At 65.2% G+C, this 57,671-nt stretch carries 43 protein-coding genes, 1 tRNA gene and 2 riboswitches (1 of these 46 running past the window's edge); of the genes, 15 read left to right on the top strand and 29 right to left on the bottom strand.

The features are described 5' to 3' along the window. The 4 genes in view from BLEFHOIH_RS14035 to BLEFHOIH_RS14020 are tightly spaced (at most 53 nt apart) and all read right to left on the bottom strand, a layout consistent with a single transcriptional unit that may run on beyond the window. On the bottom strand, positions 1–493 hold the 5' portion of the coding sequence (locus tag BLEFHOIH_RS14035; RefSeq protein WP_088346490.1) for a S8 family serine peptidase. 1,907 nt of this gene lie to the left of the window's left edge; 493 of the gene's 2,400 nt are visible here — the first part of the coding sequence; the start codon lies at positions 491–493; the stop codon falls past the left edge of the window. A 33-nt stretch (positions 494–526) separates the two neighbouring features. Then, positions 527–2,767: a caspase family protein gene (locus BLEFHOIH_RS14030; RefSeq protein WP_088346489.1), complete on the bottom strand. Its 2,241-nt coding sequence runs from the start codon at positions 2,765–2,767 to the stop codon at positions 527–529. Between the two features lie 6 nt (positions 2,768–2,773). Then, positions 2,774–5,650, bottom strand: a complete 2,877-nt coding sequence (locus tag BLEFHOIH_RS14025) for a S8 family serine peptidase (protein WP_088346487.1) — start codon at positions 5,648–5,650, stop codon at positions 2,774–2,776. 53 nt (positions 5,651–5,703) lie between these two features. Further along, positions 5,704–7,704, bottom strand: a complete 2,001-nt coding sequence (locus BLEFHOIH_RS14020; RefSeq protein ID WP_088346485.1) for a hypothetical protein — start codon at positions 7,702–7,704, stop codon at positions 5,704–5,706. Between the two features lie 724 nt (positions 7,705–8,428). Between BLEFHOIH_RS14020 and BLEFHOIH_RS14015 the strand changes: the two genes are divergently transcribed. From BLEFHOIH_RS14015 to BLEFHOIH_RS14000, 4 genes are all read left to right on the top strand, one after another. Next, on the top strand, positions 8,429–9,397 hold the full coding sequence (locus BLEFHOIH_RS14015) for a tripartite tricarboxylate transporter substrate binding protein (protein ID WP_088346483.1): 969 nt from the start codon (positions 8,429–8,431) through the stop codon (positions 9,395–9,397). A gap of 289 nt (positions 9,398–9,686) precedes the next feature. Continuing rightward, a complete protein-coding gene (gene hrpB, locus BLEFHOIH_RS14010) occupies positions 9,687–12,161 on the top strand; it encodes an ATP-dependent helicase HrpB (RefSeq protein ID WP_088346550.1) in 2,475 nt (824 codons plus the stop codon). Between the two features lie 94 nt (positions 12,162–12,255). Further along, a complete protein-coding gene (locus tag BLEFHOIH_RS14005) occupies positions 12,256–13,359 on the top strand; it encodes a ring-opening amidohydrolase (protein ID WP_088346481.1) in 1,104 nt (367 codons plus the stop codon). A gap of 170 nt (positions 13,360–13,529) precedes the next feature. Beyond that, on the top strand, positions 13,530–14,684 hold the full coding sequence (locus BLEFHOIH_RS14000) for a caspase domain-containing protein (RefSeq protein WP_088346479.1): 1,155 nt from the start codon (positions 13,530–13,532) through the stop codon (positions 14,682–14,684). Positions 14,685–15,038: 354 nt separating this feature from the next. Here the strand turns inward: BLEFHOIH_RS14000 and BLEFHOIH_RS13995 are convergent, their stop codons facing one another. The 7 genes from BLEFHOIH_RS13995 to trpS all read right to left on the bottom strand — a co-directional run bounded on the left by BLEFHOIH_RS13995 (position 15,039) and on the right by trpS (position 19,754). Beyond that, complete coding sequence (locus BLEFHOIH_RS13995) at positions 15,039–15,473, bottom strand: Fur family transcriptional regulator (protein ID WP_088346478.1); 435 nt, start codon at positions 15,471–15,473, stop codon at positions 15,039–15,041. A gap of 108 nt (positions 15,474–15,581) precedes the next feature. Then, positions 15,582–16,076, bottom strand: a complete 495-nt coding sequence (gene rimI, locus BLEFHOIH_RS13990; protein ID WP_170937159.1) for a ribosomal protein S18-alanine N-acetyltransferase — start codon at positions 16,074–16,076, stop codon at positions 15,582–15,584. Further along, a complete protein-coding gene (tsaB, locus tag BLEFHOIH_RS13985; RefSeq protein ID WP_088346474.1) occupies positions 16,060–16,749 on the bottom strand; it encodes a tRNA (adenosine(37)-N6)-threonylcarbamoyltransferase complex dimerization subunit type 1 TsaB in 690 nt (229 codons plus the stop codon). Before tsaB ends, rimI begins: the two co-directional genes overlap by 17 nt. A 35-nt stretch (positions 16,750–16,784) precedes the next feature. After that, positions 16,785–17,369, bottom strand: coding sequence for a malonic semialdehyde reductase (locus tag BLEFHOIH_RS13980; RefSeq protein WP_088346472.1), 585 nt, complete (start codon positions 17,367–17,369; stop codon positions 16,785–16,787). Between the two features lie 126 nt (positions 17,370–17,495). After that, on the bottom strand, positions 17,496–18,056 hold the full coding sequence (locus BLEFHOIH_RS13975; RefSeq protein WP_088346470.1) for a NifU family protein: 561 nt from the start codon (positions 18,054–18,056) through the stop codon (positions 17,496–17,498). 132 nt (positions 18,057–18,188) lie between these two features. Further along, positions 18,189–18,698: a universal stress protein gene (locus BLEFHOIH_RS13970; RefSeq protein ID WP_088346468.1), complete on the bottom strand. Its 510-nt coding sequence runs from the start codon at positions 18,696–18,698 to the stop codon at positions 18,189–18,191. Positions 18,699–18,719: 21 nt separating this feature from the next. After that, complete coding sequence (gene trpS / locus BLEFHOIH_RS13965) at positions 18,720–19,754, bottom strand: tryptophan--tRNA ligase (RefSeq protein WP_088346466.1); 1,035 nt, start codon at positions 19,752–19,754, stop codon at positions 18,720–18,722. Between the two features lie 238 nt (positions 19,755–19,992). Between trpS and BLEFHOIH_RS13960 the strand changes: the two genes are divergently transcribed. Then, positions 19,993–20,901 carry a hypothetical protein gene (locus tag BLEFHOIH_RS13960; protein WP_125461706.1) on the top strand — a complete coding sequence of 303 codons (909 nt, stop codon included), beginning with the start codon at positions 19,993–19,995 and terminating at the stop codon, positions 20,899–20,901. A gap of 399 nt (positions 20,902–21,300) precedes the next feature. Here the strand turns inward: BLEFHOIH_RS13960 and BLEFHOIH_RS13955 are convergent, their stop codons facing one another. The 3 genes from BLEFHOIH_RS13955 to BLEFHOIH_RS13945 form a co-directional block, all read right to left on the bottom strand. Next, a complete protein-coding gene (locus tag BLEFHOIH_RS13955; RefSeq protein ID WP_088346462.1) occupies positions 21,301–22,215 on the bottom strand; it encodes a hypothetical protein in 915 nt (304 codons plus the stop codon). Between the two features lie 112 nt (positions 22,216–22,327). Further along, on the bottom strand, positions 22,328–23,884 hold the full coding sequence (murJ, locus tag BLEFHOIH_RS13950; protein WP_088346460.1) for a murein biosynthesis integral membrane protein MurJ: 1,557 nt from the start codon (positions 23,882–23,884) through the stop codon (positions 22,328–22,330). A gap of 335 nt (positions 23,885–24,219) precedes the next feature. Next, positions 24,220–27,000 (bottom strand): [protein-PII] uridylyltransferase, encoded by a 2,781-nt coding sequence (locus tag BLEFHOIH_RS13945; RefSeq protein WP_088346548.1) that lies wholly within the window; start codon positions 26,998–27,000, stop codon positions 24,220–24,222. 124 nt (positions 27,001–27,124) lie between these two features. Here BLEFHOIH_RS13945 and BLEFHOIH_RS13940 point away from each other — a divergent pair. Beyond that, positions 27,125–27,209, top strand: a tRNA-Leu gene (locus BLEFHOIH_RS13940). Positions 27,210–27,414: 205 nt separating this feature from the next. On the opposite strand, the gene BLEFHOIH_RS13935 is transcribed toward BLEFHOIH_RS13940, so the two are convergent. Then, positions 27,415–27,924, bottom strand: coding sequence for a lipocalin-like domain-containing protein (locus BLEFHOIH_RS13935; RefSeq protein ID WP_210191656.1), 510 nt, complete (start codon positions 27,922–27,924; stop codon positions 27,415–27,417). 148 nt (positions 27,925–28,072) lie between these two features. Between BLEFHOIH_RS13935 and BLEFHOIH_RS13930 the strand changes: the two genes are divergently transcribed. Next, positions 28,073–28,885 carry a LysR family transcriptional regulator gene (locus BLEFHOIH_RS13930; protein WP_348626053.1) on the top strand — a complete coding sequence of 271 codons (813 nt, stop codon included), beginning with the start codon at positions 28,073–28,075 and terminating at the stop codon, positions 28,883–28,885. 326 nt (positions 28,886–29,211) lie between these two features. Here the strand turns inward: BLEFHOIH_RS13930 and BLEFHOIH_RS13925 are convergent, their stop codons facing one another. Then, a complete protein-coding gene (locus BLEFHOIH_RS13925; protein ID WP_088346456.1) occupies positions 29,212–30,051 on the bottom strand; it encodes a helix-turn-helix transcriptional regulator in 840 nt (279 codons plus the stop codon). Positions 30,052–30,196: 145 nt separating this feature from the next. Between BLEFHOIH_RS13925 and BLEFHOIH_RS13920 the strand changes: the two genes are divergently transcribed. Continuing rightward, positions 30,197–30,895 (top strand): class I SAM-dependent methyltransferase, encoded by a 699-nt coding sequence (locus BLEFHOIH_RS13920; protein ID WP_088346454.1) that lies wholly within the window; start codon positions 30,197–30,199, stop codon positions 30,893–30,895. 314 nt (positions 30,896–31,209) lie between these two features. Then, positions 31,210–31,425: riboswitch (cobalamin riboswitch) on the top strand. Between the two features lie 109 nt (positions 31,426–31,534). Next, positions 31,535–33,874 (top strand): 5-methyltetrahydropteroyltriglutamate--homocysteine S-methyltransferase, encoded by a 2,340-nt coding sequence (gene metE / locus BLEFHOIH_RS13915; protein WP_088346452.1) that lies wholly within the window; start codon positions 31,535–31,537, stop codon positions 33,872–33,874. Positions 33,875–34,039: 165 nt separating this feature from the next. On the opposite strand, the gene BLEFHOIH_RS13910 is transcribed toward metE, so the two are convergent. From BLEFHOIH_RS13910 to BLEFHOIH_RS13895, 4 genes are all read right to left on the bottom strand, one after another. Beyond that, positions 34,040–35,134, bottom strand: a complete 1,095-nt coding sequence (locus tag BLEFHOIH_RS13910) for a ribonucleotide-diphosphate reductase subunit beta (RefSeq protein WP_088346547.1) — start codon at positions 35,132–35,134, stop codon at positions 34,040–34,042. Positions 35,135–35,160: 26 nt separating this feature from the next. Beyond that, positions 35,161–37,980 (bottom strand): ribonucleoside-diphosphate reductase subunit alpha, encoded by a 2,820-nt coding sequence (locus BLEFHOIH_RS13905; protein WP_088346450.1) that lies wholly within the window; start codon positions 37,978–37,980, stop codon positions 35,161–35,163. Between the two features lie 102 nt (positions 37,981–38,082). Then, a riboswitch (cobalamin riboswitch) is annotated at positions 38,083–38,283 on the bottom strand. Positions 38,284–38,473: 190 nt separating this feature from the next. After that, entirely contained in the window at positions 38,474–39,694 is a 1,221-nt protein-coding gene (locus tag BLEFHOIH_RS13900; RefSeq protein WP_088346448.1) for a cupin domain-containing protein, read from the bottom strand. 35 nt (positions 39,695–39,729) lie between these two features. Further along, positions 39,730–40,512, bottom strand: a complete 783-nt coding sequence (locus tag BLEFHOIH_RS13895) for an alpha/beta hydrolase (protein WP_088346446.1) — start codon at positions 40,510–40,512, stop codon at positions 39,730–39,732. Positions 40,513–40,911: 399 nt separating this feature from the next. Between BLEFHOIH_RS13895 and BLEFHOIH_RS13890 the strand changes: the two genes are divergently transcribed. Next, a complete protein-coding gene (locus BLEFHOIH_RS13890) occupies positions 40,912–42,213 on the top strand; it encodes an alpha-hydroxy acid oxidase (RefSeq protein WP_088346444.1) in 1,302 nt (433 codons plus the stop codon). Positions 42,214–42,237: 24 nt separating this feature from the next. Here BLEFHOIH_RS13890 and BLEFHOIH_RS13885 read toward each other — a convergent pair whose 3' ends face one another. Next, a complete protein-coding gene (locus BLEFHOIH_RS13885) occupies positions 42,238–42,933 on the bottom strand; it encodes a type 1 glutamine amidotransferase domain-containing protein (protein WP_088346442.1) in 696 nt (231 codons plus the stop codon). A gap of 160 nt (positions 42,934–43,093) precedes the next feature. Here BLEFHOIH_RS13885 and BLEFHOIH_RS13880 point away from each other — a divergent pair, with 160 nt between their 5' ends. Beyond that, positions 43,094–43,987: an AraC family transcriptional regulator gene (locus BLEFHOIH_RS13880; protein ID WP_088346440.1), complete on the top strand. Its 894-nt coding sequence runs from the start codon at positions 43,094–43,096 to the stop codon at positions 43,985–43,987. Positions 43,988–44,027: 40 nt separating this feature from the next. Here BLEFHOIH_RS13880 and BLEFHOIH_RS13875 read toward each other — a convergent pair whose 3' ends face one another. Further along, positions 44,028–44,462: a hypothetical protein gene (locus tag BLEFHOIH_RS13875; protein WP_088346438.1), complete on the bottom strand. Its 435-nt coding sequence runs from the start codon at positions 44,460–44,462 to the stop codon at positions 44,028–44,030. 75 nt (positions 44,463–44,537) lie between these two features. Further along, on the bottom strand, positions 44,538–45,257 hold the full coding sequence (locus tag BLEFHOIH_RS13870; RefSeq protein ID WP_088346436.1) for a helix-turn-helix domain-containing protein: 720 nt from the start codon (positions 45,255–45,257) through the stop codon (positions 44,538–44,540). 135 nt (positions 45,258–45,392) lie between these two features. Here BLEFHOIH_RS13870 and BLEFHOIH_RS13865 point away from each other — a divergent pair, with 135 nt between their 5' ends. Then, the gene (locus tag BLEFHOIH_RS13865) at positions 45,393–46,115 is read left to right on the top strand and encodes a response regulator (RefSeq protein ID WP_088346434.1); all 723 of its coding nucleotides are present in this window, start codon (positions 45,393–45,395) and stop codon (positions 46,113–46,115) included. A 206-nt stretch (positions 46,116–46,321) separates the two neighbouring features. Here BLEFHOIH_RS13865 and BLEFHOIH_RS13860 read toward each other — a convergent pair whose 3' ends face one another. Continuing rightward, positions 46,322–47,485 carry an acyl-CoA dehydrogenase family protein gene (locus BLEFHOIH_RS13860; protein WP_088346432.1) on the bottom strand — a complete coding sequence of 388 codons (1,164 nt, stop codon included), beginning with the start codon at positions 47,483–47,485 and terminating at the stop codon, positions 46,322–46,324. A 1-nt stretch (position 47,486) separates the two neighbouring features. Beyond that, positions 47,487–48,335: a MaoC family dehydratase N-terminal domain-containing protein gene (locus tag BLEFHOIH_RS13855; RefSeq protein ID WP_088346431.1), complete on the bottom strand. Its 849-nt coding sequence runs from the start codon at positions 48,333–48,335 to the stop codon at positions 47,487–47,489. 148 nt (positions 48,336–48,483) lie between these two features. On the opposite strand from BLEFHOIH_RS13855, the gene polA reads away from it, so the two are divergent. Beyond that, positions 48,484–51,450: a DNA polymerase I gene (gene polA / locus BLEFHOIH_RS13850; protein WP_245297006.1), complete on the top strand. Its 2,967-nt coding sequence runs from the start codon at positions 48,484–48,486 to the stop codon at positions 51,448–51,450. Between the two features lie 72 nt (positions 51,451–51,522). Continuing rightward, entirely contained in the window at positions 51,523–51,969 is a 447-nt protein-coding gene (locus BLEFHOIH_RS13845; protein ID WP_088346545.1) for a SufE family protein, read from the top strand. 340 nt (positions 51,970–52,309) lie between these two features. Here the strand turns inward: BLEFHOIH_RS13845 and BLEFHOIH_RS13840 are convergent, their stop codons facing one another. From BLEFHOIH_RS13840 to BLEFHOIH_RS13825, 4 genes are all read right to left on the bottom strand, one after another. Beyond that, the gene (locus tag BLEFHOIH_RS13840; protein ID WP_088346427.1) at positions 52,310–52,942 is read right to left on the bottom strand and encodes a response regulator transcription factor; all 633 of its coding nucleotides are present in this window, start codon (positions 52,940–52,942) and stop codon (positions 52,310–52,312) included. Further along, positions 52,935–54,398: a sensor histidine kinase gene (locus BLEFHOIH_RS13835; RefSeq protein WP_088346425.1), complete on the bottom strand. Its 1,464-nt coding sequence runs from the start codon at positions 54,396–54,398 to the stop codon at positions 52,935–52,937. Before BLEFHOIH_RS13835 ends, BLEFHOIH_RS13840 begins: the two co-directional genes overlap by 8 nt. Positions 54,399–54,563: 165 nt before the next feature. Continuing rightward, a complete protein-coding gene (locus tag BLEFHOIH_RS13830; RefSeq protein ID WP_088346423.1) occupies positions 54,564–55,550 on the bottom strand; it encodes an MDR family oxidoreductase in 987 nt (328 codons plus the stop codon). 539 nt (positions 55,551–56,089) lie between these two features. Next, positions 56,090–56,878 (bottom strand): metal-dependent hydrolase, encoded by a 789-nt coding sequence (locus BLEFHOIH_RS13825; RefSeq protein ID WP_088346421.1) that lies wholly within the window; start codon positions 56,876–56,878, stop codon positions 56,090–56,092. Between the two features lie 304 nt (positions 56,879–57,182). On the opposite strand from BLEFHOIH_RS13825, the gene BLEFHOIH_RS26235 reads away from it, so the two are divergent. Next, on the top strand, positions 57,183–57,371 hold the full coding sequence (locus BLEFHOIH_RS26235) for a hypothetical protein (protein ID WP_125461705.1): 189 nt from the start codon (positions 57,183–57,185) through the stop codon (positions 57,369–57,371). The last annotated feature ends 300 nt before the right edge of the window (positions 57,372–57,671 follow it).

Raw genomic sequence — 57,671 nt, 5'->3', positions numbered from 1 at the left:
TGTATTCGAGGAAATCCACGCCGAGCATTGTGCAGGCCTGGCGCCACTCTTCGAGCATCGGCCCTTTCAGAACGATCAGATAGGGATTGCGCGCGTTCGGATCGAGGCTGGGCAGGTCGGGCGGCGGCGGCGCGAAGGATTTGGGCCGCGATGCCGATGGCGTCCGGCGTTGCGGCGGGGGCGGAGGTGGCGGGGCGCGGAAGAGGCTCGTAACCGCCTCCCACCAACCCCGCGTCTGGGCAGGAGGGGGCGGCGGCGGCGGAGGCGGAGGAGGCGCCGCCTCCAGTGCCTCGCGATTGAGGTTGCCGGGCGTTAGCGGCTCGGCCACCTCCGGTTTGACCTCGATGATGATGTGGTCCCGGCGCAGCGCCTCGATGGCGTCATCGGTGAGCTCACCAATGACGAAACTGTGCGAATGGCGCGGATTGTGGATGACCGCGTCGACGGCTTTGCGCTCGTGCTCGTGCAAGGTGTAGGCGATGACCTTTTTCATGATGCTGTCACCCTCTCGCTTCGCCGACAGCGCCTAGTCTTGTGCCCGGGCACCAACCCACGGCAACGCTGAGACTGGCGCAGGTTTTGGCACGGCGGCTTTTGCGTCCAGATAGGTCAGAATCGCACCGATTGCGGCGGCGACGCCGGCCTGCCAAGGGATGAAAAGCAAATATGGGTTAGCGGCCGGATCCTTAAGCATAGCCCACGGCATTGCGAGCAAAGCTCCGACCATCGCCGTAAAAAATACAAGAATAAGCACGTCGATGGTACTGTAAAACGCAAATATTGCAAGACCCACCATAGCGGCGCCGACAAATCCACACAACGCCGACGAAAGAATACTGATCTGAATGTCATCGCCGGCGGATACAGCTAAATTAATGCCGAGGCCATATGCGATATGCCATCCCACCGGTGTCGCAACCAAGAGGGAAAGTATTATCTTTTTGTCTACGTAGAAAAAGGCGACAATGCAGGATAAGCCGATAAATAAGACCAAAGGCGGCCACTCACTGGCATCTTTGTTGACGCCAATGACGGTAAACATTCGCTTATAGAAGCTGGGAGCGCCATCCGGCCAAGTAACGGCAAACGCAGACATCACTCCGCACAGCGCACCAATAGCGCCAAATACGGCTAGGCGCCTGGAAAGCATTTTTCTCCAAGGAAATTCCGCCCAGTCGGTTGCGCGAAAGTCTAACCCCGGCGACGGCTTCTGCGATAATTCATAGGCGATAGCCAATCCAACTCCGGCAAATGCCACGATGCGCGCGATATAGGTTACCAAAATTCCACTTGCAATTGAGTAAGCGACACCTGCTAGGCAAAGAACGAAAGCGTTCGTCCACGCCCTCGGCGAAGAAAACAAATCAAAACAGAGAGCAGCGCTAGCCCAAATCAATACTGATAATGTAGCAATGGTCAAAATAGCATTCCACAGCGAGCCTTGTAGCGATTTGTCTTTGGCGTCAACGCGCCGCTGTTCCTCTGCCTTAGCCTCCTGCAACGATGCATTTAGGTCGAATAGCGCTTTGTCATTCGGATTGATCTGTTGAAAGGCTTCAGGGTTAGCGGCGTCTTTGCCCTTTGCGAAGTAGTTGACTTTGGCCCCCGCCAATTCGAGAGTACTTATCTGTTTTTCTATTTCAGAAATTTTTGTCCGTGATTCGTTAATGCGGTCATATAGAAGTTGATAGTCTTTTTCGAAGAAGTGCTCGACGAGCGGGTCTGAAATCATCGGCTTGGTATGGACCACGATAACCAGCGACAGCAGGGCGAAGATCGCAATCATGGGGTAGAACGGGTTGGCCCCAGAAGAGAAACGGCTACGCTGCCTCGCCGCAAACCAAGTTGCCAAGCCCAGCAGCGTCGCGAAGGCGAGCGCCCCGTAATCTGAGCTAGTCATCGTCTTGGTCGCGGCGGCGAGCAAACTCGCGACAATGCCCAGCCCTGTGAAGATCACCGCCGGCCGATAGCTGCGACCCCGGAAAAAGAAGCGGCTCCGGAAGGACGAGTTGGCCCAGACCGTCTGCGCGGCCGCGTCCTTGAGGCTCTCCACATAGAGGCTGGCCCGCATCATCAGATCGTTGATTTCAAGACCCCGCGTCGTGATGTGGCCCGCGATGCCCTCGGTGAAGGGGCTGAGCCCATCTCCAGCATAAGCCACGCTTCCCGGCGCCGTGGCGAAGGCGATGTAATTGTCGGCCCCCCACATGGTGGCCCGGTCCTGGGCGAGGTCGGAGGCGACGTTCAGAGCGCGCTTTTCCGTCGCCGCCTGCACCATGCTCTTGCTGCGCGCGATGGCATCGCCGAAGCTGCGGGAGACGGGCTCGTTGCGGCAGGCGTCGAAGATGACGATGCATTTCTTCGCCTTCTTCGACATCCGGGCCATGAGGTCCGGCAGCGAGGGGAACTGCCGCAGATCATCGGCGTCCCGCAGCGCGCCGTCGGTGGGAACCAGATAGTTCTCCCCGCCCACCTGCACGCCATGTCCCGAATAATAAAGCAGCGCGACATCCGCGCCGTCGAGGCTGGCGACGAAGGCGTCGAAGGTCTGCTGCATCCCCGCCGCCGGCAGATCGAGGCCGATGCTCACGCCGAAGGAGCATTTTTCCAACGCCGCCATCATGATTGCGGCGTCCTGCACAGGGCTGGCGAGGGTCGCCGCCGTGTTATAGGCGCCGTTGCCGATGACGAGCGCGACCCGCTTCTCGAACGGCTCGCCGCGCAGCCAGGCATTCGCCCGTCTCAGCATCGCATAGGCCCATTCCATCCGTGCTCACTCCACAGGAACCCCGATCGCGCGCAATGCGTCCGCCACCTTGGTGATGGCGATGGCGTAATTGGCGTCGAGCGTCCAGCCGCCGAAATGCAAACCGAATATTTGCGCGCGCTCCTCTTCCCAGGCCGCCAGCAGGGCGCCGGAAGTGCCGCCGAAAGTGGTCGGATCGTGGCCGAAGACCGAGCGCGCGGTATCGCTTTCGTGGAAACCCAGCGGCTCGGAGAACTTGCCGGGGGCGACGCGCTTGAAGCCGAAACGGTTGCCGAACAAGGTGTTGGTCACGAACGCCCAATCGACCTCCGCATCCTGCTTGAACTGGCCCGGCCGGGCGGGGCCTGGAAAGCCGACGACGATCAGCGAGCTTAGTTTGCCTGCGGCGAAGTCCGGGTTGGAATCGAGGACGGCGCTTTGCTCCGGCAGGCCGTTGTGGGCGCCGGGGAGCGGCTCGAGCCGCAGCACGGCGGCATCCAGGTTTCGCATCCCCCGGCCGAAACCTTGCGGCAGGATGACCTCGACCACCCGGAAGCGGTTCTGCTCCTCCCGGTCGGCCTCGCCGCCGAAATCGACCTCAAGCCCCGAGGGAACGCGCAGCCGGTTGCCGTTCTGGATCATCGGAACCGACCAGGCGGATCTTGCATCGTCGACGACATGGTAATTCGTCAGCGCCAGCCCTTTGGCGCTGTCCACCATGGTTGCGGTGCCGATAAATTTCGAGGCATGGCCGCGTGTCGGCTGAACGCGGCCGACGGTCCGCGCCAAGGCCTGCACCTTCTTGTTGTGCGCGGCCATTTCATCGGCCCACATGCCCAGGAAAGGGTGATCTTCCGGCGGCAGGCCATCGGCGAGCAGGAAGCTCGGCCGCGTGCCATCGGCGATGATGACGGCTTCCAGGGAGGCCGCTTCGTCCGGCGTCACGCGCGGAGTCCGGTCGCGCCCGAGATCGGCGAGTTTTTTTACCGCGTTGCCGCCATGCTCGAACAGCGTTTGCAGCGCCAGGCCGAAAGCCACCGGGTCGCCTTTTTCGCTGGCGGGCATCCGGCGGGCCACGTCGAAGACCCGCTGCAGGACATCGTCCGGATGCGGCATGTCCTCGCCGGGCGGCAGAGTGCTCTCCAGCGTGAGGGCGCGGGCGGCTTGCGAGCCCGCTCCCGCCAGGTCCTTCTCGGCGAGCTGGCGCGCGATGATCTGAGTGCGAAGCTGCTCCAGCCGGCGGCTGTCCGGGCCTTGCACCCGATCATCGCCTTGCGTCCGCGGCGGTGTCGGGAACTCGCGCGGCGGCAGGGTTTGCCTGTCGGCCTCCTTCAGCGCCGCGAGAACCGGCTCCGGCACGCCGGCCAGCGCCGATGGCAGCTCTGCCGCTTCCAGCCCCTCCGCGGCCGGCCGGGCACGGCGCCCGCCGAGCACGGCAAGGCTGGTCTCGGCACCATATTTCATCCAGTCGATCTGCGCCGCCGCCGCTGGCTCGCCGAAGGTTTCCAGCGCGAATTCGCGGAGCGAGGCGTCTTCCGTGCGGCCGGCATAGGCCGCCGAAGGTGTTTCCGTCTCCCGGCCGGCATCGAGATCGGCCTCGAGCAGCGCCCTGGCGTCGACGATGCCCGCGCCCATGTTGAAGACGTCCCAGCCCGGCCCCGGCCTGCGTGCGCTCGCCTTGATGAGGCGCCGGAACATCGACTGCAAGGTCTCCCCGCGCCGCCGTGCCTGCGCCGCCAGCGACGAGCGTCCGTGATGGGCGAGCCAGCACGCCGCCACGCCAGCGGTCAGCGCCACGGCGAAGCTGGTGCCCTCGCCCTGGCCGGAGGCGGCGGTGCCGGCCTTGGCGCGCCACACGTTCTGGGCAGGCGCCGAGACGGTCACCGACGCGCCCCTGCACGACCCGATCCAGACCGTGTCGTCGATGGTGGAACCGCCGACGGCGATACAGTCGTCGAAGCGCGCCGGCCAGACCACCAGCCGCACGCAATTGCCCGCCGCCGCCAGCACCAGCACATCGGCGGCGACCGCCCGCGCGAGAGCCCGGTACAGGGCGTAGGACCAGATGCCGCCAAGCGACATGGATATGACATGGGCGCCCATCTCCACGGCGCGGTCGATCCCGGCCGCCACGTTGGTCTGCGACAGCCGCACGACGCTCTCGATGGCGCGAATGGGGAGGTGCCTCGCCTTCGGCGCGGTGCCGACCACCTCGATGCTTTCCGGGCTGATGATGACGCTGCCGGTTGCCGTGCCGTGACCGCGTGACCCGTTCTTCATGGGGTCGGTGGCGTCCTCCCGGCTCGCTCCGTCGCCGAGGATATTCCAGGAGCCGGCGCGGGCGGCGTCGGCGAGTTCGGGATGATCGGTGACGCCGGTATCGATCTGGGCGATGACGATGCCCTCGCCCTGGGCGGGACGGCGCATGTCCCGCGACAGCGCCCAGGCCTCCCGGACATGCATCCGGTCGAGGGCCCAGCTCTTGTTTTTCTCGACCTTTTTCTCCTCGCCGGCCCAGCAGCCGGGGAAGTCATCGACGGACTCCAGTTCCGGGCCGTCCCCCGGACGCTCGATCGGCACGACATTATGCACGATGTCCGGCTCGACGGGTGACAGCCCCAGCTCGCCTTCCAGCGCATGTCCGGCGGTGTAGGCAGGCGGGGCCGCGACGAAGCTGCGCCCCGGCAGCGTCAACACGAGATCGCGGGGCGCCGAGGCCGAGATCTGTTCGACGACGGGCGTGAGGGCCCCAAGCCGCGCCGTCACCTCGTCGGCGACGTCCCTGGGATCGCGGCTCTCGGGAACCGGGATGAAGTAACGGGCGACGGGCGCATCATCGCCCGGCATCAGCGGGACTGTCGCGGCCTCGATGGCGGCAAGCGCCGTGAGCATGGGTGCGGGCATGTGAACGTCTCCATCCCAAGAAATGTCGTTATCGCCGTCGCTCTCCGGGACGGTCAGGCCAGCGCGTAGATATTGAAGCCGAGCAGCTCGTCCATTGCCGGCGAATAGATGCCGTCGGCCCAGCCGAGCTTGGCTGTCTGCTTTTTGATCAGTGCCTGCCGCGTGACGGGGCCGAGGCGTTGCGTGGCGTCGGGCGCCAGCCCCAGCGCCGATTGCAGAGCGGCGACGCGCGGGCCTTGCGAGCCATGTCGCAGGCGCAGGAGGCTGGCCGTGGCGTGCTCCCCATCGCGCACCGAGGCGGCGATCGCCGCGTCGAGACCGGTGAACAGCAGCAGCGAATATTGATTGCCGTTGGAATTGGCGGTGATGCCGGCCGCCGCGCGGAAATCCTTCCAAATGCCGCTATGCTGGCCGCCCTGGAAGAAGCCGGGGAGCGTGAGACAGCCGGCAGATGAAAATCCGCTGCTCTTCTGGCCGGGGTGGATATTGTCGGCGGGGATTGCGATAGGCTGGGCGTCGAAGCGGTCGTAGATCACATCGCCCAGCGAGCGCAGCACGACGACCTTGGAGGCCCCGGTCGCGGTGGGGCTGAGCCGGAGGACGGTGGGAATTTCGTTGGGCTTGCCCGGATGGTGCGTGCCGACGGTGTAAGTATAGCAGCCGGTGGGCAGGATGTTGCCCATCAGCTTGTCCATGGCGACGCCCGCCTGAGCCTGGCGAAAGCATTTGAAGACGAAATCGGCGTTGGGCACGGTCGAGGCCTGATAGGCCCAGAGCAGCTTGGCGGTGCGGTCGTAGACGCCGATGATGCAGCGGAAGTTGCGGTGATCGGGACGCTGGTCGGTAATCACCACGGAGGCCACGCTCTCGCGCTTGGCCTGCCCGCCGAGCGAGGCGCCGCGCAGGGCGAACAGCACCTTGCCGGGCCGCACCTCGTATTCATTGGCGGCAATCAGGGCCTCCAGGTCCGCCGGGACAAGTTCGAAGCTCCTGCCCGCAAGGGAGGTGTCGAGATGCCGGTAGTCCGGCTGCTCGTCGTCTTTCGGGTTCCAGTGGACCGACGCGGCCGTGAGCCCAGCGCTTTCCAGGCCCTCCGCCTCGAAATCCGCCGCCTCCTGGGCGTCGTCGGCGGCGTCGGTCTGCTCCAATTCGGTGCCTTCGGGCTCCTCCGATAGCAGGCCGGGGGCGGCTTCCAGCACCGCCGGCGCTTCGCTTACCTGCAAGGAGGCCACCGATTGCGCGAGCCCCGCTTCGTCGAGGCCGGCCTCGAACAGTTTCGCCTCGCCCCGGCGGCGCTCGGCGAGGCTCGACCGCTCGCCCCAGATGCGCTGCATGTCGCGCAGCAATTGCGGGATGCGGGCGAAATCGGCACTGGTGCCCGATTTCATGGCGGCATGGATGGCGCGCATCTCCGCATAGCGCTCGCCCGGCGTCTGGAAGGGCACTCCGCGATTGAAGGTGAGGCTGAGCAGCGCCGCGCGCGAATGCGGATGCAATTTGTCGACATTGTCCAGCGCGCCGAAGAGCTGCCGGAGGATCTTGGGATATTTCGAATTGTCGAACTGCTCGATGGCCATGTTCCAGGGAACGACGATGTCGGACAGGCTGCGGACAAACGCTCTCGCGCGGGCGACCTTGGCCTCCCGGTTCGGGGCGACCGTCTTCAATCCCAGGGTCGCGGTCAGGCGCCCGAAATCGGCGGCGCCGAGCCGGGTGCCCCATTGCTCGCGGAACTCGGCCAGGGTGTGGTAGCCGAGGTCGAACCCGCAGCCGATGGTGATGCCGGAGGCGAATTTCGGCCAGATCGGCCGCCCCTTGATCACCCCTTCGTAATATTCCTTACCGCCCGTTTCCCAGCGTACGATGAACTCGTAGCCGGAGGCCGATATCGAGGCGCGCCAATCCGCCGGAAAGGGCGTGGATTCCAGACTTGGCCCCTCGGCGGCGGCGTCACGGGGTTCCACCATGTCCTCACGGAAACCCGCCGCCTCAGTGACCATTTCGTCGGTGACGCCACGCAGGAGTTCCGTGGCCAGGGGAGAAAGTTCGTCCATTGGAAGACTCCACCGCAACAAGTACAAAAAATTACTGTTCTGCAACTGCGATGTTCTGAGAGTATGCTATTCAATAAGAGCCTTTGCTCAGCAATGAATAATCTATGCCGCCAAGCTTGCGCGTGAAGACTTAACCGGGCCGCGATGACGCCCGCACATTTAGATGCCGTTGGTTCGTATCTGGAGACAGCACCCCCGTAGGCTCGGCTCGGACGCGATGCGAAATGCCACCAGCGAGACGGATCGCCCTACGGCTCCGCCTGACGATCAAGACCTGATAGGTGTGGGTGCGCGATCAGGATTGCTGCGATGAATTTTGCAGCAGCTAAGACGGATGCTTTCACCGCAAAGCCTCAAAGGTAAAAAATATCTAATAGATCAATCGATATGGGTAAATTTATCGGACGCTAGTCCATTTGTCTAGTGCATACTGAATTATAATTATGTCGAACCTTCGCCTTCCGGCGAGTGTGCGTGCCGCTTCTATGCAACCCCATGGAGCGGCGTCCGACGACTAGCGCCCTGCTGCCCCCTTTTTGGCTGGAGCGCGAGGCGCCGCCGCCGCGCCTGCTTGGACCGCTGGACGGTCATTGCCTTGCAAAGCGCGAGAGGCGGCCTGACAATGCCAAGACCCGCAACAGACATGAAGGACAGTATTTCCGTATCGCAGCGCAGCAAAATCCGCCCCGTTCAAGAGGGCGCAACATTTAGAGGAAACGCCTGCATGAAAAAACTCTCTGTGCTCCTCGTCGCCGGGCTGCTGGCCGCGGCGGCGCCGGCCCTCGCCCAGGACAAGGCCTGGCCCAAACATTCGGTCACGGTCGTCGTGCCGTTTGCCGCGGGCGGCACCACTGACTTGTTCGGCCGCATCTTCACCTCCGACATGCAAGCCAAATACGGCGTGCCCTTCATCGTGGAGAACAAGCCCGGCGCCGGCGGAACGATCGGCACCACGGCGGCGGCCAGAGGCGATAAGGACGGCCATCTGCTGCTCGTCGGCACCGCCAGCACGCATGGCATCGCGCCTTACGTGTACAAGTCCTTGGGCTACGACGCCGAGAAGGACTTTCAGCCCATCAGCCTCTTCGCCAAGGTGCCGAACCTGCTGGTGGTCTCGAACAAGCTGCCCGCCAAGAATGTCCAGGAATTGGTCGAGCACGCCAAGGCCAATCCGGGCAAGCTGACCTTCGGCACCGCCGGTATCGGCAGCAGCCAGCATCTGGCAGCCGAACTTTTCCAGGCGATGGCGGGCGTCAAGCTCAACCACGTGCCCTATAAAGCCTCCAACGAGGTGATGGCCGCGATCATCGGCGGCGAGATCGACCTTGCCTTCGACAACATCACCTTCGCGCTTCCGCAGGCGAAGGCCGGCACCGTGCGCGCGCTCGGCGTCACCGGCCCCGACAAGAGCGCCGCCGCCCCCGAAATCCCGACCATCGCCGAGACGCTGCGGGGATTCGACGCCCAGACCTGGCACGGCCTGTTCGCGCCCACAGGCACGCCGAAACCGGTCATCGACCAGATCTCGGTGGACGTGAAGCGCATCATCGAACAGCCCTCCGTCACGGCGAAGCTGAAGGAGATCGGCGCCGAACCCGCGCCGATGACGCCGGAGGTGTTCGCGGCCTTCGCGTCCGGCGAGCGCGCGCGGTTCCGGGAGATCGTCGCGAAATCCGGCATCGCCCCGCAATGAGCAAGCGGCGCGGCGGCTGGACGAGCGTATCCCGGCCGCCGCGCGTCGCTAGAGGGCGATCATTTCAAATGGAAATGCCGCATCCACTTTTTGTCATTCCCGCGCAGGCGGGAATCCAACATCCTTGAGGCGCCCGCCGTGGACGCGGCTGGATACCCGCCTGAGCGGGAGTGACAGCACAACGGGTCGCGCCGATCGATTCCGATTCAACCGGTCCCGCCCCCGCCCTCCGCGATGACCGGTGCAGATTGCGCTTGCGGTCGGCAGTCCGCCGCCGGATACAACCGGCATGGATTTTGCCGCAACGCTGCCGATCGACGCCGTGCTGGACGCGTTGCGCGCCGCCCTGGCCGAGCGCGCCTCCGCCGTCCTGGTCGCGCCGCCCGGCGCCGGCAAGACGACGCGCGTCCCCCTCGCCTTGCTGGACGAAAGCTGGCTCGGGGGCCGAAAAATCCTGGTGCTGGAGCCGCGCCGCATCGCCGCGCGGGCCGCCGCCGAGCGGATGGCGCAGACCCTGTCGGAGGCGGTCGGAGAGCGGGTCGGGCTGCGCGCGCGGATGGTGTCGAAAACCGGGCCGAAGACGCGCATCGAGGTCGTCACCGAGGGGGTCTTCACCAGGCTGATCCTCGACGATCCCGAACTGTCCGGCATCGGCGCGGTGCTGTTCGACGAATTTCACGAGCGCTCGCTGGACGCCGATCTCGGCCTTGCCCTGGCGCTCGACTGCCAGCGCGGCTTGCGCGAGGATCTGCGCATCCTGCCGATGTCGGCGACGCTGGATGGCGCGCGGGTGGCGCGGCTGCTGGGCGATGCTCCGGTCATCGCCAGCGAGGGCCGCGCCTTTCCGGTCGAGACGCATTATCTCGGCCGCGATGCCGGCGCTCGCATCGAGGACCAGATGGCGGAGGCGGTGATGCGGGCCTTGCGCGCGCAATCCGGCTCGATCCTGGCGTTTTTGCCCGGACAAGCCGAGATCCGGCGCGTCGAGGAGCGGCTGAAAGAGCGTATCAGCGACGAGTCGATCCTGCTTGCCCCGCTCTTCGGCGCGATGGACATGAAGGCGCAGGACCTCGCGCTCGCGCCGGCGCCCCCCGGCCTGCGCAAGGTGGTGCTAGCGACCTCGATCGCGGAGACGTCGATCACCATCGAGGGCGTGCGTGTCGTCATCGACAGCGGCCTCGCCCGGGTTCCGCGTTACGAGCTCGATGTCGGGGTGACGCGGCTGGAGACCGTGCGCGCCTCGCGGGCCGCGGCCGATCAGCGCCGGGGCCGCGCCGGCCGGACCGAACCGGGCATATGCTTCCGCCTATGGGACGAGGCGCAGACGCAGAGCCTGCCTGCCTTCGCCGAGCCCGAAATCCGCTCCGCCGATCTGGCGAGCCTGCTGCTCGACTGCGCCGAATGGGGAACGCCCGACCCGCTCGCGCTGTCCTGGATCGATCCGCCGCCGGCCGCCGCGATCGACGCCGCGCGCAAGGAGCTGGCGGAGCTGGAAGCGCTGGACGCGGACGGCCGCATCACAGCGGCGGGCAAGCGGCTGCGGTCGCTGCCCCTGCCGCCCCGGCTCGCCCGGATGGTGATTGCCGCCGCCGATCGCGGGCAGGCCGAGGCGGCAGCCGAGATCGCCGCCGTCATCGTGGAACGGGGGCTCGGCGGCAATGATGCCGATCTCGCACAGCGGCTGGAAGCGTTCCGCCGCGACCGCTCGCGCCGCGCCGGCGACATGCGGCGGCTGGCGTCCGGCTGGGCCCGGACGGCGCGCGCGGGCCGTCCGGCGCAAAGCCCGCCCGAGGACCTATCGCTGCCGCGGCTGCTGGCGCTCGCCTTCCCCGAACGCATCGGCAAGGCGCGCGGCACGCCCGGCCAGTTCCTTCTCGCCAACGGCCGGGGCGCAAATCTCGATGCGGCCCATCCCCTGGCGCGCGCGCCCTTCCTGGTCGCCGCCGAACTGTCGGGATCGGCGGCGGCGACGCGCATCCTGCTGGCGGCCGCCGCCGACGAGGCGGATGTGCTCGGCGCGGCCGGCCATCGTTTGCGCGAGAGCGATGAGATCGAATTCGATGCCGGCGCTGCCGCGCTGCGGTCGCGCCGCGTCCGCCGGCTGGGCGCCATTCTGCTCGCGAACGAGCCCCGGCCGGTGCTGCCCGGCGAGGACACCGCCCGTCTGCTGGCGGAGGGCGTGGCCCGGCTCGGAATAAGCCGCCTGCCCTGGAGCAAGGCGCAGTCCCAGCTCCGCGACAGGGTTGGCTTCCTGCGCGCCGCCAGCGGCGGCGAATGGCCCGATCTGAGTGATGCAGCGCTCACCAGGACCGCCGCCGAATGGCTCGCTCCGTTCCTCGGGCGCAAGACCAAGCTCTCCGAAATCGGCCCCGACGACCTCGGCGCTGCGCTCGATGCGCTGCTGCCCTGGCACCTGAAGCGCCGCCTTGACGAGGAGGCTCCCACGCATTTCGAAGCGCCCACCGGCAACCGCCACGCCATCGACTATGAGACGGCGGGCGCGCCCGCCTTGCACATCCGCGTGCAGGAGCTGTTCGGGCTGACCGTGCATCCCGCCATTGCGGGCGGCAGCTTGCCGCTCACGCTGCATCTGCTCTCGCCGGCGCGGCGGCCGATCCAGATCACACGCGATCTTCCCGGCTTCTGGAAGGGGTCATGGGGGGCGGTCAAGGCCGAGATGAAGGGGCGCTACCCGCGCCACCCTTGGCCGGACGATCCCGCCTCCGCCCCGCCGACGGCGCGGGCCAAGCCGCGCGGCACCTGACGGCTGCGACGCCGCGCCGGATGCGCTCGCATCGGCGGATATGAGAGCATGGCTCCAGCCGGATCTCCTCGGCCGCAAACGCTTCGGGTGACCCATGCCCCACCAGGCCCGCATTCACCGCATCCCGGCCGCCGGGCCCGGCGATACCGCCGGCATCGAAGCCGCCATCGCCGCCGGCAAGCTCGACCCGGCCGGTATTGTCGGCATTTTCGGCAAGACCGAGGGCAATGGCCTCGTCAACGATTTCAGCCGGGGCTATGCCGCGCAGTCGCTGCGGCTGCTGCTCGGGCGCCATTTGCCGGAGGCGGCGGCGGATGCCGTTTGCCTTGTCATGTCCGGCGGCACCGAGGGCGCGATGGCGCCGCATTGGACGGTATTCGAGCGGATCGAGGCGGACGGGTCCGGCGGTCCCGCGCTGGCCATCGGGCGCGCCCACACCGCCGCCTTGCCACCGGAAGATCTGGGCCGGGTCGGCCAGATGCGCATGGTCGCCGATGGCGTGGCGCGGGCGCTGGCCGATGCCGGGATCGAGGACGCGGCGGATGTGCATTTCGTGCAGGTCAAATGCCCGCTCCTGACCGCGCCGCGCATCGCCGAGGCGCAAAGCCGGGGGGCGGCCGTCGCCACGCAGGACACGCTGAAATCGATGGGGTTTTCCCGCGCGGCCAGCGCGCTCGGTGTCGGCGTGGCGCTCGGCGAGATCGATCCCAGGGCCGTCTCGGACAGCGATATCGGCGCCAACCGCGCGCTTTGGTCCGGCCGGGCGAGCTGTTCGGCGGGCATCGAGCTTCTCGGCCATGAGATCATCGTCCTCGGCATGTCCGCGCGCTGGACCGGGCCGCTCGCCATCGACCACGCCGTCATGCGCGACGCCATCGATATCGAGCCGGTCAGGGCCGCGCTCGCGCGCCTGGGGCTGGCGGCAAGCGGGCAGCTCGATGCGGCGCGGCGGCCACGCGTGGTGGCGGTGCTCGCCAAGGCCGAAGCGAGCGCCGACGGGCGGCTGCGCGGCTTCCGCCATACCATGCTCGACGATTCCGACATCGCTTCGACCCGCCATGCCCGCGCCTTCGTCTGCGGCGCGCTGGCGGGGCTGATCGGCCATGCCGAGCTTTACGTATCGGGCGGCGCGGAGCATCAGGGGCCCGATGGCGGCGGCCCTGTCGCGCTGATCGTCGCCCGCGAAGCCGCCTCGTGACGACCGAGAGAGCCAATAGGGGCAGGCATACCGGCTGAACAGTTTCACGGTTTTGAATGCAATCGCGCGCCGCCGACGGAATTTACGCGTCCGGGCGGATGATGTAAGCTTTCCGCATCCGCTATTCTTGGTTTCTTTGATTTTATAAATGCTCAGTTTCGAGTGAATTCATGCCGATCCGTTTATTCAAAGCCGTGGCCATCGGCTTGCTGGTGCTCATCACGCAAATTCCCGCAATGGCCGCAGAAAATGCCCGGATTGCCCTGGTTGTCGGCAATTCCAACTACCGGCATACGGCACCGCTCATCAATCCACGCCATGACGCCGAGGATTTCGCCGCCGAAATGCGGCGGTTCGGCTTCCAGGTGCTCGAGGGCCATGACCTGACCAAGGCGGAGATGGACAAGCTTCTGCACCAGTTCGCGGAAGCCTTGCCGGGGTCGGCGGTGGCGGTGTTCTTCTATGCGGGCCATGGATTGCAGGTCAACGGCCAGAACTACATCGTGCCGGTCGATGCGGTGCTGCGCACGGCGGCCTCGCTCGATTTCGAGATGACGCGGCTCGACCACGTGCAGCGCGCCATGGAGAGTGAGACCTTCACCAACGTGCTCTTCCTCGATGCCTGCCGCAACAATCCGCTGGCGCGAAACCTCACCGAGTCGATGGGAACACGCGGGGTGGCGGTCGGACGGGGCCTCGCGCCGACCGAAGGCGGCGTCGGCACGCTGATCAGCTATTCCACGCAGCCCGGCAATGTGGCGCTCGACGGCGAGGGGCGGAATTCTCCCTTCACCGCCGCGCTCAAGAAGCATTTGGGGACGCCGGGCGCCGATTTGTCGACCATCCTCATCAATGTCCGCAATGACGTGATCGGCGCGACCAAAGGGCAGCAGGTTCCCTGGGAGCATTCCGCTCTGCGCTCCCGGCTGTTCTTCTCGGGCGACCAGCCGGGGCCGGAGCGGCCGGCGGCGATCACCCAGCCCGTCTCGGTCGAGCCGGACGCCGGGCCGGCCAAAAAGGCGGCGGCGCCGGCGAAGGGGGGCTCCGGATTGGACGGCCGCTGGTCGGTGGACCGCTCCGGCCCCAATTGCCGCACGCCGCCGGGCTCGTTCTGGGTGGACATCTCCGGCGGCCGCGTCCGGGGCTCGAACGACACCGAGGGCCGCGTCGGTCCGGGCGGCGAGATCACCTTCAAGCGCCGGTCGAACCGCAGCGGCAAGGTCCATGAATTCAAGGGCAGACTGACGGGGCGCGCCGGGTCGGGCACATTCCGCGCGCTCGGCGGAAATTGCAGCGGCACGTTCCGGATCGCGAAGTCGAACTGATGTGGGAATGAAGGGAGCGGGATCGGCTTGGCTGGGGCCGACGCGCGGCCACCCCAATCGCCGGACGAATTGCCTCTCCCATGAGTAGACGGCTGGCTGCAGCCGTCCGGACGCTGAGACACGCCCGCTGGCTTAGCCCCCTTTCAGCTTCCAAATCGGCAAGGCAACGCCCAGCCCGTCGTCCCGGACGCCGCGCAGCGGCGAGCCGGGACCCAATCATCTATCCGCGAATGCTGCGGCAAGAGGAAAGGCGAGTAGGCCCCGGCTCTTCGGCCGGGGCGACGGTGTTTTGGAATGCTGAGGGTAGGTAGCTTCCCATTTTTGCGCGAATGACACCCGTTCTGGCTGGCCGCTTCAGCGCTTCCTGACCGGCCGGCCGTAAAGCTCCAGCTTGTGGCCGACGAGCTCATATCCCAGCTCGCGGGCGACGCGTTCCTGCAGCTTCTCGATCTCTTCGTTCTTGAACTCGATCACGATGCCGGTCTCGGTGTCGATCAGGTGGTCGTGGTGCTCGCTTTTGACGCCTTCATAGCGGGCGCGGCCGCTATCGCCGAAATCGTGGCGGTCGATGATGCCGGCATTCTCGAGAAGGCGCACCGTGCGGTAGACGGTGGAGAGCGAGATGCGGCTGTCGACCTGATTGGCGCGGCGGTAGACTTCCTCGACATCGGGGTGATCGGTGGCGGCCGAGAGCACGCGGGCGATGACGCTGCGCTGCAGGGTCATGCGCATGCCTTTCTCGGCGCAGAGCGCCTCGATTTTAGAAAGCGAATCTTTGAGCTTCGCCATGGCAGCCGTTGACATCGTGCTTCGGTTTGGGGCGACGATAGGTTGCTTCACCGCCCATGTCCAGGCGAGCCCGTCCGCAGGCGGCATTTTCTGCGCGAAACTCGCCGGCTAGGAGCCGCGCGCGGCGCGCATCGGTCCGGGAAGCGACAGCCGCATGACGATGGCGTCTTCCGCGCCTCGATCCGTTCGATAATAGCCGGTCCGGCGGCCGGCCTCAATAAACCCATGCCGCGTGTAAAGCGCGCGGGCGGGCTCGTTGCGCACGCCGACTTCGAGGAACAGCGTTTCGACGCCTTGCGCCGCCGCGTCCTCGATCAGGCGCGTTAGCATGGCGGAGGCGAAGCGGCGGCCGCGAAGCTCCTTGTCGATGCAGAGCGTGAGGATTTCCGCCTCCGGCTCGATGACGCTCAGCACGACGAAGCCGATCAGGCGCTCGCCCAGCCATGCGGTGACGCCGGGATAGGCGGCGAGGGCGGCGAATCGGTGGAAATCGGCGGCGGTCCAGGAGACGGCGAAGCAGCGCGAATGCAGCTCGGCGACGGCCACGGCCTGTTCGGGGGTGAATTGGAGCAGCGCCGCGCCGCTTTCATCCGGCGCGGGCAAGGCTTTTATCCGTTTGCGGCTTGGCGTCGGCGGGACGGAGATAGAGCGGCGCGGGCGGGCGCGCATCCGGCTCGCGAGCCGAGGCGATGAGGGCGAGATCGCCAGCTTCGGGCAGGAGAACGGGGAAAAGGGCGCGGATTTCGCGGCCGCGGCGTCCGGCTTCCTCGGCGATGGCCGCCGCGCCGCTGCCCGCGATCAGGGCGACGCTTGCGGGGATCGATGCCGCCGCCTGCGCCAGATCCATGATCTGCGGCTCGCTCAGCGGCGCGCCATCTCCGGCGAAATGCTGGACATAGAACTCGCCGCGCTTGGCATCGTGCGCGATGGCGAAACCGCCTTCCTCATTGCCGAGCCTGCGGAGGCAGCCTCGCGCCATCACTTCGAGGCTGTTCACCCCGATCACCGGCAATCCCGCCGCGACCGCCAGTCCCCGCGCCGCCGCGACGCCCGCGCGCACGCCGGTGAAGCTGCCCGGCCCCACCGTCACCGCAATCCGGGTCAGGTCGGCGAAGCGGCATCCGGCCTCGGCCATGACGGCCTCGATCATCGGGAAAATCGCCTCGGCATGGCCGCGCTCCATGGGCTCGAAACGCTGCACGGGCCCCGCCGCGCCCGCCCTGAGAAGGGCGGCGGAGCAGGCCGTCATGCTGGTGTCGATCGCCAATAGGGTCATGCTGGATGCCGGGAGGGTTTGGGAGTGCGCGCACTCTATACGAATTTTGCCACTTCGTCGAAGTCGAGGCGGGGCCAGCGCGGCAACAGCACGGTCGGGTCGCCATAGCCGAGGGAACAGATGAAATTCGACTTCACCTGTCCGCCGGGGAAGAATTCGCGGTCGACGGCGTCATTGTCGAAGCCGGACATCGGGCCGGTGTCGAGCCCCAAGGCGCGGGCGGCGATGATGAAATAGGCGCCCTGCAGCGAGCCGTTGCGGAAAGCGGTGGCCGCCTCGTTGCCCGCGTACCATTCGGGGGCGCGGGGCTTATGCGGATAGGTTTTGCCGAGCTTCTGCGTGAATTGCAGGTCGTAACCGATCAGCGCGGTGACGGGCGCCTGCATGGTCTTGGCGCGGTTGCCTTTGTCCAGCAAGGGCTCGAGGCGCCGTTTGGCCTCGGCGGAGCGGACGAAGACGATGCGCGCCGGCAAGCTGTTGGAGGTCGTCGGTCCGAGTTCCATGATCTCGACGAGGCGGCGCAGCAGGGCTTCGTCGACGGGTTTGTCGAGCCATTTTTCGTGGGTCCGCGCCTTGAGGAAGATCTGCTCGAGGGCGTCCGTCGAAATCGGGTCGGCCATGGGACACCGGGTGTTGCGGAGCGGGTGGTAGGCACCCACCCGCCTTCGGCGAAAGCCCTCTGCCTCGAGGGGAGAGGGCGGGCGCGCAAGCGACCGGGTGAGGGGGCCCGCGCTCAGACTATCTGGCTAGACCGCCCGCACTTCCTGCACTTCGGGGATGAAATGCCGGAGCAGGTTCTCGATGCCGTGCCGCAGCGTCGCCGTCGAGGACGGGCAGCCGGAGCAGGCGCCGCGCATATGCAGGAACACCACGCCGTCTTCATAGCCGTGGAAGACGATGTCGCCGCCATCCTGGGCAACGGCCGGGCGCACGCGCGTATCCAGCAGCTCCTTGATGGTCTGGACGATCTCGCCATCCTCGCCGGTATGCTCGCCGGCGGTGTGGCCGTCGCCCTCGGGCAGGTCGGTCACGGCAGGAGCGCCGGACAGATAATGCTCCATGATGGCGCCGAGCAGTGCGGGCTTCAGATGCTGCCATTCACCGCCGCTCTTGGTGACGGAGATGAAATCGCTGCCCAGGAACACGCCGGTCACGCCTTCGACTTCGAACAGCCGCGCGGCAAGCGGGGAGGCCCCGGCGGCGGTTTCGGCGTCACGGAACTCGCGCGTGCCGCTCGGCAGCACGGCACTGCCGGGAATGAACTTCAGCGTCGCCGGGTTCGGGGTGGCTTCGGTCTGGATGAACATGGGAAATCGCCTCTTACGCGCACGTCCCGCGCCGGGAACGGTTTCGCGCCTGACAGTTTAGAATTGTTCTACAGCATAGTGGGACGCTGCGGCACAAAATTCAAGGCGCGATTGGCCGCAAGCCTTGGCCGATTACGCCAATGCTTCAATCTCTTCCAAGGTCAATCCGCCCGGCACGACGGTGATCGGGATCGGGAAACTGCCCGCATTCTTGCCGCCCGCCAGAGAGGAAACCAGCGGCCCCGGCCCTTCCGCGCTGACCGAGGCGCCCAGCACCAGAATGCCGATATCGGGGTCTTCATGGATCAGATTGCTGATCTGCTCGGCCCTTGTGCCCTCGCGGATGATCTCGTCGAGCGAAATATCCTCAAAACCCCACAGCTTCAGCTTGCGCGCATGCAGCCGGAACACCGCCTTGGCTTTGGCCTGCGCCTCCTCGCGATAGGCCTCCTCGACGCCCAGCCAATGCTGGAAATCGGCGGGCTCGATCACGTAGAGCATCGAGACCCCGCCCAGCGTGCGCCGCGCCCGGCGGACGGCATAGGCCAGCGCCATCTCCGCCTCGGGCGATTCGTCCACCACCACCAGGAATTTGCGCCGATGCCCCTCGTGGAAAATCGTTCGGATCGTGCGATTGGGCATCGGGCTTCTCACATCTGGCGTTCAGCTCTGCAGAAATCCTACTATGTCTTTGACGTGACGCAAATGCACCGACGCGATCTCCCGCGCCCGTTCCACGCCGCTTCTCAACACATTATCGATATAGGTGTGATCCGCGGAAAGGCGATTCATGGTGTCGCCGATGGGGCCGAGCTTCTCGACGGACACATCGATCAGCGCCGCCTTGAATTTCGAGAACGGCGCGCCGCCGAACTCCCGCAGCACCCCCGCCTTGTCGGACTGTGTCAGCGCCGCGTAGATGCCGATCAGATTGTCCGCCTCGGGACGCTCCTTCAGCCCGTCGATCTCGGTCGGCAGCGGCTCGGGATCGGTCTTGGCCTTGCGGATCTTCTTGGCGATGTCGTCAGCGCTGTCGGTCAGGTTGATGCGCGAGGCGTCGGACGGGTCCGATTTGCTCATCTTCTTGGTGCCGTCCCTGAGCGACATGACACGGGTGGCGGGGCCCGAAATCAGCGGCTCGGGCAGCGGGAAGAAGCCGTCCGGAAAACCTTCCCTAGTGCAGAAGGCCGCGTAATCATTATTGAATTTCTGCGCAATGTCGCGCGCCAGCTCCAGATGCTGCTTCTGGTCGTCGCCGACCGGCACATGGGTGGCGCGGTAGAGCAGGATGTCGGCCGCCATCAGGTTCGGATAGGCGAACAGGCCGACCGAGGCGTTTTCGCGGTCCTTGCCGGCCTTCTCCTTGAACTGGGTCATCCGGCTCAGCCAGCCCATGCGCGCGACGCAATTCAGCACCCAGGCGAGCTCTGCATGGCCGGATACGGCGCTCTGGTTGAAGATGATGTGCTTGTCCGCGTCGATGCCGGCGGCGATGAAGGCGGCGGTGACTTCGCGCGTGTTCCGGCGCAACTCGTCCGGGTCCTGCCAGACGGTGATCGCATGCATGTCGACGACGCAGAACAGGCAGGGCGCCTCCTTCTGCAGCTCGACGAATTTGACGATGGCGCCGAGATAATTGCCCAGATGCAGATTGCCGGTCGGCTGGACGCCGGAAAATACGCGCTTGTCAGGTGTCATGATGAGCCTCCGGGCGGCTTATCGCGCAGGGCGGCACGGGGTGCAAGGGGTTTGGTGGGGGGAAGGTCGTGGAGTAGACGCTAACGGGAACAGATTGGGTTAGACTTCAGATTCGTTGTTTTCCTGGCGGCTATTCGGGTCATTACGAACATGACAAAGATAGCGAATCTGCGGATGCGTTAATTTCTGCAAACGTGGTTCACGCTACGTCTTGATTACGAGTGAAGAGGATTCGGCTGTGAAACGGTTGGATGTCATTAAGTTGTTTGAGCTTGGCTCTTATCTTGGGGCCGCCGAAAGGATTATGGATCAAAGATCGCATAACTACGGGGATGTATTTGTTGGCCTTATGCCGATCAGGGATGCCTTTTATGAGTTCGCGAAAGGTCAGCATACCTTCGATCTTGTGAAAACCGACGCGCTGAATGTATCAAAAAAGCATCACGAACTCGTTACTGCTCATTTCTATAACACGGAACCCGGAAAAGCGGCGATATTTAAAGACGAATTAGATTTTTCGGCCGAATTCCCCACTTGGGCGCTCAATGAGCTCAAAGAAGCATTGTCTGTATTCAAGTCTGTATTTTCCGCAGAATGTAGGAAATGCGAGACCTATTTCATTGGAAACCGCAAGCTTGGTTACGATATTGAAACGCTGCTGCATTACGCGGATCATCGAGTACACGAGTCGATCCGGCCCCTCGTGCCGACGCTGGCGCTAGAAGAATTGCGGCTCGCGGGACGTTGTTTAGCTCTCGAAAGCTATACGGCGTCTGGTTTTCATACTCTACGTGCACTTGAGGTCGTGATGGCCGAATATCATTCATCCGCAAGCCAATCGCCTAGGGAGTTTAAGAGTTGGAATGACTATATAATTGCGCTTGATGATCTGACAAAATCTGATCCAAGTAAAAAATATCCAAGCCGCAAGGTTATCGCAATGCTTGATCGCATCAGGCAGCTTGATCGGAACCCTCTGATGCACCCGCGCGACTCTCTTGATGAAATGGGAGCTGACAATCTCTTCGGGATCGGCATTGCGACGATCACTGAGATGGTTAAGGATATGAGGGAGATGAATCAGCAACCGCAGTTGAAACTCCTTCAAAACAATCACGAATTAGAAGGACAGGCTGAGGCAAGCTGATCGAGCTTTATAGTCGTATACAGGAGGGAAACGGCCAGGGCACGAATCTGGCTGCCGCCCGAAGTCGAAAATTAGGTCAGGTAGTAAGCCGTCCTATTTTTTCGTCTTCACTGTCTCCACAACTGCGGTTGACTTCCGCCCTTGTGCGACTTTGACGGGGATAAATTGCCCATTCCGGGCATCCCGGCCAATCTTGCGATCAGCCATTTATTATCACCTCCTTTCTTGGCAGGAGCCCGCGCTCAGAGGCATGCGCAAGTCAAAGGTTGATGAAACCGAAACACAACGAAATAATGGCTCAACTCGATTATGAGTCCAGCCATTATTTGTGGGTTCGGCTTCTAAAATTGCTCCAACAGCTGCTGGTCAGTCCCTTTCCTCAATATATTTGATGCTACGTCAGCGCGCCCATTCCAACACCCGCATAGCCCGCAGCGTATTCCACCTACTCGCCCTGCCGACCCCGTCCTCCAGTTCGAACGGCGCGGCGATGTGGTCCCAATGCGCGGCGTCGAGCGCCCAGCGCCCGTCCTCGTCCCGCGCCTTCGCCACCCACCCCACCGCCTCGGCGAGCCTGCCGTCCGGGCGCACCCCGGCGCTGCGCAAATAATCCAGGCCGCGCAGCACGTCGAAATGCCAGGAGACCGGGAAGCCGAAGCGCGTCCAGCGCTCGTTGATGACCTCGCCTGATGTCAACGACCGCAACATGCGCCGCTCCATCAGATAGTCCTCCGCGCGCCGCCGCGCCTGCGTCACCGCCGGCTTCGCCCCGCGCGCCCGCTCATATTCCAGCAGCCCTTCCACGACGCAGATCGTGCTGTGGAACGAGGAGCGTGCGCTGGGCGGCGCTTCGCAATTCCAGCCGCCATCGGCAAGCTGTTCGCCCAGCAGGCGATCCAGCAGCCGGTCGCAATCCTCGCCGAAATAAGCGCCCGCCAATAGGATGCGGCCGTTGATGCAGGCTTCGGTCTCGCCGTCGAAGAAGGGGCGGCCATCGAGCTGCCACCAGGTGATCCGCTCGCGAAAGAGGCCGAGCGCCCTGCGCGCCTCCTCGGCCGCCGGATCGACGCCGAGATCCTTGAGCAGCGCCAGCATGTAGACGCTGGTCATCCAGCCGTCGTCATCCTCGGCGCCCCATTGGCCGCCGGGCGCCTGGAGCGCGAGCAGCCGCGCGCCCCAGCCTTCCTTGGCGACACGCGCGCGTTCGGCGGCGACTTCGGCTTCGGGCGCATCGGTGAGGTCGCGCAAGACCTGCCAGCGGATCGCCGGGTCCGAATCGAGCAGCCAATCGATCACGGCCTTGCGCTCAGCCATGCATCCCTCCGCTGAACCAGATCATGGCGCATTGCGCCGGTCGCTTCCGAAAGCTTAGAGGGCGTCTCTATTTGGAACAAGAGGCGCGGCGCGGGGCGCTGCCGCGTCGGCCCTACCCCCGCGCCACCCGTAGCAGCGACCGGTAATTCGCCGCGCCCGTCGCCTGGGCGGCCGCCAGATATACCACCCCGCCGCCCGCGATCAGCGCGCCCAGCGCCAGCATCTGCACCACCAGCCCGTTCACCGGGGCAAAAAACCGCTCCAGTGGATAGGATGCGCCCCACAGCGCCAGCGCCATCACGGCGCTCGCCAGGACGATCAGCGCCCCCCTCCGCTTCAGCGCCGCGTCGGCGACGAAATGGCCGCGCCGGATCAGCGTCGCGCCGAGCATGATGGCGTAGGTCCAGGCGGCGAGGCTGGTCGCGATGGCGATGCCGACATGGCCGATGACGAAGAACAGGCTGAGCGAGCCCAAAATGTTCACCAGCGCGCTGACGCCGGCGAACAGCATCGGCGTGCTGGTGTCCTCGCGGGCGAAAAACCCCGGCAGGAAGACGCGGATCAGGACCGAGGCCGGCAGGCCCACCGCGAAGGCGGCGAGCGCGGTGGCGACGGCGCTGGTGTCGGCGGCGGAGAAGGCGCCGCGCTGGAACAGCACCTGGATGATCGGCCCCGGCACGACGCAGAGCGCTGCGGCGGCGGGCACGGTCAAGAGCAGCGCGAATTCCAGCGAGCGGTTATGGCTGTACATCGCCGCCTTGGTGTCGCCGCCATGCAGCTTGGCGGACAATTCCGGCAGCAAGACCACGCCGATGGCGATGCCGACGATGCCGAGCGGCAATTGGTTGATGCGGTCGGCGTAATAGAGATAGGAGACCGCGCCCTCGGCCAGCGAGGCGATCATGGTGCCGATGAACAGGTTGATCTGGGTGATGCCGGCGGTGGCGACGCCCGGCAGTGCGAGCTTGAACAGCCGTTTGATCTGCGGCGTCAGGCGCGGCAGGCGGAAGCGCAGATTCATGTCCTGGCGGCTGGCGGCGACGGCCAGGAAGGCAAGCTGGGCAAAACCGGCGACCGACACCGCCCAGGCCAGGATGATGGCGGCTTCCGGCCGGTCCTTCAGGCCGAGCGAGAAGGCCAGGATCATGGCGGCGGCGAGCACCACATTGAGGATGATCGGCGCGGCGGCGGCGGCGGCGAAGCGTCCGAGCGCGTTGAGGATGCCCGCGGATAGCGCCGTCAGCGACATGCAGAGCAGATAGGGGAAGGTGATCCGCGTCAGCAGCACGGCGAGGTCGAATTTTTCCGCATTGTCGCCGAAGCCGGGCGCGATCAGCGCCACCAGCCAGGGCATGAAGATTTCGGCGAGCGCCGTCATGATGAGCAGCGCCGTAAGCAGCACCGCCAGCGCTTCCTCGGCGAATCGGCGCGCGCCGTTTTGACCGTCCGTCTGCAGGTTCTTGGTGAAGAGCGGCACGAAGGCGGAGTTGAAGGCGCCCTCGGCGAAGAGCGAGCGGAACAGGTTCGGCAACCGGAACGCCACGAAGAAGGCGTCGGCGACGGGGCCCGCGCCGATGACGGCGGCGGTCAGCATGTCCCGGACGAAGCCCAGCACGCGGCTGATGGCGGTATAGCCGCTGACGGTGACGATCGATCGATAGAGTTTCATGTCGACGCCAATAGCTGGCCTTTGCCGCCGGAGCAAGGCGCCTGCGCGCGCCGGGTTTCGAAATGCGCATGCTACGTTGGTTGGGGCGGGCCGTGCCTCGTCGCCCCGGATGGCGCGAAGCCGCGAGCCGGGGCCCAATCGCGGCGGAACTCGGCATCAAGACGGAGCGAGCGAAGCCCCCGCCACAAACACAATTGTCATCCCCGCGAAAGCGGGGATCCAGTCCTCCGTAGCATTCGACGCGAGGCAGAGCGCCGCGCCTGACATTGCCCTTTACTGGATCCCCGCTTTCGCGGGGACGACAAAAAGGAGGCTATGACCAGACGGAAAGCACATCAGCTCTCCATATCGGTCGAGACCAATTCCCCGTCCGTCTCGAAGGCCTCAAGCAGTTTCTCCCGAAGCTGCTTATGCACCGCTTCGCGCGTGATCTTCTTTCGCGTTGAATCGGTGACATAAAACACGTCCACCGCCTTTTCGCCGAAAGTCGCGATATGGGCGGAGGAAATGTCGATGTTCAGGCTGCCCAGAATGCGGGCCAGATCGAACAGCAGGCCCGTCCGGTCGCGGCCGTTCACTTCGATCACCGTCAGCTCGTCCGACAGCGAATTGTCGATGCTGATGCGCGGCTCGACGCTGAAGGCCTCCAGCCTCGGGCGGGGCCGTATCCGCTGCGAGATGATCTTGCGCAGATCGCGCTTGCCCTTCAGCGCCAGTTCGATATTGGCGGCGATGCGGGCGGCGAACTCCATCTCCTCGCGGTCGTCGGGGAATTGGCGCTGGAGCTGGAAGCTGTTCAGCGCCATGCCGTCGCGCGTGGTGCTGAGAAACGCGCCGACGATGTTCGACTTGGCCGCCGCGCAGGCGCCTGCGATGGCGGCGATCAGGCCGGGGCGGTCGGCGGTCCACAGGTTCAGCTCGGTCAGCGAGGTGAAGCTGTCGGTGGTAATCTCATAGGCCAGCCCCAGCCGCTCGTCCTCCGCCCGCCGGATCAGGTTGGCGTGCATGAGCTGATGGGCGACGTCCGAGCGCACCCAATAGGCCGGAATCTGCCGGGCGATGAAGGCCTCGATCTCCTCTTCCGGCCGCCCCGCCATCGCCTTGCGGAAATCCGCGATGGCGGTGCGGATGCGCGTTTCGCGCGGCGTGCCGGTATGGCCGCCGGTCAGCAGCGGCTCGGTCTCGTAATAGAGCTGGCGCAGCAACTGGCCCTTCCAGCCGGTCCACACGCCCGGCCCGACGGCGCGGATGTCGGCGGCGGTCAAAATCACCAGCAGCATCAGCATTTCCCGGCTCTGCACGATATTGGCGAAGTCGCGGATGGTCTTGGCGTCATAGAGATCCCGGCTCTGGGCGAACTGGCTCATCACCAGATGATGCTCGATCAGCCAGGCGACCGTGGCGGTCTCGTCGGGACGCAGGCCGAGCCGGGGGCCGAGATCGCGGGCGACCTGGGCCCCGGCCAGCGAATGGTCCAGGCAGCGGCCCTTGGCAACATCGTGCAGGAAGGTCGCCACGTAAAGCGCGCGGCGGTTCTCGACATTGCGGATGATCTCGGTCGAAAGCGGCAATTCATGCTCCAGCGCGCCGCGCTCGATCGCCGCCAGCACGCCGACCGAGCGGATCAGATGCTCGTCCACCGTGAAGTGGTGATACATGTTGAACTGCATCATCGAGACGACGCGGCCGAAATCCGGGATGAAGCGGCCGAGTACGCCGGCCTCGTTCATCCGCCGCAGCGTCAGCTCCGGCCGGGTGCGCGAGGTGAGGATTTCCAGGAACAGCCGATTGGCTTCCGGATCGTTGCGCAGATTGTCGTCGATCAGCCGCAGCGAATGGCGCACCAGGCGCAAGGCTTCCGGATGGAACTGCACGTCGCTCCGCTCGGCGACGGCGAAAATGCGGATCAGATTGACCGGATCGTTCTTGAACACATCCCGGCTCTTCACCGCGATGCGCCCGTTCTCGATGCGGAAATCGCTGGTGGCGCTGAGCCGGGCGCGGGCGCTCCAGGACAGCGGCTGCAGCAGACTGTTGAACTGCCTGATGCCCTTGAGCTGCTGCACTTCCAGGCTCGAGCAGAGGATGCGCGTCAAATCGCCGACATCCTTGGCGATCAGGAAATAGTGCTTCATGAAGCGCTCGACGCCCATCATGCCGCTGCGGCCCCGGTAATGCAGCCGGTCGGCCATCTGCTGCTGCACGTCGAAGGTCAGCCGTTCCTCGGGCTTGCCGGAGAGGAAGTGCAGATGGCAGCGCACCGTCCACAGAAAATCCTCGCAATGCCGGTAGAGGCTGTATTCGGATTTGGTGAAGATGCCGGCGGCGACGAAATTCTCCCCATTCAGGTCCGGATGCAGGTGCTTGGCGATCCAATAGAGCGTATGCAGATCGCGGAGGCCCCCCTTGCCGTCCTTGATGTTGGGCTCAACCCGGTAGCGCGAGGCGCCGGTGCGCTCATGCCGCTTGTCGCGCTCCTCGAGCTTGGCGGCGATGAATTCGCGGTGGCCGCCGGAGATGATCTGGTCGCGGAACTGGCTCTTGAATTTCTGCCAGAGCGAGTCCTCGCCGAGGATGAAGCGTGCATCCAGCAGCGCCGTTTGCGTCAGCACGTCGGACTTGGCAAAGCGAATGGTCTGCTCGACCGAGCGCGTGGCGTGGCCGACCTTGAAACCCAGGTCCCAGAGCAGATAGAGAATATATTCGACGATGCTCTCGCCCCAGGGCGTCTGCTTGTAGGGCAAGAGGAACAGGAGATCGACGTCGGAATAGGGCGCCATCAGCCCGCGCCCATAGCCGCCGGTTGCGACCACCGCCATGCGCTCGGAGGAGGACGGGTTGCTGGAGCGGTGCACATAGGCGACGGCGAAATCGTAGATCAGCCGGATCAGCTCATCCTGGAAACTCGACAAGGCGGCGGCGCAGCGTCGCCCATTGCCGTCCGCTTCAAGGCCCGCCTCGGCGGCGCGGTGCGCCGTCTGCACCAGCCCCTTGAGATAGGCGAGCAAATCCTCGCGGAGCGCCGAATTGGCCTCGCCATGCTTGCGCCAGATGGCGCCGAGCGCCTCGCGGGTTCCGGCGAGGTCGAAAAAGGGGGGTAACAGCCGTTGATCCATGCGCGCGAATGCCATCGGTTCGGGACATGCCCTATCTGCGCGCTCAAAAAGCGCACCTGCCGCTACCTTAACGCCGCAACTTCGATTGACAAAGCCTCGAGGGCATCATAGCTAGAACCCCGTTGCCCAGATGGCGGAATTGGTAGACGCGCACGGTTCAGGTCCGTGTGGTGCAAGCCGTGGAGGTTCGAGTCCTCTTCTGGGCACCAAACTTGGTTTTGGCCTTTGCCAAAATGGTTTGGTCGGCAAGGAATTTTAGAATCTTTTCCTTTTGCGTTAATTGTCGCGCGCTGGCGGCTATGTCGCCTCGCCGCGCGCGAGCCTCCAGCGGCAGAGAATCGGCTGCATCCGCGCGCCGGCCTGCTGATCGGCCCTTTCGGTGCGGCTGCACCCGAGACTCGCCGCGGCGATGGCCTACTCGACCCGCTCCCATTCGATGACGACCTTAAGACCCTCAGGCCGCGTGAATGTCTCCATCACCTTGTCGCCCTCCACGACGAGCCGAAGGCGCTCCGTGGTGCGGACCTCACCAATCCAGTTGGGGAAGGTCGAACCGAGCACCGTGTTGCCGCTGAACTCGCCATTCGCGTCGACGGTATAGGTGCCATAGAAGGCGATCGCGCCCGCCATCGCCGCTGCATTCTCCTCGGCTGTGCCCTTGTCGCGCGCATTGACCGCGAATTTCGGCACGCGCGGATCGTGCAGCACCTCGATGAAATGCATGTCCGGAGTGAACACCAGCATCCCGCGCGGATCGGGGCCGTAGGGCAAGACGTTATCGGTGCCAGGATTGATGACCCCTTTCACGATCCGCCACGTCCCGACGACCTTGTTCTCCCCGGCGGCCATTGCAGGCCCGGTGACCGTGAGAGCGGCGATCGCCAGGATGCTAGCCAGGCGCAGGCTTCGGCCAATAAACGTCATTCGCTTCCTTCCTTTGAGAGCACGTAAGCTTCGGCGACCCGGGGCTCGGGTGTTCCCCCCCCCCGTTACGCGATTGCCCTAAATTGGCGATCGGCTCCGGGAGAAAAATGCTTCCAATCCGCGACAACCCCGTGAATATAATTCACCAATGACCAAGCCGACCCTATCGGACCTGGAAGCCTTCAGCGTCGTCGCGGCCGAGCGCAGCTTCCGCCGCGCCGCCGATATTTCGGGCGTTTCGCGATCCGCCCTCAGCCACCGCATCCGCAAGCTGGAAGAGCAACTCGGGCTGCGGCTGCTGAACCGCACGACCCGCAGCGTGTCTACGACGGATGCCGGCGACAAGCTGATCGCGCGCATCCGCCCAACCCTGAAGGCGCTCGATGCCGCCCTCGATACGCTCGCCGACGATCGCGGCTGCCCCAGCGGTCCGTTGCGCATCAATGCGAGCAAGGGCGCTGCACGGTTCCTCATGCGCCATGTGGTGCCGGCCTATCTCGAGCGCTGCCCAAGGGTCGAACTCGACCTGGTGAGCGAGGGGCGGCTGGTCGATATCGTCAAGGAGGGTTTTGACGCGGGCATCCGCTTCGGCGACACGGTGCCTCAGGACATGGTCGGCGTGACGATCAGCTTCGACATGCGTTTTCTCGCTGTCGCGGCACCGGACTATGTCAGCCGCATGGGTAAACCCGGCGTTCCGGACGACCTGCGCCGGCATCGCTGCATCCGCCTGCGGCTGCCGAGCGGGACGCGCTATCGCTGGGAGTTCGAACGCCACGGCCAGCAGATCGCGATCGATGTGCCGGGCGCGCTGACACTCAACGACAATGACCTGATGGTCGAAGCCGCCGTCGATGGCCTTGGCATCGCCTATGTCCCCGAAATCTACGCCAACGACCATATTGCGGCTGCCGCCTTATCGCCCTGCTCGAGGACTGGAGTCCGCCTTACTCCGCTCTGACGCTGTATTATCCGGGGCACCGCCATGTCCCGTCCGCTCTGCGCGCTTTCATCGACATGATGAAGGAACCGGACGTGAAATCCCTGATGAGGCGGCAATGAAGCGCAATCATCCCATCTGTTTCGACGAGGCGCAAAGCGACGCGCCTGGGGCATCGGCCACACGCTGCGCGAGGCGACCGAGGTCGGTCAGCTATCCCGGTTTCCACCTTTGCTATCCGCGCCAGCGCAACATGTCGCCGGCAACGCGGGCCTTCGTGGATGCGCTGAAGGCGGGGAGGAGATTGGCAAAGTAGGTCGGCGCAGTATGCGGCTGTCGCTCCTAGGTCAAGCGGAGCCGCGCGGCTGATTTGACCCGGTTTGGCTCGGGCGGCGTTCCGCCATATACCGTCTCGGCGAGGTGCCGAGCGCTTTGCGGAACATGGTCACGAAGCTCGGCGCGCTCTCATATCCGAGGTTGGTGGCAACCTGCTGGATCGAAACGCCACCGGCTAGCCATTTCACGGCAAGCACCACGCAGAGTTGCTGGCGCCAGCGGCCAAAGCTCATGCCTGTCTCCCGGCTGATGACGCGCTCCAGCGTCCGTCCGCTCATGCCCGCCCGCTTTGCCCAGACATCCAACGTGGCGCGGTCCGCCGGCAAGGCCAGCATATCGGCCGCGATCCTGCGCAGGCGGGCGTCGGCCGGCATGGGCAAATGCAGGAGCTCTACCCGCGCTGCGGCGAGTTCGTCGAGCAGCACCGCCACCAGATGCGAATTCGCGCCGCTTTCTTCATAGAACAGCGGCAAGCTGGCCGCCCGGATCAGCACCTCACGCAGAAGCGGCGTCACCGACACCGCACAGCAGCTTTGGGGCAGCCCAGCGGCAGCAGCCGGATCGACGAAGGCATTATAGCCTTCGAGCAGGCCCGTTGCGTTGACGGTATGGAGCGCCCCGCCAGGGATCCATAGGGCGCTGCGGGGCGGCACGATCCATAACCCGCCTTCCACCTCGCAACTGATCGCGCCGCGCTGTATCAGCATGATTTGGCCTTTTGCGTGCCGGTGGAGGTCAAGCGCGATGCCGCCCGCCCCGGTCGTCTCGACGCCATAGGCTACGATCGGCCGCGGCACGTCGTCAGGCTCGATCCAGTCGGACGGGACGGAAAGGTCGTTCAGAAGAGGCATGGTTGGCCCTCAAACGCGACAACCGGATTGGCGAGATTGAATAATATTCTGTCCAGGCTTCGGAATGACGCCAATGCAGGTTCCCTTTAACTGATTGGGGCGAGGCCGTCGAGCCTCGAGGTTCCATGATCGGGAAGGAGACCACATGACTACGCTGAGCAGCGGACCTGCCGCGCAAATCCTGGAAAAGCTGCATCGGGACGCCGAGGCGGCGGACCGGCAATTCACGACGGCGCTCATGGCGGAAATCGAAGCCTCCGGCCAAACACTGGAGCAGGCGGCCGCGGGGATGATCGCCGAGGAGCGGGAGAACTACCGTGCGGTCTACCGTGGTCATGCTGACAAATTTCTCAGCGTTTCGCCCACCTTCGGCCGCTTCCTTTACATGATCGCGCGCGCCCGCAACGCGACCCGCATCGTCGAGTTCGGCACATCCATGGGGATCTCGACGATCTACCTGGCCGCCGCACTCCGGGACAATGGGGGCGGCCATCTCATCACCAGTGAACTCGAGCCGACCAAAGTCGCGCGGGCGCGCGCCCATCTCGATGCTGCGGGCCTTGCCGATCTGGTGGATATCCGCGAAGGCGACGCGCTCGATACGCTGAAGGATGTCGATGGTGACGTTGATTTGCTGCTGCTCGACGGGGCATTCACCCTCTATTTGCCAGTGCTCAAGCTGGTCGAGCCCCGGCTGAGACCCGGAGCGGTCGTCCTCGGAGAGAACGCTTTCGAACCAGCATATCTCGATTATGTTCGCGATCCCGCATCGGGCTATCTCACGCAGTCTCTTCCGCTCGATGAAGGTCGTGGCAATGAATTCAGCGTGAGAACCGAGACATAGCCGCTCCGGACCACCGGCGTCCCCCGATGCAAGTGCATTTTGCGTCGCCTTCGAGGTTATGGCGGAAATGTCGATCCGACGAAGACGACCGCCATGGCATCGAATGTCAGCGGGGCCGTCCTTGCCCCGGAGAGGCGGCCACGCCGGCGCCAAGCCCATAGCTCCGGCAGGCGGGTTAGAATTTCTGCTCGGGGCAAAGGGCGCCAGCGCCAGGACTGTCTGTCAGTCCACAGATGGAAGGTCCAGCCGGAAGTATCGAATAACGGTATAAAGATATCATTATATTCCGTATTGACTCGCACCCACCCCTCCGCGCAATCTGGGCGCGTCGAGGTTCTCCGGCCCTCCAGTGGGGGCGGAGCTAAGAGGGAAGCCGGTGCGCCGTATCCGCGGTTAAGCCGGCGCTGCCCCCGCAACTGTAAACGGCGAGCCGATGTCCATCACACGCCACTGAAGCGAATGCTTCGGGAAGGCCGGACGGAGGCGACGACCCGCAAGCCAGGAGACCTGCCGCGACATCATGAACGTCCTCGGGCGGGGTGCCCCGGTGGATCGCTTGCGTTCCGGCCGGCCGTCCGCCCTTCGGGAAGCCACGCACGCATCCTCCCGGCCTTTGCCCCCATATCAGGGGTTTAGCCGATGTCTCATCTCTCTGTTCCCGTCAGCAGCCTGGGCACGCCGCGCATCGGTCCGCGCCGCGAGCTGAAATTCGCGCTCGAGGCCTATTGGTCCGGGCAATCCGGCGCCGCGGCGCTGTTGGAAGCCGCCTACGGCCTGCGCGCCGCCAATTGGGCGCGACAGCACGCGCTCGGCGTCACCAACATTCCCAGCAACGATTTCTCGCTCTACGACCATGTGCTCGACATCAGCGTGATGGTCGGGGCGATCCCGGAGATCTATGGCTGGGAGGGCGGCGCGGTGCCGCTCGACATCTATTTCGCCATGGCCCGGGGCGGCTCGGGAGGGCAGGCCTGCGGGCACGGCCATTTGCACGGATCGCCGCAAGACGTGCCGGCGCAGGAGATGACGAAATGGTTCGACACCAATTACCACTACATGGTGCCCGAATTCGCCCGAGGGCAGCGCTTCAGCCTCGCCTCGAGCAAGCCGGTCGATGAATTTCGCGAGGCGCTCGCCCTCGGCTACCGGACCCGGCCCGTCCTGCTCGGGCCGGTCACCTACCTCAAGCTCGGCAAGAGCAATGACCCAAGCCTCGATCCGCTGAGCCTGCTGGGCGGTCTGCTGCCGGTCTATGGCGAGATGTTGCGGCGCTTGGAGGCGAGCGGCGCCGAATGGGTGCAGATCGACGAGCCCTGCCTGGTGCTCGACCTCGACGAGGCGGCGCAGGGGGCGTTGCGCACCGCCTATGCTCATTTCGCCGAGGCGGCGCCCGGTCTGAAGCTGATGCTGACGTCCTATTTCGGCGGCCTCGGTAAAAATCTCGATCTGGCGCTGGGGCTGCCCGTCGCGGGGCTGCACCTCGATCTCGCGCGCGCGCCGGAGCAACTCGCCCGGGTGGCCGACGAGGCGCGGCCGGGGCTGGTGCTGTCGCTCGGCGCCATTGACGGCCGCAATGTCTGGCGCGCCGACCTGCCCGCGATCCTCGATCGGCTGGAGCCGGTCGTCGCCAAGCTCGGCAAGGACCGCGTGGAAATCGCGCCGTCATGCTCGCTGCTGCATGTGCCGATCGATCTCGACCTCGAAAAGTGGCTCAATCCGGAGCTGAAACGCTGGCTGGCGTTCTCCGTGCAGAAGCTCGGCGAACTTGCGACGCTCGGCAAGGCTCTGGCGGGCGGACGCGAAGCAGTGGCCGGGGAGCTTGCGCAATCCGCCATGGCCGCCGCCGCACGCCGCGCCTCGCCGCTGGTGCATGATCCGGCGGTCGAAGCGCGCATCGCTTCCATCACGCCGCAGATGACCGGCCGGGCCTCCCCATTCACACGGCGGCAGCCGCTCCAGCACAAAACATTCCGCCTGCCGGCCTTCCCGACGACGACCATCGGCTCTTTCCCGCAGACCGGCGAGGTGCGCAAGGCGCGCGCGGCCCATGCCAAGGGCGATCTGACCGACGCCGAATATACGGGCTACCTGCGGCGGGAGACCGAGACGGCGATCCGCTGGCAGGAGGAGATCGGCCTCGACGTGCTGGTGCATGGGGAGTTCGAGCGCAACGACATGGTGCAATATTTCGGCGAGCAGCTCGCGGGCTTCGCCTTCACCCGGCACGGCTGGGTGCAGAGCTACGGCTCGCGCTATGTCCGCCCGCCGATCATCTTCGGCGATGTCTCGCGCCCCAAGCCGATGACCGTCGAATGGTGGCGCTATGCGCAGTCGCTCACCGGAAAGCCCCTCAAAGCCATGCTGACCGGGCCGGTGACGATTTTGAACTGGTCCTTCGTGCGCGATGACGTGCCGCGCAGCCTCGCCTGCCGCCAGATCGCGCTGGCGATCCGCGACGAGGTTGCCGACCTGGAGGCGGCTGGTGCCCGCATGATCCAGATCGACGAGGCGGCGATCCGCGAGGGGCTGCCTTTGCGCCGCGCGGATTGGCGGGCCTATCTCGACTGGGCGGTCGAGTGCTTCCGGCTCGCGGCGAGCGGCGTGCGCGACGAGACCCAGATCCACACCCATATGTGCTACTCCGAGTTCAACGACATCATCGACGCCATCGGCGCCATGGACGCGGACGTCATCTCCATCGAGACCTCGCGCTCCAAGATGGAGCTGCTCGACGCCTTCGTCAGCTATCGCTATCCGAACGAGATCGGGCCGGGCGTCTACGACATCCACTCCCCGCGCGTGCCGAGCACGGCGGAAATGGTCGAATTGCTGGTCAAGGCGACGCGGCACCTTGCGCCCGGGCAGATCTGGGTCAATCCGGATTGCGGCCTGAAGACGCGCGGCTGGGCCGAGGTGCGCCCGGCGCTCGTAAACATGGTCGAAGCGGCGCGCCAGCTTCGTCTCACCCGCGTGCAATGAGCGCGCTCCCTGCATCGGAGCAGATGCGGCGATGCAGGGAACTCTTCATTCTTGTCATCCCCGCGAGTGCGGGGATCCAGTAAAGGGCAACATTCGCCGTTGGGCTCTGCCTCATCGCAAGCGCCGCGGCGTACTGGATTCCCGCTTTCGCGGGGCAAAACGGCGTCAATTCCAGCTCAGCGCGCCGCCGTTCTGATATTCGATGACGCGGGTCTCGAAGAAGTTCTTCTCCTTCTTCAAGTCCATCGCCTCGGACATCCATGGGAACGGGTTCTCCGTCTCGGCGAACACCGGCGCCAGCCTAAGCTGGGCGCAGCGGCGGTTGGCGATGAACTGCATGTAGTCGCCGCAGAGCGCCGCGTTCAGGCCGAGGAAGCCTGACGGCATGGTGTCGCGGCTATAGGCGGCCTCGAGCGCCGCCCCGTCATGCAGCATGGCGCGGATTTCGTCCTGGAAGCCCCGCGTCCACAGATGCGGGTTTTCGATCCGGATCTGGTTGATGACGTCGATGCCGAAATTCAGGTGGATGCTCTCGTCGCGTAGAATGTACTGATATTGCTCGGCAATCCCGACCATCTTGTTGCGCCGGCCGAGAGACAGGATCTGCGCGAAGCCGGTGTAGAACCACATGCCCTCGAACACGACGTAGAAGGCGACCAGATCGCGCAGCAGGGCTTGGTCAGTTTCGGGCGTGCCGGTCTTGAAGGCCGGGTCGTCGAGATGCTGGGTGTAGGCGAGCGCCCAGGCCGCCTTGTCGGTGATCGAGGGCACTTCGCGGTACATGTTGAACAGTTCGCCCTCGTCTAGCCCTAAGCTTTCGACGATGTACTGGAAGGTGTGGGTGTGCACCGCCTCCTCAAACGATTGGCGCAGCAGATATTGCCGGCATTCCGGGTTGGTGAGGTGGCGGTAGATCGCCAGCACGATGTTGTTGGCGACGAGGCTTTCGGAGGCGGCAAAGAAGCCCAGATTGCGCTTCACCATCCGCCGCTCGTCCCCGGTCAGTCCGTCCCGCGCCTTCCACAGCGCGATGTCGGCCTGCATGGAGACCTCGGTCGGCATCCAGTGGTTGTTGCAGGCGGCCAGATATTTCTCCCAGGCCCAGCGATATTTGAGCGGCAAAAGCTGGTTCACGTCGGCGCGCGCGTTGATCATCGCCTTGTCGTCCACCGAGACCCGCCCGCCCTGGCGGTCGATCGCACCGGCGGCGGGTGTCAGATGGATGGGGGGAGCGGTCTCCGCATCGGACCAGTCGAGCATGGCTGTCATTCCTTTCATCGCCCGGCCTATTGGCAGGCTTCGCAATGGATGTCGTCGAGGGAGCAGGCCGGGGCGACGGCGTTGAGCTTGCCGTCCGTGCCCTTCAGCGTCGACTTCTCGACATGGCTGGCCGAGCGCGAGCGCAGGTAATAGGTGGTCTTCAGCCCCTTCTTCCAGGCGAGCCGGTAGAGCGCGTCGAGCGCCTTGCCGGACGGGTTGGCGAGATAGAGGTTGAGGGACTGCGCCTGATCGATCCATTTCTGCCGCCGCGACGCCGCCTCGATCAGCCATTCGGAGGGAATCTCGAAGGCGGTCGCATAGAGCGCCTTCAGATCGTCGGGCACGCGGTCGATACGGCCGACCGATCCGTCGAAATATTTCAGGTCCGCGACCATGACCTCATCCCACAGGCCGCGCGCCTTCAGGTCCCGCACCAGCGCGGCGTTCACCACGGTGAAGTCGCCCGACATGTTCGATTTCACGAACAGGTTCTGATAGGCCGGCTCGATCGATTGCGAGACGCCGCAGATGTTCGAGATGGTCGCGGTCGGCGCGATGGCCATGCAGTTGGAATTGCGCATGCCGGTGTATTTCACCCGCTCGCGCAAGGAGTTCCAGTCGAGGCTGGCGCTGCGGTCCATGCCCGCCTCGCCGCGCGCGTCGTTCAGCAGGGCGATGGAGTCGATCGGCAGGATGCCCTGCGACCAGAGCGAGCCGTCGAAGCTGGGATAGCGGCCCCGCTCGGCGGCCAGATCGACGGAGGCCGAAATGGCGTGGTAGGCGATCGCCTCCATGCTCTCATCGGCGAAGCGCACCGCCGCCTCCGACGCATAGGGCAGGCGCAGCGCTTGCAACGCATCCTGGAAGCCCATCAGCCCCAGCCCCACCGGGCGATGCCGCAGATTGGAGCGGCGCGCTTCCGGGATGGTGTAGAAATTGACGTCGATGACATTGTCGAGCATGCGCATGGCGGTCGCGACCGTCCGGGCCAGCCGGTCGTGGTCGAGGCCATCAGGCGTCAGATGCGCGGCCAGATTGACCGAGCCGAGATTGCAGACCGCAACCTCCTCGCCCGAAGTGTTCAGCGTGATCTCGGTGCACAGATTCGAGGAGTGCACGACGCCTGCATGGCGCTGCGGCGAGCGGATGTTGCAGGGGTCCTTGAAGGCGATCCAGGGATGGCCGGTCTCGAACAGCATGGTCAGCATTTTCCGCCAGAGATCGACGGCGCGCACCCGCCGGAACACTTTGATCTCACCGCGATCGGCCTTGGCTTCGGCCGCCTCATAGGCCGTCTTGAAGGCGGCGCCGTAGAGGTCGTGCAAGGCAGGCACGGCGTCGGGCGAGAACAGCGTCCAGTCCGCATCCGCCTCGACGCGCTGCATGAATAGGTCCGGCACCCAATTGGCGGTGTTCATGTCGTGGGTGCGGCGGCGGTCGTCGCCGGTGTTCTTCCTGAGGTCGAGGAATTCCTCGATGTCGATGTGCCACGTCTCGAGATAGGCGCAGACCGCGCCCTTGCGCTTGCCGCCCTGGTTGACGGCGATGGCGGTGTCATTGGCGACCTTCAGAAACGGTACGACGCCCTGGCTGACGCCGTTGGTGCCCTTGATATGCGCGCCGAGCCCGCGCACCCGCGTCCAGTCATTGCCGAGCCCGCCGGAATATTTGGCGAGCAGCGCATTGTCCTTGATGGATTTGAAGATGCCGTCGAGGTCGTCCGGGACGCTGGTCAGGAAGCATGAGGAGAGCTGCGCGCGCGGCGTGCCGGAGTTGAACAGGGTCGGCGTCGAGGCCATGAAGTCGAAGGAGGAGAGCAGATTGTAGAATTCGATGGCGCGCGCCTCGCGGTCGATCTCGCGCAAGGCGAGGCCCATGGCGACGCGCATGAAGAAGGCCTGCGGGAGCTCGAGCCGGGTGCCGGCGGCGTGCAGGAAATACCGGTCGTAAAGGGTTTGCAGGCCGAGATACTGGAAGTTCAGGTCGCGGCTCGCATCGATGGCGGCGGCGAGTTTGTCCAGGTCGAAGCGGGCGAGTTCGGGATCGATTAGCTCGGCGGCGATGCCCGCCTTGATGTAGGCCGGGAAATAGTCGCGATAGCGCGCGCCCATCTCGGCTTGCGTCGCCTGTTCGGGGCGCCCGGCAATAGCGCTCAGCGCCTCGCGCCGGAGCGTGTCGAGCAGCAGCCTGGCGCTGACGTACGCGTAATCAGGCTCCGCCTCGACCAGCGTGCGGGCGGCCAGGATCGGCGCGAGTGCCAGCTCGTCGGGCGAGATGCCGTCATAGAGGTTGCGGCGCGTCTCGATGAGGACAGCCTCGGCGGAGACGCCGGCGAGACCGCTGCACGCCTCCTCGATCACCGCCGCGAGCCGGGCGATATCGACCGGGACCAGCGAACCGTCCGCGTTGCGCATATTGAGCGAGACGGCCGGCGCGGCGGAGGGCAGGGGCGCGGCGACTCTGGCTCGCTCCCTGGCACGCTCCTCGCGGTGGAGCACATAGGCGCGGGCGACCTTATGGTGCTCGCCGCGCATCAGCGCCAGCTCGACCTGATCCTGCACGTCCTCGATATGGAAGCTGCCGCCCGCATCGGCGCGGCGCATCAAGGCGGCGACGATCTGGCCGGTCAGCGCCTCGATGGTCTCATGCACTCGGCGCGAGGCCGCCGCTTTGTTGCCCTCGACGGCGAGAAAGGCCTTGGTGAGCGCGATCGTGATCTTGGAGGCATCGAACGGCTGCACCGCGCCGTTGCGGCGGATGATCTGGCAGCCCGGCTGCGGCACGGCGCCCGGCCCGACGGGAGCGCGCCGCCCGTTGGCTGCATCGGCGATGGAAGAAAGAGACATCGGCTTAACCCCATGATTGGGGGCAAAAGGCCGAGCGGAATCGCGCGAGCCACGGCAAAGCCGTCCGGTCGCTCAGCGATCCACCGGGACACCCCGCCCGAGGACGTTCATCGATGTCGCGGCAGGTCTCCTGGCTCGCGGGTCGTCGCCTCCGTCCGGCCTTCCCGAAGCCGCTCGGCTTCAGTGACGCGAAATGGACATCGGCTCGCCGCTTACAGTTGCGGGGGCAGCTCCGGCATCGCACCGGCTTCCCTCTTAGCTCCCGGACTTGCGTCGCGAGAGACCGTGACTACCAATCATGGGGGTTGATTCTGGGGAGGCCGTCAATATGCGGCGTGATGGCTTCGTTCGGGCTGGGCGAAAACCACAGGTGCGCCGCCCCCCTGGTTGAATGGCTTTCCTCATCGCCCCGCACTCACGCGCCAGCGTTCGTTAGCCGAAGCGAGCTCCGGCTCGAACGCTGGCGGCAAGAGCGCCGTGCCAGTCCGAGTCCTCAGACCGGCACAACCCCGCGACTGCCCTTGGGAAACATCTCGACGTCTTCCCGGGTCAGGTTCAAATGCTGCATGAGCAGTTCCGGCGGGAGATGGCTGAACCAGTTGGCAAGCGAGACTTCTTCGTACCGGCTGGAGCGGAACAGCTCCAGGAACTGCATGACGTCTTTGCCGGTGTTCTCGACATAATGGCCGAAATTCTTGCGCACCACGCCGACATCGCCGGGCCGGAAGTCGTTGGTCGTCGCCCTCGGCCCGGTATTGAAGACCGTCATCCGGGCCTGCCCGCGCAGGAAATATTGCCATTCGTCGGCATTGGGGTGCCAGTGCATCTCACGCATCCCGCCCGGCTCGATGGTGACCAGGGCGGCCGCGACGGTCGTGATCTTGAAATTCCGGCTGTCGGCGACCTGGATGCGGCCGCCGCTATTTTCCCGGACCGGCTTGGAGCGCGACAGCCTGAAGATGACCGGGTCGGTGCCGCGTTCGACGCGTGACGCAGCCCTGTCCGCCTCCAGTTCGCCAGGCTCCTCGCCCTGGAAAATCCAGAGATTGTTGAGGGGGATGTTCTTGAACACCTCTTTGGGCACGCCGAAATTCTTCGACAGCACGTCGGGCGGCGTATGCGCGATCCAGTCGGTGACGAGCAGCGTATTGCTTTCGGACTGCCGGCCGTCGTCGAAGGCGAGCACGAACTCCGCGCCCTTCGGGCCGAGGCCCTGCAGCGAGTGCGGCAGGCCCGGCGGGAAGAACCACAAATCACCCTCCTCGACATCGTCGACGCTCGGACGCCCTTCGGCGTCTATGGTGGTGATGCGGCATTTTCCGGCCGTCATGATCGCCCATTCGCCGGTCTGGTGCCAATGCAGCTCGCGGATGCCGCCGGGTGCCAGATGCATGTTGACGCCGGCGATCTCCTCGGAGATGGCGAAGTCTTCGGATGTCAGTTCGCGCGCCCAGCCGCCGTTCTGGATCCGTTTCGGCGAGATGTTGAACGAGGACCAGAAGAAGGGCTGCGTGCTGATATCGGTGGCCGGCGGGTCCATCTGCGAGGGGAACTGGCTTTCGATGACCTCGTTATGCGGGCCATCGCTGCGCAGGCTCTCGGGATTGCCCTGAGTGTTGACGCGGCCCTGGGGCGGCAGGTCGGGATTGCCGAAGGTCGGCGTCGCATGGTTTGGAGCGCGGCCATTCGTGCGGGTCTGGGTGGTTGTGGACATTGGCTTTCCTTTCAAAGGCGGGGGAAGGCTTTGCGTCAATTGCCGGCCAGCTCGGCGCTGCGGGCGGCTTCGGCGATCACCGCCGCGACTTCTTTCGGTCGGGCTTCGAACACGTCGTGACCGACGCCCTTGATTTCGGTCACGCGGCTTTTGGCCCGGGCGTAGTACCAGCGCTCGAGATCGGGGTTGATGATCTTGTCGTCGGCGGCGACGATTCCCCAACTCGGCTTCGACCTCCAGGCGGCTTCGGTCAGCGGCGTGTTGAAAACCTTGGCCGCCGCCAGCACCTGCGAGCGGGCCATGAAATCCGCCCGTTCACGCGGCAGGTTGGGCGCGAACAGCACCGGAAAGTCCGCCGGCTTGAGGTAGGTGTATCCGTCCGGCGTCGACTTGATCGCGCCTGGGGTCTTGTCGAGGACGCTTGGCGTCTTCTTGGCCAGCGCCCCTTCGTCCTCGCCGACATCGGGCGCGTTCGCGGCGACATAGACAAGGCCGACGACCTTGGGATCGACGCCGGCCTGGGTGATGATCGAGCCGCCATAGCTGTGGCCGACAAGCAGCGTTGGACCGTCCTGCAGGTCGAGAACCCGCTTCGTTGCCGCAACATCGTCGGCAAATGCCGTTTCAGGCTCCTGCACCATGGTGACGTTGAAGCCCTCCCTGGTGAGGATGTCCCAGACCGGCCGCCATCCCGACGCGTCGACCCAGGCGCCGTGCACCAACACGATATTCTTGACCGGCTCGGCAGCCGCCGGCGGTATTGCCGAGACAAGGGGCAGGATGGCCGCAACGGCGAAGCAGAGTTTGAAGTGTTTCATCGATTGCTCCTGGATGTGCCATGGATGCTTGTGGCCGGCGGGCCGTCCGGCTGGACGTGACCATTCGGGCAATAGCTCGCCTTTCGCCGGTCTCCATGCCTGGTGATCTTTTGAGGGAAGCCCGTCCGCTGTCTTTGCCAAAAGCCGCGAACTTGCTTAAAGCTGCGACCTCGAACTTTGGCTTTCCGGTCGCGAACTATAGGCGCGAGGCGATCGGGAAAACTGACGTCGGTCAGTATGTGCCGCCGCAGCAGCGCGGGGGCTCGGGATGGCTCTTCACCTTGCTGAAGTCAGGCAGGAGCGGTAGGCTCCTCTCGGTCCGCGTCCGCCATCCGGCGACTTGCCCCCCGACATCACAAGAAAGTCCTCATGACCAAGAGCCATCCTGAAGGACCCGGAATGACGCAGCGCGGATTGATCGCGCGCCGCAAGTTCCTGCAATTTCTCGCGGCGAGCCCTCTCGCTGCCAACACGGCGATCGCCTCGAGCATCGCCACGCTGGTCGCCGCCGCGCCGGGCGAGGCGGTCGCCCAGAGCTACGACGTGCTGCGCGGGGCGCGCAGGGCGCTCGGTCCGGACGGCATCATCACCGCGCCGGGCGATGCGCTCGATGTGTTCGAGTTCGAGCCGGCGGCGAAGAAAGCCGTGCTGAGCCAGGAGGCGCCCCTGGGCAGCGCCCCGGCGCATTGGGGCTATCTCCAGAGCGGGGTCGATGGTGACGTCACGCGCGACGCCAACCGCACGGCTTATGCCGGCTACAATATCCGCGTGAAGCGCCTCGTCGACGTGCGCAAGGTCGACACCAGCGTCAGCGTTTTCGGCGAAAGCTGGGCCAGCCCCATCTTCATCTGCCCGGTCAGCAGCCTCGGCGCCTATGACCCCGAGGCGGGCGTCGCCGTGGCGCGCGCCGCCGGCAAGCGCAAGCACCAGATGATGCTGTCGACGGTCGACAATGCCAATATCGCCGACGTGAACAAGGCGCATGGCACGCCGGCCTGGTTCATGCTCTATCCGACCGACGAATGGAGCGTGACGCAGACGCTGGTGAAGCGCGCCGAGGACGCGGGTTCCCCCGCGATCATCCTGACGGTCGACCGGCAGGGCGGGCGCAACACCGAGACGCTGTTCCGCGAGCGGCGCCTGGACGACCGGGATTGCGCGGGCTGTCACCAGCCGGGCTTCGTGAATGAAGTCAGCCGCAAGACCAATTTCGCCGGCATCGACGTCGCCAAGGTGACGAATCTCTACGGCACCGGCATGACCTGGGAGTTCATCGACCGCCTGCGCGGCATCGTCAAAGGCAAGCTGCTGCTGAAGGGCATCATGACCGGCGAGGACGCCAAGGAGGCGCTGCGCCATGGCGTCGACGGCATCATCGTCTCCAACCATGGCGGGCGCGCCGAAGAGAGCGGGCAGGCGACCATCGGCGTGCTGGCTGAGATCGTCGACGCGGTGGGCGGCCGCGTGCCGGTGCTGATCGACGGAGGCGTGCGCCGCGGCACCGACGTGCTGAAGGCGCTCGCCCTCGGCGCCACCGCCGTCGGCATCGGCCGGCCCTATGTCTGGGGCCTCGCCGCATTCGGCGAGGCCGGCGTCGACCGCGTGCTCGAGATCCTGGACGCCGAGTTCACCACCATCATGCGGCAGGTCGGCGCGCTGAACGTCAAGCAGCTCACGCGGGACAATGTGACCCGCGCTTAGCGTGTGCGGGAGCGTAGCGCCCTGCTAGCGCAGCGCTTCCAGCACGGCGCTGGCGAGCGGGGCGCTGGAGGCGGGGTTCTGTCCGGTCAAGAGATGGCCGTCCCGAACGATATAGGCGGCCCAGTTCGGCCCCTTCTCATATTTGGCGCCGGACTTGCGCAGCGTATCGGCAAGCAGCCACGGCGCATTGTCGGCGGTGCCCAGCTCGACCTCCTCTTCATCGCTGAACGAGGTCATCTTCCGGCCCGCGAACGGCCAGTTTCCTGCGTCGTCCCTGGCTGCGAGGAGCGCCGCCTGGCCGTGGCAGACCGGCGCGATGATCCGGCCCATGCGATCGGCCTCAAGGAGGACGCGGCCCATGTCGGGATCCTTGTAGAGATCCTCGACCGGTCCATGGCCGCCGGGAATGACGATGGCGTCATAGCGCCCGGCGTCGACAGCGGCGAGCACCAGGGGTTTCGCCAGCCGCGCCGCAATCGCGTCCAGATAGGCGCGGAAATGATCGACATTGGCTTGGCCGACGACTGCGGGGATCATGCTGTGCGGATCGATCGTCGGCCGGGCGCCGCCGGGCGTGGCGATGTCGACGGTACAGCCGGCTTTGATGAACGCCTCGTCCATCACCACGAATTCCTCCGCCCACACGCCGCTCGGATATTTGGAGCCGTCGGCGCGGGTCCAGGTGTCGGCTGCTGAAAGGACAATCAAGATTGTGCTCATGACGCATTTTCCTTGCTGGGGATGATCGCTTGCCGCCCTTCCGGGCCGGCCATCGATCTATCGCCGACAATCCGGCGTCCGTGTTGCCCAAAGCTCGGAGAGCTTTGCCTGATTCTCCGAAGCCATTGCCCGGTGCGGCGGCCCGGGCTATGGAGGCGGCATGAAAGATGCGCTCTGCGATGCGCTCCGACGCTATGCCGAGGCTCATGCCGACCGGGACGGCGTCGCCCGCGCCCCGATCCCCGGCCTGTCCGTCGTCCGCGCAACGGCCACCGGCGAGCTGCAATACGCCATCCAGCGGCCGCTGATCTACCTTGTCGCGCAGGGCACCAAGCAAGTGACCATGGGCAGCCGGACGCTTTCGTGCAGCGCCGGCGATTCGGTGCTGATCAGCGCGGACGTGCCGACCGTCAGCCAGATCACCAGGGCCAGCCCGGTCGCGCCCTATCTGTCCTTCGTGTTGGATCTTGATCCCGCCGTCATCGCCGAGCTTGCGACCGAAATGACGGCGACGCCGGTCGAGGGCTGGGCGCCGGTGCGCCTCCAGCCGACCGATGACGAAGTCGCCGACGCAGCGCTGCGGATGGTGCGCCTGCTCGATCGTCCGGCCTCGGTGCGCGTGCTCCAGGCGCAGCTTGTCCGGGAGATGCATTATTGGCTGCTCGCCGGCCGCCATGGTCCCGCGATCCGGCATCTGGGCTTTCCCGACAGCCACGCCCGGCGCATCGCGCGCGCGGTCGAGCTGATCCGATGCGAATTTACGTCTACGCTCCCCGTCGAGCGGCTTGCCTCGGCCGCCGGCATGAGCCCGTCCGCCTTCCATCATCATTTCCGGGCGGTGACGTCGCTCTCGCCGCTGCAGTTCCAGAAGCAGCTTCGCCTGATCGAGGCCCGGCGCCTCATGCTCGCCGAGGGGCTGCCCGCCAGCAACGCGGCCTATGCCGTCGGCTATGCGAGCGTGCCGCAATTCACCCGCGAATATCGGCGCCTGTTCGGCCTGCCGCCGGTGCGGGACATCGAACAGGCAAGGCGCCGGTCGCAGGCGGCCGGATAGCCGCTGCCCGCCATTTGCGGGTCGCCGATCTTCGCAGCATTCAGGAAATCGCGCCGGAGCCGCCCGGGCGGAGCGCCGGCTGCGGATGATCCTGCGCGTGGACGGTATGCCGGCAATGGCGCAGCAGCACCCGCGTGCATTGGTCCTGAATGGCCGGGCTGGCGCTTATGGCCGTGGCAACGATGGCGCCATTCTCCAGATGCGCCGTCAGGATCGCCCCGATGTCGCCCGTGAACAGGCCGTCGATCGGTCCGGGCGCAGAGGACGGGTCGACCAGCGCCGCGAGACCGGCGCCACGCGCCGTGAGCGCCTCATACAGGGCCGATCCGGGTGCCATGGCCAGGGCGGGCGCGGCGATGCGGAGATTCTCCGGCGCCAGTCCCAGATCGAGAAAATCGCCGAGCGCCATAAGCAGGCTGCCGAGGTCGTAGAACACCCCGGTGGTCAGGCGAATTTTCTCGGCGGGTTCGCCCATTGTCAGCGGTCTTGATCGATTGTCAGCCCTGCTTACCCATGCGATCGGCGCCCTAATCGCGCCGCACGCTCGCCATCAGTGGCCGTTCTCGCCGCGCGCGAGCTCTTGCAACGCGTCATTATCCAAAAGAACCACCCGTGCGCTTTGCGGCAGATCAATCAGCCGGCGCGCCCGCAGCTTGGTCAGCGTCCGGCTCACCGTTTCGATGGTGAGGCCGAGAAAGTCGGCGATGTCGGCCCGCGTCATCGGCAATTCGACGATGCCGGCGCATTTGCCGGCGCGCTCGTTGCGGCGCGACAGGGCGACGAGAAACCCCGCCACCCGCTCGCAGGCGCTGCGATGGCCGGTGGTCATCATCAGGTCGCGCGTGGCCGCAAGCTCCTCCGAGATCGCCTGATAGAGCTTGAAACTCATCCCGGCGTCCACCGCCGCGATCTTGTGCAGCGCCGCGCGCGGCATCGCGCGGATGCGCAGCTCCCCCAGCGCCTGGGCGTTCATCACATAGTCGCTATGGATGCCGAGGCCGATCAGGTCGCCGGCATAGGCAAAGCCGAGGATCTGCCGCCGCCCGTCGGCCAGCACCTTGAACAGCGAGACCGCGCCGGTTTCGATGCGGTAGACATGATGGGCCGGGTCGCCCTCGGCGAAGACCATTTGCTTGGCCTCGACGCGGCGGATGGCCGCGTTCGACAGATATCGATGGAGACTATCGCCGGGGCTGGGGGCCTGATCGGCAGCGGTCTTCAGCGGGAAAATCGGTCCGCGGGCGGTTTCGAGATAGGACTGGCTCAGCATGACCCCTCCTGGGATGGCGACAGCCGCAGCTAACCAGCCGCGCGTCGCCTCCGTTCAACGGGGATGTAACGGCGTGTAAAAAAATGTGTAATGGGATCTTGCGAGAATGAGCCGTCACGGAGAGAGGCCGCAGGGATGAGCGCCCGCATACTCATTGTCGACGACGATTCCGAGGTGCGCCTGCTGCTGCGCCGCTGTTTCGAGCGCGAATCCTATGCGGTGTCGGAAGCGCAGAATGGCGATGAGCTGTTCGCCGCGCTGGAGCGCGAGCCGGTCAGCCTGATCACGCTCGACCTGGGGCTCGGCGGCGAAGATGGGCTGGCCTTGGCGCGGCGGGTGCGGGCGGCGCACAATCTGCCGATCGTGATGATCTCGGGCAAGGGCGACATGATCGACCGGGTGGTCGGGCTGGAGCTCGGCGCGGACGATTACATCAGCAAGCCGTTCCATCTGCGCGAGGTTCTGGCACGGGTGCGCGCGGTGCTCCGCCGCTACGAGGGCGGGGCGGCGGATGCCGGCGGGCAGGCGGCCGCGCCCGCCGAGCGCTTCCGCTTCGGCGACTGGGTGCTCGACGCCGGGCGGCGGGAACTGTCGGATGGCGGCGGCGCGGTTCACGAGCTGACCACGGCCGAATTCAACCTGCTCGACATCCTGGTCAGGCGGCCGGGCCGGGTTATTTCGCGCGACAATTTCATGGACTTGCTCAAGGGCAGCGACTGGTCGCCCCTCGACCGCAGCATCGACAATCTCATCGCCCGCGTCCGCAAGAAGATCGAGAGCGATCCGGAAACCCCGCGCCTGATCAAGACGGTGCGCGGCATCGGCTATGTCTTCACCGCCGAGGTGAAGCGGGGGTGACGTGGGCGCTCGCCGCTTTCAGCCGTCGTCCCGGACACCGCGCAGCGGAGAGGCGGGACCCAATAACCCCGGCTCTGACGGCCGGGGCGACGGAGTTTAGATCGCCGAGTTTTGCAGAGGACTCCACGGCGAGACGGCAAGGCTGCATGCGGTTCGGGCGCCGCGAATCGCGAGGCGCCGTTTGCCCTCGGCGGCCAATTCGGTGTTCAAAAAGATCGCGGCAGGCCGAGTACGTGCTCGGCGACATAGGCAAGCACCATGTTCGTCGAGATGGGCGCGACTTGATAGAGCCGCGTCTCTCGGAACTTGCGCTCGACGTCATATTCGCTGGCGAAGCCGAAGCCGCCGAAAGTCTGCAGGCAAGCATTGCCCGCCTCCCATGACGCCTTGGCGGCGAGGTACTTCGCCATGTTGGCCTGCGCGCCGCAGGGCTGCCCGGCATCGAACAGACGCGCCGCCTCGATGCGCATCAGATCGGCGGCCTCGATTTCGACATGCGCCTCCGCCAGCGGGAACTGCACGCCCTGGTTCTGCCCGATGGGCCGGTCGAACACCACGCGCTCGCCGGCATATGTCACCGCCCGGTCGATGAACCAGCGGCCGTCGCCGATACATTCGGCGGCGATCAGCGCGCGCTCGGCATTGAGGCCGTCGAGGATATAGCGAAAGCCCTTGCCCTCCTCGCCGATCAGGTTCTCCGCCGGGATCTCGAGATTGTCGAAGAACAGCTCGTTGGTCTCATGGTTGACCATGTTGGCGATCGGCCGCACGGCGAGCCCGTTGCCGATGGCCTCGCGCAGATCGACCAGGAAGATCGACATGCCATCCGCCTTGCGCGCCACCTCGGCAAGCGGCGTGGTGCGGGCGAGCAAAATCATCAGGTCGGAATGCTGGACGCGCGAGATCCACACCTTCTGGCCGTTGACGACATAGCGGTCGCCCCGCCGGACGGCGCTGGTGCGGATCTTGGTGGTGTCGGTGCCTGCGGTCGGCTCGGTGACGGCCATGGATTGCAGCCGCAATTCGCCTGAGGCGATTTTGGGCAGATAGAGCCGCTTCTGCGCGTCAGAGCCGTGACGCAACAGCGTGCCCATATTGTACATCTGGCCGTGGCAGGCGCCGGAATTGCCGCCGCAGCGGTTGATTTCCTCCATGATGACGCAGGCTTCACCGAGCCCCAGCCCGGAGCCGCCGAATTCCTCGGGGATCAGCGCCGCGAGCCAGCCCGCCTTGGTCAGCGCCTCGACGAAGGCTTCCGGATAGCCGCGCTCCTGGTCGATCTTGCGGAAATATTCGTCCGGGAAGTTGCGGCAGAGATCGCGGATGGCGTCGCGGATCGGCTGATGGGGATCGTCCGGCTTGTCGCGCATGTCATGCCTCGGAGAAGGTGGCGGTGGCGTCCATGCACAACGCATTGCCGGGGCCCGCGATCCAGAGCCTCACCTGTCCCGGCTCACCCGGCTTGCCGCACACGGCAAAGGGCGCGGTGTCGAAGACCGGGGCCGTGGCGCGGAAGCTGAAGCGGCTGAGCCTTGCATCCGGCAGGTGGCGCCGGAAATGGTCGGCGAGCAGCGTTGCCAGCAGAGGACCATGCACGACGAGGCCGGGATAGCCTTCGACGCCCGTTGCGTAAGGCTGGTCGTAATGGATGCGATGGCCGTTCAGCGTCAGCGCCGAATAGCGGAACAGCAGCACGGGATCGGGCGCGATTTCGCGCGTCCAGGCGGCGTCCTCCGGGGCCTTGCCCGGCTCCGCTGCGGACGCGCCCGGCTGCGGCGCATCGCGATAGACCAGATCCTGCCTCTCCGCGATGGCGAGCCCGTGCTCGCCGGAAATCTCATGCAGCAAGGTCAGCAGCACCAGCGTGCCGCTGCGGCCCTGCTTCTCTTCAATGCTCTCGATGCCCGAGACGCGGCGAACCCGCTCGCCGATATGGATAGGCCGATGGAACGTAAGGTCGCCGCCCGCCCACATCCGCCTCGGCAATGCGATCGGCGGCAGGAAGCCGCCCCGCTTCGGATGGCCGTCCGGGCCGATCTCGGATTGCCTCGGGCGCGGCAGGAAACACAACCAATGCGCGAGCGGCGGCAGCGGCGCGCCATCGGCGGGCAGGGCGGGGTCGCGGTCGAGCAGCCCTTCCAGGGAGGCGAGTGCCGCCGCCCCTGGCCTGTCCTCCGCCATCTCCGTCCGCCCAAGCCATTCCGCCGGTTCAAAATTCATATCGCTTCCCTATATTATGGAGGGACGCCATTCTCCGGCCGCCCCCGCCTCATTGCAAGGCGCGCCGCCGCCCTGGCCCTGCGGAAATCTCCCGCTTTCCCTTTAACCCGCCCCCTTCCGTGCCTATAGTTACGCGATGACACAAACCATGACGGCCGATTCGCAAAGCCAAGCAACCTGCCCGGTCCCGCAGCCGGTGAAGGCAGGCGACCATGTCTATCTGATCGACGGATCGACCTATATTTTCCGCGCCTATTTCGCCATGTTCAAAGCCGCCCAGGCGCGCGGCCGCAGCTTCACCCGATCGGACGGCACCCCGGTCGGCGCGGTGATGACCTTCTCCAACATGCTCTGGAAGATCCTGCGCGAGGGCATCGACGACGGCAAGCCGACCCATCTGGCCGTCATCTTCGACCATTCCGGCGAGACCTTCCGCAACGCGCTCTACCACCAGTACAAGGCCAATCGCGACGCGCCGCCCGACGAGCTGGTGCCGCAATTCCCGCTGATCCGCGATGCGGTGCGCGCCTTCGGGCTGCTGCCGATCGAGAAGCAGGGTTTTGAGGCCGACGACCTGATCGCCACCTATGCCTGCCACGCGGTCGAGGCGGGCGCGCATGTCACCATCGTCTCCGGCGACAAGGATCTGATGCAGATCGTCGGTCCGTCCGTGTCGATGTACGATCCGATGCCGGGCAATGAACGGCGCATCGGCGAGGACGAGGTGCGAGCGAAATTCGGTGTCGGGCCGGACAAGGTCGTCGATGTGCAGTCGCTTTGCGGCGACGCCACCGATAATGTCCCGGGGGTTCCGGGCATCGGCGTGAAGACCGCCGCGCAGCTCATCCAGGAATATGGCGATCTTGATACGCTGCTCGCCAACGCCGCCAGCATCAAGCAGAACATGCGCCGCGAGCGGCTCCTGCAATATGCCGATCAGGCCCGGCTCAGCCGTGAGCTGGTGCGGCTGAAGACCGATGTGCCGCTCGATGTGCCGCTGGCCGAGACCTGTCTCGGCGAGGTCGAGCCGCGCGCGCTGCTCTCCTTCATGCGGCTGATGGAATTCACCACGCTGACGAAGCGCGTCGCCACGGCCTTCGGCGTCGATATTCCCGGCGCGGCCGAGATCGAAACGCCGGCCCAGCATGACGCCGCCCTCGCCCAGCCGGTCAAGACCGAGACCGACGCGGGCAACATGCCGGCCGCCTATGCCGCGCGCCGCAAGGCCGAGATCCGGGCGATCCCGTTCGACATCTCCGCCTATGAGACCGTCACCACGCTCGACCGGCTCGCCGAATGGATCGCCATGGCGGTCGAGCAAGGCTATGTCGCTTTCGACTCGGAGACCACCGGGCTCGACCCGATGAAGTGCAATATTGCCGGCTTCTCGCTGGCGCTGGCGCCCGGCCGCGCCTGCTACGTGCCGATCGACCATCGCCCGGCGACGGACGGCCTCGACCTCGACAATACCGGCGCTATCGCGCAGGCGCCGAAGAAGGAGGCGCTGGCTCTGCTGAAGGGCCTGCTCGAGGACGAAGGCGTGCTCAAGATCGGCCAGAACCTGAAATACGACATCCAGGTGCTGCGCCGCTGCGGCATCGAGATCGCGCCGGTCGACGACACCATGCTGATGTCCTATGCGCTCGATGCGGGCATGGGCTCGCACGGCATGGACGAGCTGTCCCAGCGCCATCTCGGCCACAAGCCGATCGCCTTCAAGGATGTCTGCGGCAGCGGCAAGTCGCAGGTGACTTTCGACCGCGTCCCCGTCGCCAGGGCGACCGAATATGCTGCCGAGGATGCTGACGTCACGCTGCGGCTCTGGCACATTCTTTCGCCCCGCCTCGCCGCCGAGGGCATGGCCGCCGTCTATGAGCGGCTGGAGCGGCCAATGATCCACGTCCTCGCCGACATGGAAGGCGCGGGCGTGCGCATCGACCCGGCGCTGCTGAAGACGCTGTCGGTGAAATTCACCGATGCGCTCGCCGACATCGAGAAGGAAGTGCACGAGCTGGCGGGCGAAAAATTCAATGTCGGCTCGACCAAGCAGCTTTCGGAAATCCTGTTCGGCAAGCTCGGCTATCCCGGCGGCAAGAAGACCGGCACCGGCGTCTGGAGCACCGGCGCGACGGTGCTGGACGATCTGGCGAATAGCGAGAACCTGGCCGAGGAGGCGCGGCGGCTGCCCGTCAAGCTGCTGGAATGGCGCCAGCTTTCCAAGCTGAAGAGCACCTATACCGACACGCTGCCCGCCCATATTCACCCGGAAACGGGCCGCATCCACACTTGCTATTCGCTCGCCTCGACTTCGACCGGGCGGCTCGCCTCGACCGAGCCGAACCTGCAGAACATCCCGATCCGCACGGCGGAAGGCCGCCAGATCCGCATGGCCTTCATCGCCGAGCCGGGCCACAAGCTGATCTCGGCCGACTACAGCCAGATCGAGCTGCGCGTGCTCGCCCATGTCGCCGACATCCCGGCGCTGAAGGCGGCGTTCGCCGAGGATCTCGACATCCACGCCATGACGGCGTCGGAAATGTTCGGGGTGCCGATCAAGGACATGCCGGGCGAGGTCCGCCGCCGCGCCAAGGCGATCAATTTCGGCATCATCTACGGCATCTCGGCCTTCGGTCTGGCGCAGAATCTCAGCATTTCGCGCAGCGAGGCGGGCGACTACATCACCAAGTATTTCGAGCGCTTCCCCGGCATCCGCGCCTATATGGAGGCGACCAAGGCAACCGCCCGCGACAAGGGCTACGTGACGACGGTGTTCGGGCGAAAAATCCATTTCCCCGACATCACCAGCTCGAACCGCGCCATGCGCAGCTTCTTCGAGCGCGCGGCGATCAACGCCCCGATCCAGGGCACCGCCGCCGACATCATCCGCCGGGCCATGGTCAAGATGGCCGGCGAGTTGCGCACGGCGGGCGTCGAGACGCGGATGCTGTTGCAGGTGCATGACGAACTGGTGTTCGAGGCCAAGGACGCGGATGTCGAGATGACCATCGCGACGGCCAAGCGCGTCATGGAGCGCGCCGCCGAACCGGCCGCCATGCTGTCCGTGCCGCTGCGGGTGGACGCCCGCGCCGCCGACAATTGGGACGAGGCGCATTAGCCGCTTGGTTTTTCGATTGGAAAATCGCGGCGGCGGCCTCATATCTAGCAGATGAGTTCGCAAGCGCCGCGCATGACCTCCATCGACGAAATTCTCGATAATTTCTCCCTGCTCGACGATTGGGAGGATCGCTACCGCTATGTCATCGAGCTGGGCGGCGGGCTCGAACCGCTGACGGAGGCGGAACATGCGCCCGAATACAAGGTGCGCGGCTGCGCCAGCCAGGTCTGGTTCGTCTCCGAGGCCAAGCCTGACGGCCAAGGCGGAACTTCGCTGACGTTCCGGGGCGACAGCGACGCCCATATCGTGCGCGGCCTGATCGCCATCCTGATCGCCATCTATTCCGGCAAGCCGGCCCGCGAAATCCTCAGCTTCGACACCGAGGGCCTGTTCGCCCGCATGGGCCTCAAGGACCACCTGACCCAGCAGCGCTCCAACGGCCTCGCCTCGATGGTCCAGCGCATCCGCTCCGACGCCGCCGCCGCCCTCGGCGCCTCCGCCGACGCTGGCTCGGCATAGGCAATTCCCGTAATCAGCTTTTCCCTCTCCCATGGGGAGAGGGTGGTCCGCGAAATGCCTATCCGTGTGGCGATGTCCGATGGGGATTACCCCCTCACCCTAACCCTCTCCCCATGGAGACCTTTGCAAAACTTCGATTCCTTCGCCCCGGCCGTTAGAGCCGGGGGCCACTCGCCTCTCCACTTGCCGCAGCAATAGCGGAAATAGGATTGGGTCCCGGCTCGGCCTGACGGCCGTCCGGGACGACGGGGAGAGGACCTTCGATACGCAAAGGTCTCCCATGGGAGAGAACTTGGCTGCGGCTAGCTTGGAGGACAGGGCACTTAAACCCCCTCGCCGCCTAAACCTGCGTGCGCACCGCGATGGCTTCGGCGCGGTTGCGGACTTGCAGCTTTTGGAAAATCCGCGACATGCAGTTCTTCACCGTCGGCAAAGCGAGATTGCAGCGGGCGGCGATCTCGCCGTTGGTCAGGCCCTGGGCGGCGTAATCGAGCATTTGCTGCTCGCGCTCGTTCAGCTTGGCGCGGGGCGGGGCCTCGGCGGGCTGCGTCCTCAGCCGCTGCGCCAGCAAGCGCGAGGACAGCGTCGGCGTGATGTAGGGCCGCCCATGATGCACGGCCCGCACCGCCTCCATCAGCTCGGCCGTATTGGTCCCCTTCAGCAGATAGCCGCTCGCCCCTGCCGCAAGCGCCGAGGCGACATGCTCGTCATCGTCCGAGCCGGTCAGCATGATGATCTTCACCGGCACGTCGCTGTCGACGATGCGGCGGGCCGCCTCGATGCCGCCGCCGGGCATGGTGATGTCGAGCAATATGATGTCGGGCTTTTGCTCGCGCGCGATCTGGCAGGCATCGGCGGCGGACATGCCTTGCGCGACGAGGCGGATTTCCTGCACCTTGCGTAAGGCGCGCTCGACGCCGTCGCGAAAGAATGGGTGGTCATCGACGATGGCGATGCGGATGGTCTCAGACATGGGACAGCGCCTCTGAATTGGCACGCGGCAAGCGGAAACGCACCGTGAGCCGGGTGCCGGCCCCAGGCTTGGAATCGATCAGGAACTCGCCGCCCAGCGACTCGACGCGGTCCCGGAGGCCGATCAGACCCTGGCCCCGGCCCTCCGACAACGCGCATTTATTGCCGAGGCCCGGCCCGGTATCGGAGACATGAACCTCGATCTGGTCGCCCGAGCAGCGCGCGGCGATGGCCTGGCCGTTGCTGTTGGCGTGGCGGAAGGCGTTGGTCAGCCCTTCCTGCGCGAAGCGGTAGAGGCAGGTCTTCAGCGACAGCGGCACCTGCGCCGGCAATTCGGCGATGTCGCGCAGCACCGGATTGCCGGTGCGCCGCTCATGCCGCCGCGCCGCCATTCGCAGTGTGGATTGCAGCGTCAGGCCCTCGATTTCCGGCGGCGCAAGACCCGACGAAATATTGCGGATCTCATGCAGGCTGTCGCCGAGCGCGTCTCGCAGCACGCCGATATCCTCGCCCGCCTCCTCGACGATGGATTTCTCCGCCCCCAGCACGATGTCGCTCAGCGAGTCGAGTCTCAGCACCGCCATGCCGAGCAACTGCACCGGCCCGTCATGCAGATCCGCCCCGATCTGGCGCAGATAACGCTCGTTCATTTCCGCGACGCGCATATTGGCGTCATTGGCGCGCTGGCGCAGCGTGTCGTTCTCGGCGAGTGCGCGGGAGAGGTCGGCGATGCGGTCCCGCAGCGAGGCGCGCTGTTCGGTGATGGTGCGGCTGCCCTTGCCGACGATGACGATCTGCAGGCCCAGCATGGCGAAGGTGACGGCCCCCACCACCATCCAGCTTCCGATCCGGGCGCTGGCCAGCTCCTGCGGCAGGGTCGGGGTGATTTCATAGGCTTCGGCAAGGGCGATGATGCGGTTGCTGCCGGTCTCGCGGATCGGCGCGTAGATTTCGAGGATGGGTTCGTCGGCTGCCCGGATCGGGGCGCTCTCTTCGTCGCCGAGATTGCCGTAATCGGCGGTGACCTTCCCGCGCCAGGACTGCTCGCGCAAGGGCGAGGGCGGGAAGCTGCGCCCGACCAGCTCCTGGCGGTCGCTATAGACGATGGTATCGCCCTTCCAGATGCGGAATCCGACGATCGGCTTGCCGATCACCTGGGGGAGCAGCAGCGCGTCGAGCGCTTCCCGGGTTTCGGGGCGCAGGGTCGGCTGCGCGCTCAGCTCCTGCACCTGCGCGGCGACGAAGCTGTCCGTATACATGGCGGCCGCGACGGCGTTGCCGTGAACGACGCCTTCGCTGATGCGGCTGGTCACCCAATGGCCGATGCTCAGCATGCCCAGCACCAGGATGGTCGAGGTGACGATGGCGAACTGCACCGACAGGCTGCGCCGCGCCCATTGCCGCCGGGCGGACCGGGCAGCCCATCTCAACCAGCGCAGCGCGGACCGTTTGCCCATGGATTGCCGATGCAGTTATGCCACTGCCGATCAATATAGGCCGCGCCGGTCCCCCCGGCACCTTACCAACGTCCCATATCACCCCTGGACTTTGGGCCCATCGCCCATGGGATGTTGCTGAATTTGCAGCACCTCGCACGCCCGCGAACGGAGGTGCAAAGGGCGTCAGGCGACCTCAAGCACGGTGCGGCCCTTGATCCGCCCCGCGATGATCTCGGGCGCCAGCGATACCACATCCCGCACCGGGCGAGTCTCGGTCATCGCGTGCAGCGCCGCCAGATCGAGATCGCGCGCCAGCCGGGTCCAGGCCTCGCTGCGCTTGGGCTTCGGCGCCATCACCGATTCGATGCCGGTGAGCGTCACGCCGCGCAGGATGAAGGGGGCGACGCTGGTCGGCAGGTCCATGCCGCCGGCATTGCCGCAAGCCGCGACCGCGCCGCCATAGCGCGTTTGCGACAGCACATTGGCGAGTGTCGTCCCGCCGGCGACGTCGATGGCGCCCGCCCAGCGCTCCTTGGCCAGGAGGCGCGGCGCGCCGACGAGGTCCTCGCGCGGCACGATCTCGCTGGCGCCGAGCGACTTCAGATAGTCCGCCGTCTCGGCCCGCCCGGTGCTGGCGGCCACCGTGTAACCCAGCCGCGTCAGCAATGCGACCGCCACGCTGCCGAGGCCGCCCGCCGCGCCGGTAACCAGCACCGTGCCGCTGCCCGGCCTGACATGCAGCGCCTCCAGGGCCATGACCGCCAGCATCGCCGTATAGCCGGCGGTGCCGAGCGCCATGCAATCGGCGCGGCTGAAACCGGCGGGGACCGGGAGCAGCCAGTCACCCTTGACCCGCGCCATCTGCGCATAGCCGCCATAATGCGTCTCGCCGACGCCCCAGCCGTTGAGCAGCACTTCGTCGCCGGGCTTGAAATCGGGATGCGACGAGGCCGTCACCTCACCGGCGAAATCGATGCCCGGAATCATCGGCCAGCGGCGGATGACCGGCGCCTTGCCGGTCATGGCCAGCCCGTCCTTGTAATTGATGGTCGAGTGGGTGACCCGAACCGTTACGTCGCCCTCCATCAGGTCGTCCTCGGTAAGGCGTGTCCATTCGGCGGACTGGCCGTCGGGTGTTTTCGAGATCAGCAGGGCATCGAAGGCGGTCATGCGCGGAGTTTCCTCAGGCTTTTCTCAAACCAACTTGTCAGTAGTCGGCGCGCCAAATCAAGCGGATCAGCGCAGGAAGGCGCATTTGCCAGATTTGCATATGTTCAGTCCGGCCGCTTCCCATAAACATCCGGTTTAACCCATCGGACGCACAGCTAAGATGCTCATCAGCCTGGAATATTGCGTTGCGGGATAAGATTGTCTTGCAGATAAGCGAAAACAATACCTAAACTCTTCGCCATGGGAGCCGCGTGCGCCGCCGGTGAGCTGGAGCGCACTAGGCTAGTAAAAAAAATGGCAACCAAACCGGCCTCTCCGCGTTGAGGCTGTTCGCTTGAGTTGACCAATAGCTGGGAGCTTAAGGATGGAACTGACCACGAGCTGGAGAAAGCTCGCCACCGTGCTGGCATTCGGCTTTCTGACCGCCATTCTGCTCGGCATGGTGTAGCAGCCGCAAAGCGCGATAATCCTGCCCGATCACATATGCAAAAAGCCGCGAAGGTGAGTCTTCGCGGCTTTTGTTTTGCGCGGTCCGGCGTTTATTCCGGGCGGGCGGCGGCGTCCCCGGCGGACGCGGCGCGGCGCTCTCCGGGGATCGAGGCGGTGTCGGCCATCCGGCTCTGGAACCAGCCATTTTGCGGGAACATGCGCTCGCGGAAGAAATGCGAGACGACCGACGGCTGCATGATGTGCCGGAAATCGGCCGAGGGCGGCGTGATCATGAGGCAGGCGACCAGCGCCCCGGCCATCAGTGCCGACGAGCTGCGCGAATTCCAGTCGAACAATTTGAGCGCCGTGCCGAACGAGCGCTTGATGCGCGCGCCGGTGATGTCGACCGAATAGATCTCGTCCAGCAGCAGATGGATGAGATAGCCGAAGAACACGAACAGCCCCGCCATCCAGGCCACCACCGGCTCGCGTCCGAAGCCGTAAGCGATGATGATCGTAGTGAGGGCCATGAAGAACAGCCCCGCCAGCAGCGAATGGAAGATGCCGCGATGGATGGCCGTGCGGTGGAACAGATGATACGCGCCGAAGCGGATCAGCGTGAACACGGCCGTCCAGATCAGCCAGAGCTCGATGATCGAATAGGTCGCCTTGAAATTGAACAGCACGACGAAGGCCAGCACCAGTCCGAGGCCGGTGAACAGCGCGCGGGAGGGCACGGCCTTTTCCAGGTCGATGTCCGGAAGCACGCTGCCGATGACGCCGGCGACGGTCAGCGTCAGCAGATCGCCGGAGGGGACGATCGCGGCCGCATAGGTCGCCGAGGCCGCCAGCCCGGCCCCGACGGCGCCCCAGCCAAGATGCGTTGCAAAATCCGCCATAGAATCACGCTCCCATAAATCCCGATCGGCGGGAGCTTAGGCGATTCGGGCCTTTCGGACTTGGTGTCTTGCACAGGAAAGCGCGGCGAATGGGGGCCTGCGGATTGTGCGCGCGGAGGTTGTCGAAATGTCGCGCCCTATGAGATGCGTGTGCGCTCTTGACGGTCCGGATTTTTGTGGATAAAGATGGTTTCAACAGTGTCGTTTGAGTCAGTGTCAAGGCTATTCGTTAGGGACGCCTTAGTTTCGACAAAAGCGAGATGCATAAAGGTCACAACGAGCAACCGAAACAACGGGGACCAGCGTGGCGGAATATGAGAGCATTCTAAAATTCCTGGCTTCCAATCCGCCCCGGCGGGAACAAGAGAAGAAGATACACGCCTCGCTTTTAGAAATGCTGGCAAAAAAATTACGAAAAGAGACTGCAAATTTTGGGATCGAGGCCTTGAACAATCAAAATAGCGATCCAATCTCTAAGAGACGTTACAACTGATTACTTTAGTTTATTGCAGCCGAGTTTAGTAAGCGTTGCGTGTGTTGTGTCTGTAGCGTTCGTTGCGTCGAGTTTACAAGCAGTCAGCCAGATTGCTGGAAGCACGGATTGTAACGAGTAGCCCAAAGACGGTTCGGTGTTGCGTATGACCGGATTTGGGGCCGATGCAAGAGCAGCCTTGGCCGGAAACCCCAAGGCAGACGAAGCACAGCTTCGTCTGCCGACGACGAAGGAAGACGATTTCATTATTTGATTCCCCCGAGAGGTGCGGGTCATCTGCCCCCCCCAATGCCCCCATCG

The organism is Rhodomicrobium sp. R_RK_3 (genome assembly GCF_002198715.1).
GTDB lineage: Bacteria > Pseudomonadota > Alphaproteobacteria > Rhizobiales > Rhodomicrobiaceae > R-RK-3.
Note: the sequence above shows the minus strand (reverse complement) of the source record. Positions and strands in the feature narration are given on the sequence as shown.

Bases quoted from the DNA above. Each gene is read 5' to 3' on its own strand.
- BLEFHOIH_RS14030 (WP_088346489.1), bottom strand. From the start codon at position 2,767: ATGGAATGGGCCTATGCGATGCTGAGACGGGCGAATGCCTGGCTGCGC.
- BLEFHOIH_RS14025 (WP_088346487.1), bottom strand. From the start codon at position 5,650: ATGCCCGCACCCATGCTCACGGCGCTTGCCGCCATCGAGGCCGCGACA.
- BLEFHOIH_RS14020 (WP_088346485.1), bottom strand. From the start codon at position 7,704: ATGGACGAACTTTCTCCCCTGGCCACGGAACTCCTGCGTGGCGTCACC.
- BLEFHOIH_RS14015 (WP_088346483.1), top strand. From the start codon at position 8,429: ATGAAAAAACTCTCTGTGCTCCTCGTCGCCGGGCTGCTGGCCGCGGCG.
- hrpB (WP_088346550.1), top strand. From the start codon at position 9,687: ATGGATTTTGCCGCAACGCTGCCGATCGACGCCGTGCTGGACGCGTTG.
- BLEFHOIH_RS14005 (WP_088346481.1), top strand. From the start codon at position 12,256: ATGCCCCACCAGGCCCGCATTCACCGCATCCCGGCCGCCGGGCCCGGC.
- BLEFHOIH_RS14000 (WP_088346479.1), top strand. From the start codon at position 13,530: ATGCCGATCCGTTTATTCAAAGCCGTGGCCATCGGCTTGCTGGTGCTC.
- BLEFHOIH_RS13995 (WP_088346478.1), bottom strand. From the start codon at position 15,473: ATGGCGAAGCTCAAAGATTCGCTTTCTAAAATCGAGGCGCTCTGCGCC.
- tsaB (WP_088346474.1), bottom strand. From the start codon at position 16,749: ATGACCCTATTGGCGATCGACACCAGCATGACGGCCTGCTCCGCCGCC.
- BLEFHOIH_RS13980 (WP_088346472.1), bottom strand. From the start codon at position 17,369: ATGGCCGACCCGATTTCGACGGACGCCCTCGAGCAGATCTTCCTCAAG.
- BLEFHOIH_RS13975 (WP_088346470.1), bottom strand. From the start codon at position 18,056: ATGTTCATCCAGACCGAAGCCACCCCGAACCCGGCGACGCTGAAGTTC.
- BLEFHOIH_RS13970 (WP_088346468.1), bottom strand. From the start codon at position 18,698: ATGCCCAATCGCACGATCCGAACGATTTTCCACGAGGGGCATCGGCGC.
- trpS (WP_088346466.1), bottom strand. From the start codon at position 19,754: ATGACACCTGACAAGCGCGTATTTTCCGGCGTCCAGCCGACCGGCAAT.
- BLEFHOIH_RS13955 (WP_088346462.1), bottom strand. From the start codon at position 22,215: ATGGCTGAGCGCAAGGCCGTGATCGATTGGCTGCTCGATTCGGACCCG.
- murJ (WP_088346460.1), bottom strand. From the start codon at position 23,884: ATGAAACTCTATCGATCGATCGTCACCGTCAGCGGCTATACCGCCATC.
- BLEFHOIH_RS13945 (WP_088346548.1), bottom strand. From the start codon at position 27,000: ATGGATCAACGGCTGTTACCCCCCTTTTTCGACCTCGCCGGAACCCGC.
- BLEFHOIH_RS13935 (WP_210191656.1), bottom strand. From the start codon at position 27,924: ATGACGTTTATTGGCCGAAGCCTGCGCCTGGCTAGCATCCTGGCGATC.
- BLEFHOIH_RS13930 (WP_348626053.1), top strand. From the start codon at position 28,073: ATGACCAAGCCGACCCTATCGGACCTGGAAGCCTTCAGCGTCGTCGCG.
- BLEFHOIH_RS13925 (WP_088346456.1), bottom strand. From the start codon at position 30,051: ATGCCTCTTCTGAACGACCTTTCCGTCCCGTCCGACTGGATCGAGCCT.
- BLEFHOIH_RS13920 (WP_088346454.1), top strand. From the start codon at position 30,197: ATGACTACGCTGAGCAGCGGACCTGCCGCGCAAATCCTGGAAAAGCTG.
- metE (WP_088346452.1), top strand. From the start codon at position 31,535: ATGTCTCATCTCTCTGTTCCCGTCAGCAGCCTGGGCACGCCGCGCATC.
- BLEFHOIH_RS13910 (WP_088346547.1), bottom strand. From the start codon at position 35,134: ATGCTCGACTGGTCCGATGCGGAGACCGCTCCCCCCATCCATCTGACA.
- BLEFHOIH_RS13905 (WP_088346450.1), bottom strand. From the start codon at position 37,980: ATGTCTCTTTCTTCCATCGCCGATGCAGCCAACGGGCGGCGCGCTCCC.
- BLEFHOIH_RS13900 (WP_088346448.1), bottom strand. From the start codon at position 39,694: ATGTCCACAACCACCCAGACCCGCACGAATGGCCGCGCTCCAAACCAT.
- BLEFHOIH_RS13895 (WP_088346446.1), bottom strand. From the start codon at position 40,512: ATGAAACACTTCAAACTCTGCTTCGCCGTTGCGGCCATCCTGCCCCTT.
- BLEFHOIH_RS13890 (WP_088346444.1), top strand. From the start codon at position 40,912: ATGACGCAGCGCGGATTGATCGCGCGCCGCAAGTTCCTGCAATTTCTC.
- BLEFHOIH_RS13885 (WP_088346442.1), bottom strand. From the start codon at position 42,933: ATGAGCACAATCTTGATTGTCCTTTCAGCAGCCGACACCTGGACCCGC.
- BLEFHOIH_RS13880 (WP_088346440.1), top strand. From the start codon at position 43,094: ATGAAAGATGCGCTCTGCGATGCGCTCCGACGCTATGCCGAGGCTCAT.
- BLEFHOIH_RS13875 (WP_088346438.1), bottom strand. From the start codon at position 44,462: ATGGGCGAACCCGCCGAGAAAATTCGCCTGACCACCGGGGTGTTCTAC.
- BLEFHOIH_RS13870 (WP_088346436.1), bottom strand. From the start codon at position 45,257: ATGCTGAGCCAGTCCTATCTCGAAACCGCCCGCGGACCGATTTTCCCG.
- BLEFHOIH_RS13865 (WP_088346434.1), top strand. From the start codon at position 45,393: ATGAGCGCCCGCATACTCATTGTCGACGACGATTCCGAGGTGCGCCTG.
- BLEFHOIH_RS13860 (WP_088346432.1), bottom strand. From the start codon at position 47,485: ATGCGCGACAAGCCGGACGATCCCCATCAGCCGATCCGCGACGCCATC.
- BLEFHOIH_RS13855 (WP_088346431.1), bottom strand. From the start codon at position 48,335: ATGAATTTTGAACCGGCGGAATGGCTTGGGCGGACGGAGATGGCGGAG.
- polA (WP_245297006.1), top strand. From the start codon at position 48,484: ATGACGGCCGATTCGCAAAGCCAAGCAACCTGCCCGGTCCCGCAGCCG.
- BLEFHOIH_RS13845 (WP_088346545.1), top strand. From the start codon at position 51,523: ATGACCTCCATCGACGAAATTCTCGATAATTTCTCCCTGCTCGACGAT.
- BLEFHOIH_RS13840 (WP_088346427.1), bottom strand. From the start codon at position 52,942: ATGTCTGAGACCATCCGCATCGCCATCGTCGATGACCACCCATTCTTT.
- BLEFHOIH_RS13835 (WP_088346425.1), bottom strand. From the start codon at position 54,398: ATGGGCAAACGGTCCGCGCTGCGCTGGTTGAGATGGGCTGCCCGGTCC.
- BLEFHOIH_RS13830 (WP_088346423.1), bottom strand. From the start codon at position 55,550: ATGACCGCCTTCGATGCCCTGCTGATCTCGAAAACACCCGACGGCCAG.
- BLEFHOIH_RS13825 (WP_088346421.1), bottom strand. From the start codon at position 56,878: ATGGCGGATTTTGCAACGCATCTTGGCTGGGGCGCCGTCGGGGCCGGG.